This window comes from Acidovorax sp. (assembly GCF_046314175.1).
Classification (GTDB): Bacteria; Pseudomonadota; Gammaproteobacteria; order Burkholderiales; family Burkholderiaceae_C; genus Acidovorax.
Map to the genome: position 1 here is coordinate 1 of NZ_JBKBXG010000009.1, position 56,568 is coordinate 56,568.

A 56,568-nucleotide genomic window follows, 5' to 3' on the forward strand; every position below is an offset into this window, starting at 1 on the left:
TCACAAACGCCATGTGCACGTCCGACAGGCGAAAGTTGTCCAGCAGTTCCATGCCGGTGATGGTCTCAGGAACATACAACGCGGTTTGCAGCGGCTGATCAGCCAGGCCGTGCGTCTTGTCCCGCAAAGTGCGCGACAGCCACTGGCGTGCGTTGATCACGCCCAGGATATTCGCCATGCCACCCTTGACGACAGGAAAGCGCGCGTGGTCCGAAGCCTCAATGCGGCGCAGGTTTTCTTCCAGAGAGTCTTCCAGGTCGAGGCACACCACATCCCCGCGCGGCACCATCAGCGACCCGATCTGCCGGTCATCCAGCCGGAACACATTGCGCACCATGGTGTGCTCGTGCGACTCGATCACGCCCGCAGTGGTGCCCTCGACCAGCATGGCGTGGATCTCTTCTTCCGTCACCGGGCTGCCGCTGGTTTCCTTCACGCCCATCAGGCGCAGCAGCGTGCGGGTGGAGGTGGACAGCAACAGAACAAACGGCTTGGTCGCAATGGCCAGAAAGTTGATGGGCCGTGCCACCAGGCGGGCAAAGGTTTCGGGGTACGACTGCCCAATGCGCTTGGGCACCAGTTCGCCCACCACGATGGAGAAGTACGTGATCAGCACCACCACCAGGCCGGTGGCCGCGTAGCTGCCAAAAGGCATGGGAACGCCCAGTGCTTCAAGCCACATCGCCAAAGGCCCGGCCAAAGCCGCCTCACCGACGATACCGTTCAGGACGCCAATCGACGTGATGCCGATCTGGATGGTGGACAAAAAACGCGTGGGGTCTTCGCCCAGCTTGACGGCAGCGGCGGCGCCGCTATCACCCTCATCAATGAGCTTCTGCAACCGGGCTTTGCGGGCCGTGACCAGGGCGATCTCGGACATGGCAAACAGGCCGTTGAGCAGGATGAGGGCGAAGAGTATGGCAATTTCCATGATGGAGTTTTGTGGTTTTGGGTACGGGCGCCGCCACGGATTTGAAATGGGGCTAGGGCGCAGTTACCGGGACGAGACGGGGAGGGCAGATACAGAGCGCAGGCCCTGAGCAGACGGTTGCCGAGGGCTGCGCAAGCCTTCAAAAGAAGGTGCTGGTGGCGGGGCCAGGCGTGCGTTGCGCGAGAGGTGCGTCTGAAAGCGATCAGGCGATCAGGCGGGGTCGGGCACGGTCAGGCCAAGGAGCCTGAGGTCTTGGGCGGTTTGTGCGGTGGATCGACCACCGCAGAGAGAGACCGGTTGACCGGGTTGGGAACGGAATCCACCGAATGAACGGCCCCCGCGCCGACCAGTGGGTGGGGTTCCAGCTGGTCTGGAAGATCACCCTTGTCGTCCATCAAGGCGTGATCGTCTGCGTCCGAAAGCACCCCCGGTGGTGTGAGGCCACCCGGGGCGCCCTGTGCGGTGACTTCTGCCCCCTGGGGGCCAAAGACCGCTGGATTCAAACCCGCAGCAGAAAACCCTACGCACAGCAGAAAGTGGAGGATCAAAACCGCGAGAAAGCGCCGTAGCATGGTGGGCGAATTATAGGGACCGCCCCGGCACCCGATAGTGGTAGCCGTATGCAGCCCTGAATCCCATGCCCTCGTAGAGGCGCAGCGCAGGCGTGTTCTGCGCCCGCACCTGCAGGTAGGCGGATGTGGCGCCTGCGTCTGCGGCCCAGTGCAGCAAGGCCTCTACCAGCGCCTGGCCCCGGCCTAGGCCCCGGTGCTGCGGGGCCACAGCCAGGTCGTACAAGCCCACCGCGCCGCGCTCCAGCACCGCCAGGCCAAAACCCACCGCCTGGCCCTGCGCGTGCTGCACCGCAAAGGCGGTGGGGTGGGCAATGGCTTGCACCATGGTGCGGTGCAGGGCGCGGTGGTGCAGTGCCACGGCGTTGGCAGCGCCAAACCCGTCCAACCATGCGTCTGACGCGGTGGGCATCACGGTGGTGCTGCCATCGGGTTTTGCCAGCCCGGCGAGCGGCCGGTGCAGCACCACCGACGGGTCGAAATGCTGGTACCCCGCGTCCGCCAGTTCCTTGTCCGCCTCGGGTGGGGCCAGGGGCGACAACCTGAACACCGTGGGTAACCCATGCCGCGCATACAAGGTTGCGGCGGCCTCGCGCACGCCATCAAAAGGCGTCCCCGGCACCAGCGCGTTCACCGAGTTGGCGCGCTTGGTGTACCCGCCTGACAGCCGAAACACCCACCCTCGGTGAAACACGGTCTGGTGCGCGGGCCAGGCGTTGAGGGCGCGCTCTTCCAGGGCACGGACCAGGGCAATGGGGGCGGTGTCGGTCATGGTGGGGTTATACCAACCGGTTGTGCAGATCGGCGAGGTGCGGGGCAGGGCGGCCGTGTGGCCGCACTCCTTCTGTGTAGATGTTTTTACTACTAAAAAAATAGCTATCAGCGCTTTATTTATAAGCGGTATGGCCTGTTTTTATGCAAATTTTCCGCTGCGTCCGGCGGGTAACCGCACTGAGTCACTGCGCCCATGGTTGACATCCATCGGGGGCGTTTATCGCCGGATCGGGTAGGGTGTGCACACAGTCCTGCAATCCCTTGTCCATAGTCCGTCCATGAACCTGTCTTCGCCTCGTCGTTTCCTCCGCTTGAACTTGTGCCTTGCCGTCGGTGGGTTCGGACTGTGCTTGTTACCGTCGTTGCTGGCGGCTGCCCCGCCCTCACCCCAACCCCCGCCCGCGGCCGAGTGGCTGGTGTCCGAAGACGGCGCAACCGTCATCGACCTGCGCGCCCAATTGGCCTGGCCCCGTTGCGTGGAGGGCATGCAGTGGACGGGCAAGACCTGCACGGGCAGCCCCTTGCTGCTGGACCGCGCCGAGGCCGCTGCGCTGGCTACCGCGCGCTGGAAGGCCGACGGAGTGGCCTGGCGCCTGCCGCGTGCGGCAGAGCTGCAGCGGCTGGTCAACAAGTCGGCCAGCCCGCCGGGCATCGACCCGCAGTTGTTCCCGGCCGCGCCAGACCTTTGGTATTGGTCGTCCACCGCCAACGTCAGTGGCCTGCGCAACAATCAGTACAACTACAACACCATCCGCCAAAGCCGCGAGGGTGACAGCGCCGGTCAGATGGCCATGCTCAACGGCTGGGCTGTCAGCCTGTCTACGGGCGAAGCCCGTGGCGACGTGGCACGCACCAGCAAACTGCCCGTGCGGCTGGTGCGCCCCCAACTGGCGAACGCGCCAGCGCAGTGAGTCGCGTCCGCAGCAGCATTTCGCGGCAGCACGCCGACAATGGGGGCCACTTGCGGCGCGCGCGCTGCCCACTCTGACAGAGAGCCTTCCATGACCCAGTCCATCCCCACCACTGCACTGCAACTTCGCTCGCTCGTACAGGCAGACGGCAGCTTGCAGATCAGCCTGGAGCCCACGCCCGTTCCCACCCCAGGGCCCGACGAGGTGCTGATCCAGGTGCAGGCCACGCCCATCAACCCGTCAGACATCGGCCTGCTTCTGGGCCCGGCCGATCTGTCCACCGTGCAGGTTACTGGCAGCGACGACCGGCCTGTAGTGACTGCGCGCCTCCCAGAACGCGCCATGCCCGGCATGGCGGCACGCATTGGACAGAGCATGCCTGTGGGCAATGAGGGCGCTGGCCTGGTGGTGGCCGCAGGCTCGTCCCCAGCAGCGCAGGCGCTGTTGGGCCGCACGGTTGCGGTGATTGGTGGCGCCATGTACACGCAGTACCGCGTCATGCCCGCAGCGCAGTGTTTGCCGCTGCCCGTGGGCACCACAGCGGCCGAGGGCGCGTCTTGCTTCGTCAACCCGCTCACCGCACTGGGCATGGTCGAGACGATGAAGCGTGAAGGTCATACCGCGCTGGTGCACACCGCCGCAGCCAGCAACCTGGGCCAGATGCTCAACAAGATTTGCCAGAAGGATGGCATTGGCCTGGTCAACATCGTGCGCAAGCCCGAGCAGGCGGCGCTGCTGCGCGGCATCGGTGCCCAATACGTCTGCGACAGCAGCGCACCTACTTTCATGGCTGACCTGACCGACGCGCTGGCCGCCACAGGCGCCACCATTGCGTTCGATGCCACGGGCGGCGGTACCCTGGCCGGGCAGATCCTGCAATGCATGGAAAGCGCCATCAACCGCAACGCCAAGGAGTACAGCCGCTACGGGTCCGCCGTGCACAAGCAGGTCTACCTGTACGGCCACCTGGACACCCGTCCCACAGAGATCCAGCGCACGTTTGGCATGGCATGGGGCATTGGTGGCTGGTTGCTGTTTCCGTTCCTGGGCAAGATCGGCGACGCCGCCGCACAGTCGCTGCGCGAGCGTGTGGCTGCGGAACTGAAGACCACGTTTGCCAGCCACTATGCGCGCACCGTGTCGCTGGCTGGGGCACTGAGCGCGGACGCCATTGCGTTCTACGGGCCGCGCAATACAGGGGCGAAAGTGCTGATTGATCCGTCGCTTTGAAGGCGTGACTGCACGGCGAGACGGCAGGAGCGCGGGGAAGAACCGCGCGTTCGCCGACCACGTGCGCAAGCCCACGTAGGTGTGCGCCGACGCTTTTCTATGGCGCTTTCCGGCGGCCAGATGCTTTTTGGGTTCTTAACATTTCTGCAGATGCACAGCAAACCTGCGGTGCACAAAACCCGTCGAAAGGATTTGAAATGAACACCGATCAAGTAAAGGGCGCAGTGAAGGAAGTGGCTGGCAAGGTTCAGCAAAAAACGGGCGAGCTGATTGACAGCCCTGAGCAGCAAGTCAAGGGCGCCGCCAAGCAGGTGGAGGGCAACGTCCAGAAGAACTACGGCGACGCGAAAGAAGCCGTCAAAGACGCTGCCAAGTAATAGGGGGCGCCATGCGGGGCCTGGGCCCTGCATGGCGCCAACAACCGTTCTCCAACACCAGCTGCCCAACCTGGGTAGCAGAGCACTTGCCGCCTGCACAAATCGTTACAGCGGCTGCTTGTGCTGACCGCTTCAGGCCGCGTCCCGTGGCCGCCACGCATTCACAATAGCTACCAGCGACAGCATCACCGGCACCTCCACCAGCACGCCCACCACCGTGGCCAGCGCCGCGCCGGAGTTCAGGCCAAACAGCGAGATCGCCACGGCCACGGCCAGTTCGAAGAAGTTCGACGTGCCGATCAGGCAGGCAGGCCCGGCCACGTTGTGCGGTAGTTTGAGCCACCGGGCGCCCGCCCAGGTGATGAAGAAGATGCCGTAGCTTTGCACGATGAGCGGTATGGCGATCAGCACGATGACCAGCGGCTTGTTCACGATGGTGCCTGCCTGAAAACCAAACAGCAGCACCACGGTGGCGATCAGGCCCACCACGGACCAGGGCTTGAGCTGCGCCACAAAGTCCGACACGGCGCGTGCGGACTTTTTCTGCAGCAGGTGCCGGGTTGCCATGCCTGCAACCAGCGGCAGCACCACGTACAAAACGGTGGACAGGACCAGCGTTTGCCATGGCACAGTGACGTTGGTCACACCCAGCAAAAACGCGGCGATGGGTGCGAACGCAAACACCATGATGATGTCGTTGACGGACACCTGCACCAGTGTGTAGTTGGCATCACCCTTGACGAGCTGGCTCCAGACAAACACCATGGCGGTGCAAGGCGCCACGCCCAGCAGAATCATGCCCGCGATGTACTCGCTGGCCGACTGCGGGTCTACCCACGGCGCAAACAGGTACTGAAAGAACAGCACGCCCAGCGCGGCCATGGTGAAGGGCTTGATGAGCCAGTTGACCACCAGCGTCAGCAGGAGGCCCTGGGGCTTTTTGCCCACGTCCTTGATGGCGGTCCAGTCGATCTGGATCATCATCGGGTAGATCATCACCCAGATGAAAACGGCCACCACAAGGTTGACATGTGCAACTTCCAGCGCGGCTACGGCCTGGAACAAGCCCGGCACCGCCAGGCCCAGGCCCACCCCGGCAAGGATGCCCAGCGCCACCCAGACGCTGAGAAAACGTTCAAACAATCCCATGGTGAATCCTTGTTGTTGTGTTGTAGTTGGTTGATCGAAGCTCAAAGGCAAACAGGCCTGGCCGCATGATGCAGCCAGGCCCAGGGGAAGAGCGAGTGCGCTTTATGGTTGCACTCAGCCCTTTTCGCTGCCGATGCGGTGCAATTCGGTTTGCAGCGACAGCTTGTCAAGCTTGTCAAACGGCAGGGCCAGAAAGATCGTGATGCGGCGGTTCAGCGTGATGAAGGCGTCGCTGAACGCACGTTGCTTTTCTTCTTCGGTGCCCTGCGCGGCAGCAGGGTCGGGCACGCCCCAGTGGGCTGACATGGGCTGGCCGGGCCACACAGGGCAGACCTCGCCCGCGGCGTTGTCGCAGACGGTGAGCACAAAGTCCATGGCGGGTGCATCGGGTGTGGCAAATTCCTCCCAGTTCTTGCTGCGCAGGCTGTCGGTGCGAAAGCGGTTGCGCTGCAGCAGCTCAACCGCATACGGGTTCACGCGGCCCGCAGGTTGGCTGCCCGCGCTGTAGGCGCGGTAGCGCCCGGCGCCCAGCTGGTTCAGGATGGCCTCGGCCATGATGCTGCGCGCCGAGTTGGCGGTGCAGATGAAAAGAACGTTGAAGACGCGGTAAGACATGGGAGGTCTTTCTTTCTTGCAGTGGGTTGTCGGTGGTGGGTAAGTCGGAAGGTCAACAGGTCAGCAAATCAGCAGGTAGTGCATTGCACGGATGTGGCGGTGTTGTCCAGGCAAGGTTCGCCCTGGCAGCAGTTGGCGGTCAAAAAGCCCAGCAGCTTGTTCATCGCATCGATGTGGGTGCGGTAGATGAGGTTGCGGCCATCGCGTTCTTGCGTGATCAGCCCGGCGTGTGTCAGCTCTTTGAGGTGAAACGACAGCGAGGTGGGCGATATGCCCAGTGCCTCGGCCATCTGGCTGGGTGTGGCGCCCTGCGGACCTGCCACCACCAGCAGGCGGAACGCGCGCAGGCGTGACTCCTGCGCCAGTGCGGCCAGGGCTTGTACGGCTTCGTTGTCGGTCATGCGGTGTCTCCTTGGATGGGGGGCGGGGTAGCGGCAGGGCGCGCCAGCGTGGTGGGCAGTGCCAGCGTGACAAGCCAGCAGATGATCAACATCAAGGCCGACCCAATCAGTGCATATAGCAGCCCGCCCCACTGGTACAGCAGGCCCGAGAGCAGCGTGCCCATGAAGCGGCCCGCAGCATTGGCGGCGTAATAGAAGCCGACATCCTCTGCCGCTTTTTCGCTGCCTGCGTAGGCAAGAATGAGGTACGAGTGCACGGACGAGTTGACGGCAAACGCGACGCCAAACACCCCCAGCCCCGCCACCACCACCCACTCCAGGTGGGGGACTTGCAAGTAGACGACCACGGCGAGTGCTACGGGGACCAGCGCCAGCGCGGCAGACCACCAGCGCGCAGCGGGCACCTCGGCCGTCAGGCCATCGGCACTGCGCTTGACGATCTGGGGTGCCAGCGCCTGCACCAGGCCGTAGCCAATGGTCCAGGCCGCCAGAAAGCCGCCGACCATGGTGAAGGTCCAGCCTGACGCATACAGAAACACGGGCACGCCCACCACAAACCACACATCGCGTGCGCCAAACAGCGCCACGCGCGCAGCGGCTAGCAGGTTGATGGCGCGGCTTTTGGCAAACAGCTCCTTGGCCGATTTGGAGGCCTTGGCCTTGCCCATGAGGGGCGGCACAAACACCACCACGCCCACCAGCACCAGCGCCAGCAGCCCGGCCATGGCCCACAGCGCACCGCGAAAACCCAGCAAGTCCAGCAGCAAGCCACCCAGGAAGAAGCCCACGCCCTTCATGGCGTTTTTGCTGCCGGTGAACCACGCCACCCACTTGAAGAGCTGGCCCGAGCCCTGGTTCTTGGCCTGGTCTGCCGTGATCTTGATGGCCGACTTGCTGGCTGTTTTGGTGAGGTCCTTGGCCACGCCACAAATGCCCTGCGCCACCACCACCCATGCCACCGACATCGCGGCGGTCCACTCGGGGTTGAGCAGCGACAGCAGCCCAAACCCGATGATCTGCGTGGTCAGCCCCACGGCCAGCATGCGCGCAATGCCGTAGCGCGTGGCCAGCCAGCCGCCGATCAGATTGGCAGCAATGCCTGCGGCCTCGTACAGCAAGAACAAAAATGCCAGCGTGAACGACGAATAGCCAAGCCGGTAGAAGTGCAGCAACACCAGCATGCGCAGCGCGCCGTCGGTCAGCGTAAAGCCCCAGTACGCGGCGGTGACGATGGCGTAGTTGCGCGCAGCAGCGTTGTCTGCGGGCGCGGGGGGCTGCGGGGAGGGCCGCACGGTGCTGGTCATGGTGGTCAGATACCCACGTTTTGCATGTGGCAGGCCAGGTCCACCATGCGGCAGGCGTAGCCCATTTCGTTGTCGTACCAGGCGTACACCTTCAGCAGCGTGCCGTCGGTGACCAGGGTGGACAGCGCATCGACGATGGAGCTGCGCGTGTCGCCGGCGTAATCGGCGCTGACCAGGGGCCGCTCGTCATAGCCCAGGATGCCTGCCAGCGGGCCTTGCGCTGCGGCGGCTGCAAACAGTGCGTTGACAGCCTCGGCGGTGGTGGGCTGGTTCAGCTCGAACACGCAGTCGGTCAGCGACGCGTTGAGCACCGGTGCCCGCACGGCGTGGCCGTTGAGCTTGCCCTTGAGTTCGGGGTAGATGAGTGCAATGGCCGTGGCGCTGCCCGTGGTGGTGGGGGCCAGGCTCATCATGGCGCTGCGGGCACGGCGCAGGTCTTTATGCGGTGCGTCCACCACCAGGTTGGTGTTGGTGGGGTTGTGGATGGTGGTGATCTGCCCGTGGCGGATGCCAAGGTTTTCGTGGATCACCTTCACCACCGGCGCCAGGCAGTTGGTGGTGCACGACGCGGCGGTGACGATACGGTCACGGGCGGGGTCGTAGCGCTCGTGGTTCACGCCCACCACGATGTTGAGCACATCGCCGGTCTTGACCGGCGCCGCCACGATCACGCGCTTGGCACCGCGGTCGAAGTGGCCTTGCAGGGCCTCGGGAGTGAGGAACTTGCCCGTGCATTCCAGCACCACGTCCACCCCCAGGTCGCCCCAGGGGATGTCGGCTGCGGTGGCGTGGCTGCTGAAGGACAGCTGCTGGCCGTCGATGCGGATTGCCTCATCGCCCTCGGCGGCTATGTCGGCACGCCAGGTGCCCTGCACGGTGTCAAACGCCAGCAAGTGGGCTGTGGCGGCGGCGCCGCCCTTGATCTCGTTGAGGTGCACCACCTCCAGCCGGTTGGCGACACGCGGGTCGTTGGAAGGGCGGTGTGCAGCGCCCATTGCAGCGCGCAGTGCCAGGCGACCGATGCGGCCCATGCCGTTGATACCTACTTTCATGTTCAGTGCTCCTCTGTGTTCGGATGGGAATAATTTTATATTTCGATAATCGTTGAATTATTGATGGATTGTGTGGCGCTTTGATGACAGCCGCCATGCCGCCGTCCCGCCGGGCGTTTCGCTCCGCGTGTCATGCGCTGGTAGAGTTCCGTCGCCTCGTCTCTCAGGAACCCGCCATGCGCCCGCACTCATCCCGACTCCGCCTGTGGTGCGCCAGCGCGGTTTTGCTGTGGGCCACTCTGCCGCCGCCCTTGCACGCCCAGACGGCGCCACCGCCCACCGTGGCGGCCGCATCCGACCTCAAGTTCGCCATCGAGGAAATCGCGGCGCGGTTTGAAAAGGAAACCGGCCACCGTCTGCGGCTGGTGTTTGGTTCGTCGGGCAACTTCAAGACGCAGATCTTGCAAGGTGCGCCGTTTCATCTGTTCATGTCGGCCGATGAAGGCTTTGTGTATGAGCTGGCCGACGCCGCTAAAACGCTGGACCGGGGCCGCGCGTATGCGGTGGGGCGCATTGGCATCATCGTTCCTGCGGGGTCGCCGCTCAAGGCCGATGGCGAGCTCAAGGACTTGGCCGCTGCGCTCAAGGATGGCCGACTGCAAAAGTTTGCCATTGCCAACCCCGACCACGCCCCCTACGGTGCCCGCGCCAAAGAGGCTCTGCAGCACGCCGGCCTTTGGAGCCAGCTGCAAGGCAAGCTGGTGCAGGGCGAGAACATTTCGCAAGCGGCGCAGTTCGCCACCTCGGGCTCCACGCAAGGCGGCATCATTGCGCAGTCGCTTGCGTTGGCGCCGTCGGTGGCCCAGCGCGGCACGTTCCAGCTGATCCCCGAAAGCTGGCACCAGCCGCTCAAGCAGCGCATGGTGCTGATGCGCGATGCACCACCCGGTGCGCGTGCTTTTTATGACTACCTGGGCACCCCTGCGGCGCAGGAGGTCATGGTGCGCTACGGCTTTGCAGTGCCGAACAACTGAACGACACGCCCCCATACCGCAAAGATGGACAGGCTTTGAGCAGGAACCCCATGGATTGGCAAGCACTGGTACTTTCGTTGGAGCTGGCTGCGGTCACGCTGCTGGTTCTTTTGCCCCCAGGGCTGCTGCTGGCGCGCTGGCTTGCAGTCACCCGTTTCAAGGGCAAGGCGTGGGTGGAGGCGCTGGTGGTGCTGCCTTTGGTGTTGCCGCCCACCGTGCTGGGCTACTACCTGCTGGTGTCGCTGGGCGGCGCCTCGCCCGTAGGGCGGTGGTTGTCAGACACGCTGGGCGTGGGGCTGACCTTCAATTTTCTGGGGCTGGTGGTGGCCTCGGTCATCTTCAACATTCCCTTCATGGTGCAGCCCGTGCAGCGCGCGTTCGAGGCCATTCCGCGCGACCTGGGCGAGGCGGCCGCTGTGAGTGGGCTGAGCGCATGGCAGACCTTCTGGCGCGTGGAGCTGCCCCTGGCCTGGCCGGGCATTGTGTCGGCCATGGTGCTGACTTTTGTGCACACGCTGGGCGAGTTTGGCGTGGTGCTGATGGTGGGGGGCAGCATTCCCGGCGAGACCCAAACCATTGCCATATCGATTTATGACCGCGTGCAGTCGTTTGACCTGGCGGGCGCCAATCAGATGGCGCTGCTGGTGGTGGTGTTTTCGCTGGTGGCGGTGGGCGCGTCGTTCTTTGCGTCGGCACGGCTGGCGGTGCGGCGATGAGTACACCTCAAGACCTGCCGGAGCGGGCTCTGGCTCTGGAGCTGGACGTAGAACAGACACTGCCCATGCCGCTGTCGGGCAGCCTGCGCTGTGGCCCTGGCGAACTGGTGGCACTGGTGGGGCCATCGGGCGCGGGCAAAACCTCTCTGATGCGCATTCTGGCGGGCCTTATGCGGCCCCAGAGCGGCCGTGTGGTGGTGGGCGGGGAGGTGTGGTGCGACACCGCACAAGGCATCTTTTTGCCACCGCAGCGGCGCCATGTGGGGCTGGTGTTTCAGCACTACGCGCTCATGCCGCACCTCAGCGCGCAAGGCAATGTAGCGCTGTCGCTGTTGCACCTGCCTGCTGCGCAGCGCGCGCAGCAGGCCCGCCATTGGCTGAACCATGTGGGGCTGAGCGCTGACCAGCAGCAGCGCAAGCCTGCGGGCCTGTCGGGCGGGCAGCAGCAGCGCGTGGCGGTGGCCCGCGCCCTGGCACGCGAACCCCGGCTGATGCTGCTGGACGAACCCTTTTCCGCCGTAGACCAGATGAACCGCGAGGGCCTGTATCGCCTGCTGGCCGACCTGCGGCGCGAGTTGTCCATCCCCATCGTGCTGGTCACGCACGACCTCAATGAGGCGCGCATGCTGGCCGACCGCCTGGTGGTGATGGACGCCGGTCAGGTGCTGCAGCAGGGCACACCGGCGTCCATTCACAACGCTCCACGCAATGCGCGGGTGGCCGACCTGGTGGGCATCCACAACCGGTTTGCCGGGGAGTGGCTGGGCCCTGCCGAGGGGTTGGCAGGGCAGGGGATGTTGCGCTGGTTGCCCCCCGGCTGCGCTGACGCCAACGCGCTGGTGATGGACCACAACCTGCCCTTGCTGACCGTGCGCGACAAGGGCAAGCTGCCACCCGGCCAGGCCGTGAACTGGGTCGTGACCAGCGATGGCATCACCCTGTTGGCGCCCCAGGCAGCGTGCGAACCTGGGGACCTTGCTGCGCAGGTGGTGGAGGCGCGCCATCTGGGCGAGATATCGCTCATCACGCTGTCGCTGGCGGCCGTGCCCGGCGCGCGCATGACGCTCACCCTGTCGGGTATGCAGCGCCAAGACCTGGCGGTAGGGGCGCACGTGAGCGTGCGACTGGACCTTGGCCTGGTGCATGTGATGCCCGTGCGAACAGGCTAGAGGCCCCACACCTGCAGCGAATAAAAAATCAAAAACAATAGCTGCCAGCGCTTTATAGATAAGCCCTAGATGCCATTTTGACTGATATTTTTATCGACAAAAACCGACTGGCAGTCTGCATGTTGCGCCACGCGCGATACTTGCCGATACGCCGCGCGCTGGGCCCGATGATCGAGCCATCGACCCACCGGGCGCCTTGATGTACGCCCCACCCACAACGGAGACACCTGATCCATGAGCCTGCCACTTCACCCCCTGGACACCGAACTGTTGGCCCGCGCCTTGCCCTTGCTGGACGAAGAATGGCTGGCCAAGGACGCCGACCTGGCCCCCGTGCTGCCCACTGTGTTGGCCCGCAACGTGGGGCAAGACTGGCACAAGGCCGGCACCTTCCGCCACCACCTGGTGGGCGTGGCCCGCTCGCTCACACTTTGGCAGCAACCGCGCGACGTGCGCCTGCTGGGCCTGCTGCACAGCGTGTACGGCAATGCGTTTGTCGACCTGGTGAAGTTTGACCCCGCCAAGGAGCGCGCCCGCGTGCGTGAGCTGGCGGGCGAATCGGCGGAGCACCTGGTGTTTCTGTTTTGCACCCAGTCGCGCACACAGTTTGTGCAAAAGGTGCTGGCCCACGCGCTAGAGGCCGACGGCAGCATGGTGCTGGACAAGGACGGCCAGCAGCACACGCTCACGCCCTACGAGGTGGCGGCTTTCATCATTGTCAGCATGGCCGACACGATAGAGCAGTGGTTCAGCTGGCAGGACGACATCTTCTCGCGCTTTCCAGACGTGCAGCACCGTAACCAGAAAGCGCACTGGGCGGCATCGCTGTGGCCCGGCCCCATGCGGCCCAGCGGGCGCATGCTGCACCAGATTGCCGCGCTGGGCAAAGCGCTGCAGCACCCGGGCCTCAAGAACCAGCTGCCACTGCCGCCCGTGTTTGCCGATTGCAGCCAGCACCTGTCTGCCGCCAACGAGGCCGCTGCCACATCGCTGTATTGGTCGGTCATTCAGCAAGACCAGCCCCTGGTAGACCTGGACGTGGCCACCGGTGTGCTGGAGAGCGCCATCCGCCACAACCCCTGGGTGGCCGAGCCGCAAATGGTGCTGGCCCAGCTGTACCTGTCGGCCGGGCGCAAGGACGACGCCAAGGCCGCCGCGTCGAGCGCGCTGCACCTGTTCAGCGCCTGGGGCAATGCCTGGGACAAACGCGTGCAATGGGACGCCTGGGTGGCCTGGACCCGCATCCTGCTGCAAGGCGCGATGGTAGAAGGCACCTGGCCCGAACGGCTGGACAAGCTGAACAACGTTGCGCTGAGGGGGTAACGCCCGAACCCCGCGAACGCGGGGCCTTTCGTTATGCTGATGGGTTGTAAGAAAATGAAAACTTAGTTGTTCCTGTTTGATCGGGAAAACCCTAGGATGCACCCATCTCTCAACGAAAGGTATCTGTGAACAAGCGCAACCTGCTGCAAACCACTCTGGCCCTGGCCCTCACCGCTGGCTTGTCGACCGGCGCCATGGCGCAAGACAAGCCCATCAAGGTGGGCGTCACCGGCGGCCCCCACGCGCAAATTTTTGAAGTGGTCAAAAAGGTTGCCGAGAAAGACGGCCTCAAGATCCAGATCGTGGAATTCAGCGACTACGTGCAGCCCAACGCTGCGCTGTCCGCAGGCGACCTGGACGCCAACAGCTACCAGCACAAGCCCTACCTCGACGCGCAGGTCAAGGACCGCGGCTACAAGCTGGTGTCGGTGGGCTACACCGTCAACTTCCCCATTGGCCTGTATTCCAAGAAGGTCAAGAAGCTCGAAGATCTGAAGGAAGGCGCCAAGTTCGGCATCCCCAATGACCCCACCAACGGCGGCCGCGTGTTGCTGGTGCTGCAGGACAAGGGTCTGATCAAGCTGCGTGAAGGTGCTGACCTCAAGGCCACGCCGCTCGACGTGGTGAGCAACCCCAAGAAGATCAAGTTTGTGGAACTGGACGCGGCGCAGTTGCCCCGTTCGCTCGACGACCTGGACGCCTCGGCCATCAACACCAACTTTGCGCTGTCGGCCGGCCTGAACCCTGGCAAGGACGCGATTGCGCAAGAAAACGCCAAAAGCCCCTACGTCAACCTGATCGCTGTGCGCGAGGCCGACAAGGGCAAGCCGTGGGTTGCCAAGCTCGTCAAGGCCTACCAGTCGGAAGAAGTGAAGAAGTTCATCCAGACCGAGTTCAAGGGCTCGGTGCTGCCGGGCTTCTGATCGGGGGCGCAGAGCGCCCTGAAAGCACCAAAGTTTTGAGCCAAATTGGCACCTAGCGCTTACCCAGCAAGCGCTAGGTGCTATTTTTTTTGCAGGTGCATTGGCCCGTCCGTGTGCTGGGTGATTCAGGCCCCGCCACTTGCCCCCACAATGGGGAGGTTAACGTTCGGTAACACCAGGCGCCACCTCTTTCCCCTTTATGTCCTCGGCAGAACGAATCCTCACGGCGTCGTGCATCGCGGCGGTTGCGGCGTTCTATGTGGTTTCGCCCGGTGTGGCCGACGAGCGCATGCAGCTGTTTCTGGACAATGCCTCCTGGACCTTGTCCATCAGCCTGGCCGCCTGGTGGGCTTGGCAGGGGCGCGCACAGGTGCTGCCGGCCGAGCGTCAGCTCCATACCGGCCTGTTCGCCGGTGCGCTGCTGGTGGCCGTGGGGCAGATGGTGTGGAACCTGCAGGTCGCGCTGGACTGGAACCCTTTCCCCGCGCCTGCCGATCTGTTTTTTCTGACCGCCGCCCCGCTGTGGGGGCTGACGGTGATTCGCGCCACGTTCGCGCGGCTGTCGCGCGACCGTGCTTACCCTGCTGCGCTGGATTTTGGCGGCGCGGTGCTGGCCCTTGTGGCCTTCACGCTGGTCATGTACCTCCCCACGGGGGAAATGCGGTCCGCTGCCGTCGGCGCCGTTCTGGTGCTGTATCCGGCCGTGTTTCTGGCCGCTGCCGGTATCACGGCCCTGGCCATTCCCACTGTCGGCATACGCATCACGTGGTCCCATCTTTTGGTGCTGTTGGGCATGTTTGGCTACGGCCTGAGCTGGATGCACTGGAACCTGCTGGTCATCAACAACACCGCCGTGCCCGGCAGCTGGTTCAACGCCACGTTCAGCTTGGCAGCGCTGGCGCTGGGCTGGGGTGCACGCTGGCTGCGCTTTGAAGTGTCTGGCGACGCCGACTACCGCAGGCGGTGCGACCAGGCCATGAACTATGTGCCCTTGGTGTCCATGACGCTGGCTGCCATCACGCTTGCGCTGCTGTTTGTGGCGGGCGACGGGCGCCAGGGCCTGCAGATTTTGATTTTTGTTTGCTGCCTGGTCGTGCTGCTGCTTGCCGCGCTGCGCCAGGTGATTGTGGTGGGCCTGCTCAACCGCCTGCGCACCGCCGAGGCGGCAGTGCTGCGCAACGAAGAGCAGCTGTACCAGCTGGCGCATTTTGATGCGCTCACCGGGCTGCCCAACCGGCGGTATTTTGAAGACTCGCTGGAACGCGCCGTTGCCGAGGCGTCGCGCCATGCGCAGTCGCCCGACCGCCGCGTGGCGCTGCTGCTGATCGACCTGGACCATTTCAAAAGCGTGAACGAAACCTACGGCCACCGCGTGGGCGACGCGCTGCTCAGCGAGGTCGCCGCGCGCATCCGCACCCTGCTGGGGGGGCAGGGGCTGCTGGCACGCCTGGCCAACGACCAGTTCACCGTGATGCTGCTGCGCTCTGCGTCGCGCACCGAGCTGGCGCAAACAGCGGCCTCCATCGTCGAGGGACTGTCCCAGCCGTGGGACCTGTCGGAGGTGGGTGAACAGTACATGGGCGCGAGCATTGGCATCAGCCTGTTCCCCGACGATGCGGCCAATTGCGTGGAGCTGGTGCAGCACTCGCATTCGGCCCTGCACGCCACCAAAAGCGCGGGGCGCAGCTCGTACCGTTTTTACATCGAAGAGTTTACGCAGATCACCCGTGGGCGGCTGGAGCTGCGCCGCCGTCTGCACCACGCGCTGCAGGCGGGCGAGTTCGCGCTGGTGTACCAACCGCAGCTCAATCATTTGCGCCACACCGTGGGCGCCGAGGCGCTGCTGCGCTGGTCGGTGGACGGCAAGGCGGTGCCGCCTGACGAGTTCATCCCGCTGGCAGAAGACAGCGGGCTCATCGTGCCGATCGGCATGTGGGTGTTCGAGACCGCCTGCCAGCAGGTGGCGCAGTGGCGCGCTGCGGGCTGGCAGGTGCCGGTGATTTCGGTCAACGTGTCCACCATTCAGCTGCGCGAGCCCGGTTTTGCGCAGGCGCTGCTCGCTGTGGCCGAGCGGGCCGGGGTGCCGCCCGCCGGGCTGGTGCTGGAGATCACCGAGTCGCAGTTGCTGGACGAGTCGCTCTACGGCATTGCGCTGGACCTGAAGAACGCGGGGTTTGCGCTGTCCATCGACGACTTTGGCACCGGCCACTCGTCCCTCATCAAGCTGCGGCGCCTGCCGGTGGGTGAGCTCAAGATCGACAAGGTGTTTGTGCGCGACATCGTGCACGACGTGAACGACCGCGAAATCTGCGCCACCGTCAACGCCCTGGCCCGCACGCTGGGGCTGGAGGTGGTGGCTGAAGGGGTCGAGACCGAAGAGCAGTTCGAGCTGCTGGTCAAGATGGGCTGCCAGCGGTTTCAGGGCTGGCTGTTTGCGCCCGCGCTGCCGCCCGCGCTGCTGGCCGAGCGGTGGCTGCAGCGGGGCGATGCGTGGAGTTCTGAGTCAGCGCCGGTCGACGCCACTGCGGGGCCGAATGGCGCCTGACGCCAGCCCCGCCTCGTAGCGCCGCAGTTCATCGCGCACCACGGGCATCAAAAAGTACAGGCCCACCACGTTGGCCAGCGCCATCGCAAAAATCATGGCGTCTGAAAAGTCGATCACCGGCCCCAGCCCCATGCAGGAGCCAGCGACCACACAGGCCAGAAACAGCAGCTTGAACACCAGGCCCGTCACCACGTTGTCGCCCAGCAGGTACGCCCAGGCCTGCAGGCCGTAGTACGACCAGGTGACCATGGTGGAGAACGCAAACAGCACCACGGCCAGCGCCAGCACATACGGAAACCACCACACCGCGCTGGCAAAGGCGGCCGATGTCAGCGCCACCCCACGCGCGTCACCCGCTACCGGGGTGAGCCCGCCCGCATCGACATGGCCGGTGACGATGATGGCCAGCGCCGTCACCGTGCAGATCACCACCGTGTCGATGAACGGCTCCAGCAGCGCGGCGTAGCCCTGTGACACCGGCTGGTCCGTCTGCACCGCTGAATGCGCGATGGCTGCCGAGCCCACGCCCGCCTCGTTGGAAAACGCCGCGCGCTTGAAGCCTTGGATCATGGCCCCCAGCACGCCGCCTGCCACGCCCTCCGCCGAAAAAGCGCCCTGCACAATCTGCTCCGCCGCCCACAGCAACTGGTCGGCATGCAGCCCCAGCACCACCAGCCCTGCGCCCACGTAGGTGAACGCCATGAACGGCACCACCGCCTCAGTCACCCGCGCAATGGACCGGATGCCGCCCAAAATGACCATGCCCACCAGCGCTGCCAGCACCAGCCCGAACACCCAGCCCCGGCCCGCCAGCGGGCTGTCGGCACCACCCGTCACGCCCACCACTTGCTGAAAGCTCTGGTTGGCCTGGAACATGTTGCCCCCGCCCAAAGCGCCGCCCACGCAGCACACAGCAAAAAACACGGCCAGCACCCTGCCCAGCACCGGGCGGCCGCGCTCGGCCAGGCCTTTAGAGAGGTAGCGCATGGGCCCGCCCGAGACGGCGCCAGTGACCGGGTCCACATTGCGGTACTTCACGCCCAGCGTGACCTCGGTGAACTTGGAGGCCATGCCCAGCAGCCCCGCCACGATCATCCAGAACGTAGCGCCCGCGCCGCCCAGGCCGACCGCCACGGCAACGCCCGCAATATTGCCCAGCCCCACCGTGCCCGACACGGCGGTGGTTAGCGCCTGAAACGGTGTTACCTCGCCCGCCATGGCCGGGTTGGAGTAGCGCCCGCGCACCACGGCGATGGCGTGGCCGAAACCGCGGAGCTGAATGAAGCGAAACGCCAGCGTGAACACCAGCGCGGCCAGGATGAGCCAGCCCACGATGAGCGGAAACTCGGTGCCACCCACTGGCACGGCATAAAAGATGGCGCCCGACACGGCGTCGGCATATGGGGCGAGGGCGGCGCTGATGCGCTCATCCACGCTGAGGGGCGCTGGCGTCATGGCGGGGGGCTCCGGGTATGTTCTGCCGGTCATCATCCCCCACGCTTCCCCGCAGACACCTCAGCGGCCCCGTGCTGTGGTGGGGGATGCCGCTGGAGCACTTCTGTTTTGATAGCTGCCAGCGCTTGGTGGACAAGCGCTGGAGGCCAATTTGGCTTTGAATTGCCTTGAAAAACAAAACCCGGCGCAGGGCCGGGTTCGTGAGGGGCTTTAGTGCGTTAGCCCGTAGCAAAGCGCCCTCGGGCGTCAGCCTTCAATCAAGCTGCCTGCGAAACACGCCCTTGGTTGGCGGCCACGCTGGTGTGGGTGCTGATGTCCAGTTCGGCCGATGCCAGGGCGGCGGCCTTGGTGTCCGGGCCCATGGCCACCCCTTCGGCGCGCACAAAACGCACGTCGGTAATGCCGAAGAAGCCGAACACCACCTTCAGGTAGCTCTCCTGGTGTTCCATGGCCTGGCCGCCTTCGCTGGCGGAATACACGCCACCACGGGTGGACGCCACGATCACCGTCTTGCCTCCGGCCAGGCCCACGGGGCCCTTGTCGGTGTACTTGAAGGTGCGGCCAGCCTGGGCCAGGCGGTCGATCCAGGCCTTGAGCTGGCTGGGGATGCTGAAGTTGTACAGCGGCGCGCCCACCACGATCACGTCAGCCGCCAGAAACTGGCTGACCAGGGCTTCAGACAGCGCGTTTTCGGTGCGTTCCAGTTCAGTGGAAGCCGCCTGGCCGGTGCGAAAACCCATCGACTGCGCCGACAGGTGCGAGGGCGCCTGCGCAGCCAGGTCCAGGTATTGCACGGTGGTGCCAGGGTGTGCGGCCTGCCAGGCTGCCACGGTGTGGGCGGTGAGTTGGCGGGATACGGACTGTTCGCCGGTGATGGCGGAATCAATGTGAAGCAGTTGCATGAGGATCTCCTGAAACGAAAGGCCGATGGGGCTGTGGTGGTAGCCACACCGTGTGGCCAATGGATCAATTGTGGAGATCAATCCAATCGTTGATAAGGTAGGGAACTTGCGATAGATTGTTCTACCCATAGAACGAATCCCGCGCTCTCCAAACCTGTTTTCACGCCATGCAAGACCTCAACGACATGCTGTATTTCGCCGAAGTAGTGGAGCGCGGTGGCTTTGCCGCTGCGGGCCGTGCGCTCGGCATTCCCAAATCCCGCCTGTCCCGGCGCGTGTCAGAGCTGGAGACCCAGCTGGGCGTGCGCCTGCTGCAGCGCACCACGCGCAAGCTGTCTTTGACCGAGGTGGGCGAGGCGTATTTGCGCCACTGCCAGGCCATGCGCGAATCGGCCCAGGCGGCAGCCGATGTGGCGGCCCAGGTGCAGACGGTGCCTTGCGGCACCATCCGTGTGAGCTGCCCTGTGACGCTGGCGCAAACCGTGGTGGCCGAGCTGATGCCCCGCTTTCTGGCCGACTACCCCCAGGTGCGGATTGAAATGCTGGTGAGCAACCGCGCGGTGAACCTGGTGGAAGATGGCGTCGACGTGGCCTTGCGCGTGCGGCCCACGCTGGACGACAGCGGCAGCATGGTGGTCAAGCGGCTGGACCACACCACGCAGATCCTGGTGGCCAGCCCCGACCTGCTGATCCGCCAGGGCACGCCCCAAACGCTGGAAGATCTGGCAAAGCTCGACAGCATTTCCATGTCGGCGCCCGACGGGCGCTCCACCTGGAACCTCATCGGCCCCGGCGGCGTGCAGCAGATGGTGCAGCACACCCCGCGGTATGTGGCCGACGACCTGCTCACCCTCAAATATGCGGCGGTTGCGGGCACGGGCGTGTGCTGGATGCCTGATTACATGTGTCAGGACGAAATGCGCGAACGCAAACTGGTGCGCGTGCTGCCCGACTGGGCACCGGCCCCTGCCATCGTGCATGCGGTGTTCCCGTCACGCCGGGGGCTGTCTCCCGCGGTGCGGCGCTTTCTGGACTACCTGGGCGAGGCCATGCCGGGGCGCAGCAGCCTGAGTAGCCGCCAGGCTTTGCAGGGGCTGGACGGGGCGGATATCTGAAGGCGACAGGGTGCGGCGCGCGTTGTCTGCTCACAACGCTGCACAAAAACGCACAGATGTACTTGGTGAGGGTGTGACACGCGGTCGTGTCGCGCGACTTTTGCGCGAATGACCTGCCGCAGCAGGCGGACGCACTGAAAGTGCTGCGTTTTGCCCCCACAATGCAACGAATTGCAACTGCGTGGGCAGTGTTTTGTGCGGGGTACGCACAGGCCAGGCCCCAGAGATTTTTCGTGACCACCTCACATCCCATCGACCACCATATCCAGCAAGTGCGCGTGCACCCTGCCGTGCGGGCCATCGTGATCCCGCCGTGCCCCGAGTCGCTGCTGCGCCTGCAGGCCATCATGGCCGAGCCCGAGCTGGATTCGGTGGCGTTGGAGCAGCTCGCATCGTCTGATGTCGCCATGGCTGCGGCGCTGATCCGGCTGGCCAACAGCCCGTTGTATGGGCTGGCGCAGCCCGTGCAGACGGTGGGCATGGCACTCACCGTGCTGGGCTTGCGGCCGTCGGTGGAGCTGCTTGCCGCGTTCATCACGCGCAACGCGCTCATGGTGCGCTCGCCGCTGCTGGAGCATTTCTGGGAAAGCTCGCAACGCCGTGCCATTGCGTGCGAACACATCGGCCACCAGCTGTACAGCCTGGACCCCGGCCTGGGCTACAGCTTTGGGCTGTTCTGCCATGTCGGCATGCCGGTGCTGGTGAAGGCGGTGCGCGGCTATGCAGGCACGGTGACCGAAGCCCTGGCCCGCAAGGACCGCACCTTCACCCAGACCGAAAACGCCAGCCACCGCACCGACCACGCAGTGATGGGCGCCATCGTGGCGCGCACCTGGCACCTGCCGGGCGACGTGGCGCAGGCCATCTGGCTGCACCACGACTTTGCGTGCCTGGGTGACGAGCGGTTCAACCCCACGGTGCGCCACCTGGTCGCCCTGGGCCTGTTGGCCGAGTACCTGGTCAACCACCACGACAACCTGACCCCCACACGCGAATGGCTACTGCATGGCGAAGCCTGCATGCAGCACCTGGACGTGTCGGAGGACGAGCTCAACCACTGGATCGATGAACTGCACCCGGCTTTTGAGGCGGTGCGGTTCTGAGGTCCAAGTTCTCCGGTCAGGGTTGACGCATGGCTGCCGCCAAGGTAGTCAACGCGCTGCGTCGATAAGGTCCGCAATGGCCCCATAGCCCCATCGCCGGGCGTGCTGGGCGGCGGTCAGCCCGTCTCCATCCACCAGCGCGGTCTGGGCGCCCAGCGTCAGCAGTTTTTGCACCGCTGCAGTATGCCCGTTGAGGGCCGCAATCATCAGCGCCGTCCTGCCTGCGGTGTCGCGCGCATCCACGGGCACGCCCTGGTTGACGAGGCTTTCCACCTCGCGGGCGTTGCCCACGCAGGCTGCGTCGCGCAACGCCCGTGGCAGCGACGGGTCGAGCGCCTTTTGCATCCGTGGTGCGACTTCTGCCGGGTCGCCGCTCGCCGCGTTGCCGCTGGGCAGGCTGCGGGCCATCGGTGGCTGATCATGTGGCGATGGCGCCGCGTGGGACGGCGTTGTGCGCGGCGGAGTCATCGAACGGGCTACGGACCTGTCCTGCATGGCTGAGTGCTCATACAGTTCTGCGCGGGCACCTTCTGCCGAAGCAGGAGCGGGAGCAGGGGCAGGGGCAGGGGCAGGTGCGGCTGGCGCCCGCGGCGTGGCGGGCGTGGCGGGCGGCGATGCGGGGAAACCGGACATCGCAGCGTCCGTGCCCGGGCGCGTGAGGGGTTCCGGCTCCCGGGTCGCTGGTGCCGAACGTTCTGAACGTTCTGAACGTGCGGCAGGTGCTGCAGGGACTGCGGTGGGCAAAGGTGCAGGTGCCGCCGCAGGGACCGGTGCCTGAGCGCGCTGCTGACCAAAAGCGATGTCACGTTCTTCGGGCGTTCCACGCTCGAACTGCGGCATCAGCAAGCCCGTCAGGCCAACCAGGGCGACGGTGGCCAGCGCCGATATCTTCCAGCGCGACTGGTTGGCGGCGGCTCGGCTGGGGAGGGCTGTTGCGGGCGGTGAAGCCGTGGCGGAGGCTGCCGCCAGCATCTGCGCATGCGCCCGCACGGCGTCACGCACCTGCGCACCCGGGCGGGCGTCCTCCTGCGCGCTGGCCTCCTGGTACCGGCGGACCAGTTCGTCATCCTGCCTGGTCATGCAAACTCCTTGAGGTGCTGGCGAAGGCTGGCCCGCGCATAGCGCAGGCGGCTCTTGGCGGTTTCAAAATGGACGCCGGTGGTCTCGGCAATCTCCTGAACGCTGAGGTCGCCTTCGGCCTGCAGCAAAAACGCCTCGCGCTGCTCCTGGGGCAGTTGCTCCACCGCGGCGATCAGCGCGGTGGCCTGCTCGCGCGACTGCAATTGCCGCACTGGCCCGTAGCCTGAATCAGCCACCAGCGTGTCCGCCAGGCTGCGCTCGTCCTCGTCGCTCGTGTCCAGACTGGTGTGGTTTTTGGCGGTGCGAACATGGTCCACCAGCCGGTTGTGCGCCAGGGTGAACAGCCAGGTCCGAAACTTCGCCCTGGCCTCGTAGCTGCCCGCACTGCGCGCCACGGCAAACCACACGTCCTGCAGCAGGTCATCCGCCACCGCCTGCACCTTCACGCTGCGGAACACAAACCGCCACACTGCCAGCTCGTGCCGTTCGTACAGCGTGTCAAACGCGCCCATGTCTCCTCCGGCGTAACGCAGCATCAGCGTCTCGTCGGCGTCTTCGGAGGGTGGGGCGGCAGGCACCCGCGCATTATGCGAGGGGGCCCTCATTCGCCGGCGGCTGCGTCGGGCATGGAGGCATCCATCCCTACCTGGGGTCGGGAACGTAAGAAAAACGGTCCGACTGCGGAAACGCGCGCGGCACCTGCGGCCCTGCGATGGGCTCGCGGATCACGCCGCTGGCGATCAGGTTGTCGAGGCTGTCGTATCGGATGTTGATGACTTCGTTGGGCCGGTCCTGCAATCGCGTGAACGTGGTGTGCGTGACAACCGACGTCTCGCGCTGGCCGTGGGCCGTGCCCAGCTTGGCCGACGGCTTGGCCACGCTGTCGGCCGCCTGCGACCGCGCCAAAGACTCGGCCAGATTGGAGGGGGCGGGCGCTGGAGCTGGACGCGACCGGGGCACAGGCTCGTCGCGCAGGCGCCCCAGGCGATTGCCGCCGTCGCCTTCGCCCATGCCGTTGTCACGGTGTTCGCGCTGACTGTTGGGCTCCGGCGCAACGGAACGCGCGGGCGCTGGCGTTTGTTCCCGAAACAGCGCGATGCCAATCACGCCCACGTGCGCCGGGCGTCCCGTGCGGCTGGCGTACGAGTTGGCAATGTGAGAGAACTCAAATGCAGCCACCTCGCTGCTGCTTTTGCGCCAGCCTGTGATCTCGTAGCGCTCGTAGGGCGAGAAAACGTACCCGCGCTGGTCCCAGGCTGCGGTTTCGCCGCTGAGAACGTTCACGCCGTCCACCGAAGGCACGGCCAGCACCCGCTCACCGATCCGGTTGCGCACGGTGATGGCATAGCGTGCACCTGGGCGGCCCGCCACCCAATGTTCCCCCTTGGCAAAGTGCACAGGCAGTGTGGCCCCGGTATCCCGGTCGACGATGGTCACGTCGGCCAGGCGGCCAATGGCATGGGCGGACAGGCTGGTCAGCGCCAGCAGAGCGGCCAGTCCCGTGAGGGCGGTCAGGGCGGGGAGGGTGAGTGAACCGTGTTTCATGGCAGCTCCAATCCAAAAAAGATGTTGGTGCTGAGTGAAACGAACGGGAGGGGTCCATGGGGTTAAGGCAGGGCAAAAAAATTCACATCTTTTTGCCCCTTTTCCTGGGCTGGACCACCTGGCCACCTCGCGGCCCTGCGGCCCCGCGCGCGCCAGGCTACCTACGCTATCAACGCAGCTCAGTGAGCAAGTCGGCGCACGCCCGGCACGGAAAGGGCTTTGCTTGTGGCGCCGCGCATGTTCTGCGAAGCGCCGGTGCCGCTGCCGCTGCCGCTGCGAGAGCCTGTGCGGGTACCCATGCCACCGGCCACATGGAACACTGCCACCAGATCAGCCAGGCGCTGTGCCTGTTCGCGCAGGTTCTCTGCAGCCGCAGTGCTTTCGCCCACCAGTGCGCCGTTTTGCTGCGTCATCTGGTCCAGCTGCGTCACCGCCACGTTGACTTGCGAGATGCCGTCGCTTTGCTCGGCAGCCGCAGTGCTGATCTCTCCGATGATGCCGTTCACGCGCTGAACGCCTTGCACGATTTCGTTCATCGTCACGCCTGCGTTGGCCACCAGCTGGGTGCCTGAGTCCACCTTCTCGACGCTGGACTGGATGAGTGACTTGATCTCTTTGGCTGCCGCCGCGCTGCGCTGAGCCAGGCTGCGCACTTCAGTCGCCACTACCGCAAAGCCGCGCCCTTGTTCACCGGCACGGGCCGCTTCGACCGCCGCATTCAGCGCCAGGATATTGGTCTGAAACGCGATGCCGTCGATCACACCAATGATGTCGGAGATCTTCTGGCTGCTGTGGTGGATGTCCTGCATGGTGCTCACCACCTGCTGCATCACCTCGCCGCCCTTGGTGGCGGTGCCCGCTGCCGTGGTGGCCAACTGGTTGGCCTGGCGGGCCGAATCAGCGCTCTGGCGCACGGTGGCGGTCAGCTCTTCCATGCTGGCTGCGGTCTGCTCCAGGCTGCTGGCGGCTTGTTCAGTGCGGTTGCCCAGGTTCTGATTGCCGCTGCTGATGTCGTCGCTGGTGCTGCGCAGCTGCCCAATGTTGTCGCGCACGGCAGACACCAGCTCATGAAAACGCTGCTGCATGTCGCGCACGGCCACCATCACGCTGCCGGTGTCGCCCGCCTTGACATGCACGGGCACAGTGAGGTCGCCCTGCTGTATGGCCTGCACCACAGCGCGCACTTCGTTGGGTTCTGCGCCCAGCTCGCGGCCGATGCTGCGCGACACCAACACCGTGGCACCGACGCTGATCAGCACGGCCAGCAGGGTGATGGCAAGCATCACACCCGTGAACTGGCTTGCGTCCTGGTTGGCCGTTTCGCTGTTTTTGGTGATTCGGGCTTCTTCGTAGTCTATGAGCTTGTTGGCAGCTGCCAGCCACTGCTCGTATTGGGGCTTGGCCTCGGCCCAGAGCAGGGTCTCTGCGCCTGCGCGGTCACCGGCCTGCATCAGTGCAACCACCTTGCTGGTGGTTGCCACCGTGCGGGTCTCGATGTCCTTGAGGGCTTGCACCATGGGCCCCACTTCGGGCGGCACCTGTGTGGCGGTTTTGAGGACCGCATCCAGCTGCGTGGCCGATTTGGCGTAAAAATCGGCCAGCCGCGCGATGGATTCCACTTCCTTCTTGCGCGCATCTTCGTTGGGCGCCAGCACCACGTCGCGCACTGCGATGGAGCGGTCATGCGCCGACCCCCGGAAGTTGATGGCCACGCGCTGGATGACCGCGTTCTGGGTGGCGTTGGCCGTCAAGGCGTTGTCAATGCCTCGGGCTGTCAGCATGCTGTAGATCGACATACCCAGCAAAGCCACGATGACCAGGCCGAAGCCCGCCATCAGACGCTGACTGATTTTCCATGTGTGCATTGAAATGTGCCTCGTGAAGATGTTCTGAAACGGAGATGGCAATACAGACCGGCAGTGACAGAAGTGCTTACGCTGCACCGCTACCTATTTGCAATTAGTAACGATTGTACGCCTTGGTCGCAAAACAAACTGATGTGTTTAAATTAAACAAACGATAGTCAAAATCTTCATAGGTCATTGAAGGTAGTTGCTTGTTAGATGATTTGGCGATTAAATTAAAAGAATTAAGTCGTTTGGGTTTTAAAGACCGGCTCGCAGAATGCCGACACTGTGAGCACCACTTCCATCATCATCGTCCCCGGCTGGCGCGACTCTGGCCCCGGACATTGGCAAAGCCTGTGGGCCGAACGGCTGCCACACGCCCGCCGCGTGGTGCAGGACGACTGGATCACACCCACGCGTACGGCTTGGGTGGGGCAGCTCGAAAAAACCGTCCTGGCCGCGCCGCACCCGGTGGTGATCGTGGCGCACAGCCTGGGCTGCATCGCCACAACGCACATGGGGCCGGATGCCGCAGCTCGTATCTGCGGCGCATTGCTGGTGGCGCCCGCCGACCCGGAGCGCCGTGCCATCTTGAGCGACTTTGCGCCGGTGCCTTACGCGCCGCTGCCGTACCGCAGTATCGTGGTGGCCAGCAGCAACGACCCGTATTGCCCCATCCGCCTGGCCGGTGCCTACGCCCGTGCCTGGGCCAGCGAATTCGTACGCATGCAAAACGCCGGGCACATCAACGTCGACTCGGGCCATGGGGAGTGGCCGCTGGGGTGGGCTTTGCTGCAGTCGCTGGAAGGTGATCAGGCGGGCGGCAGTGCGCAGGTCGCGCGGGCTCCTGGTGTAGCGCACACGTCGTCCACAGCGGCGTAGCTTTAATACTCCTCAATTTATAGCTGCCTGCGCTTGCTGGATAAGCGCTAGAGCCTATTTTTGCTTGTATTTTTTGGCTTGCAAACTACAGTCGCAGGCTTGTCAGTGAGGGTGGGTGTGGGTTTAGGGTTCTATATTCCAAAATTGGATTAATTAACAAAAATATATTCTTTTGAGTTTTAAGCGACGCTCTGCACAATCCGCCATCTCCAGCTTTTCATCAGGCGACGCACCATGACGACTTCTCTGAAACTCAAGACCTTTTTGGCCACGCTGGCCCTGGCCACCAGTGGTCTGGCGGCAGCGCAAAGTACGCTGCTCAACGTGTCGTATGACGTGTCGCGCGAGTTCTACAAGGACTACAACACCGCGTTCGCCGCGCACTACAAGAAGACCACCGGCCAAGATGTGAAGATCGATCAGTCGCATGCGGGCTCCAGCGCCCAGGCGCGTGCCGTACGGGACGGGCTGGACGCTGACGTGGTCACCATGAACACCACGACCGACGTGCAGTTCCTGGCCGACAGCGGCGTGGTCGCCAAGGACTGGGCCAAGAAGTTTCCGCACGATGCATCGCCCACCACATCCACCATGCTGTTTTTGGTGCGCAACGGCAACCCCAAGGGCATCAAGGACTGGGATGACCTGATCAAGCCCGGCGTGCAGGTGGTCGTGGTGAACCCCAAGACGGGCGGCAACGGCCGCTACGCCTACCTGGCCGCCTGGGGCGCTGTGCGCGAAAAGGGAGGCACCGAACAGCAGGCCGCCGAGTTTGTCGCCAAGCTGTACAAGAACGTGCCGGTGCTGGCCAAGGGCGGGCGCGATGCCACAGCCACCTTCCTGCAACGCAACATCGGTGACGTGCTGATCACGTTTGAATCCGAAGTGGTGTCCATCGACCGCGAATTTGGCGCGGGCAAGGTCGACTCCATTTACCCGTCGGTGAGCGTGGTGGCTGAGAACCCCGTGGCCATTGTTGAACGCACGGTTGCCAAAAAGAACTCGGGCGCGCTGGCCAAGGCGTACCTAGACTACCTGTACTCGGACGAAGCGCAAGAAATTGCCGCCAAGCACGCTATTCGCCCCCGCTCGGAAGCCGTGCTCAAGAAGCACGCGGCCACGTTCAAGCCCCTCAAGCAGTTCACCGTGGCCAAGTACTTTGGTTCGCTGACAGAAGCGCAGAAGGTGCACTTCAATGATGGCGGCCAGTTCGACAAGATCTACAGCACCAAGTAAGCCAACATGACCGTCGCGACCTCTGCGGCCGCGCAGGGGGCCTTGTTGGCCTCCGCGCAGGCCGGACGGCGTGCGCCCAAGCGGGTGCTGCCAGGCTTTGGCATCACGCTGGGCTACACACTTTTCTATCTCAGCATCATCGTGCTGATCCCGCTGTCGGCGCTGATTTTCAAGACCTTCACGCTGACCTGGGACCAGTTCTGGGCGGCCGTCAGCTCGCCACGGGTGGTGGCGTCTTACCAACTCACGTTTGGCGCTTCGTTCATCGCAGCCTTGGTCAATCTGGTGTTTGGTCTGTTGATTGCCTGGGTGCTGGTGCGCTACAAGTTTGCGGGCAAGAAGATCGTGGATGCGCTGGTGGATTTGCCGTTTGCACTGCCCACCGCCGTGGCGGGTATCTCGCTGACTGCGCTGCTGGCGGGTAACGGTTGGGTCGGCCAGATTCTGGAGCCCATGGGCATCCAGCTGGCCTTCAAGCCCGCCGGTATCGTCATTGCGCTCATCTTTATCGGCCTGCCGTTTGTGGTTCGCACCGTGCAGCCCGTTTTGGAAGATGCTGAAAAGGAGCTGGAAGAGGCCGCTACGTGCCTGGGCGCCACGCGCTTGCAGACCTTTACCAAGGTCATCTTGCCCTCCATCACACCCGCGCTGCTGACCGGCTTTGCCATGGCATTTGCGCGGGCCGTGGGCGAATACGGCTCGGTCATTTTTATTGCGGGCAACGTTCCCATGGTGTCTGAAATCACGCCGCTCATCATTATCGGCAAGCTGGAGCAGTACGACTACGCGGGCGCTACTGCGGTTGCAACCGTGATGCTGGTCATCTCGTTCGTTTTGCTGCTCATCATCAACGCACTGCAAGCCTGGCAGCGCCGCCACGCAGGGGCACCAGCATGAGCGGGGCCGCTACAAGAACCGTGCGCCGCACACAGGCGGGTACGACAGAGTCGCCGTGGGTGCGCTACACGCTGATCGGTATCGCGCTGGCCTTCATGCTGCTGTTTCTGGTGCTGCCGCTCGCTGCGGTGTTTGCCGAGGCGCTGCGCAAAGGTTTTGGCGCTTATCTGGAAGGCCTGCGCGAGCCCGATGCCTGGTCGGCCATCAAGCTCACGCTGATAACCGCGTTGATTGCGGTGCCACTGAACCTGGTGTTTGGCGTGGCAGCGGCCTGGTGCATTGCCAAGTACGAATTTAGAGGCAAGGCGTTTTTGACCACGCTGGTGGACCTGCCGTTTTCGGTGTCCCCCGTGGTGGCAGGCTTGGTCTATGTGCTGATGTTTGGCGCGCAGGGCTGGTTTGGCCCGTGGCTGCAAGAGCATGACATCAAGATCATCTTTGCCGTGCCAGGTATTGTGCTGGCCACCGTGTTCGTCACCTTCCCATTCATCGCCCGCGAGCTGATCCCACTGATGCAGGCGCAGGGCAATGACGAGGAGCAGGCCGCCATCGTGCTGGGTGCTACGGGCTGGCAGACCTTCTGGTACGTGACTTTGCCCAACATCAAGTGGGGGCTGCTGTACGGTGTGATTCTGTGTAACGCGCGTGCCATGGGCGAGTTCGGCGCGGTGTCGGTGGTGTCGGGCCATATCCGTGGGCAGACCAACACCATCCCGCTGCACGTCGAAATTCTGTACAACGAATACCAGTCGGTCGCTGCGTTTGCCGCTGCATCCTTGCTGGCCTTGCTGGCTCTGGTCACGCTGGTCATCAAGACGATTGCCGAACACCGCAACGAGCAAGCCATGAAGGCCGCCGCCGAATTGCCCCCCGAGCGGCCCGCGTCATTGCCGGTGCCCACCGCCCGTTGAAGGAAGAAGAACACCATGAGCATTGAAATCCGTAACGTCAGCAAGCAGTTTGGCGACTTCCATGCGCTGCGCGATGTGAGCCTGGACATCGCATCGGGCGAACTCATCGCGCTGCTCGGCCCGTCGGGCTGCGGCAAGACCACGCTGCTGCGCATCATCGCGGGCCTGGAAACGGCCGATGTGGGCACCATCCATTTCAGCGGTGAAGACACCACCGACGTACACGTGCGCGAGCGCAACGTGGGCTTTGTGTTCCAGCACTACGCGCTGTTTCGCCACATGACCGTGTTCGAGAACGTGGCATTTGGCCTGCGCGTGAAGCCCCGCAAGGAGCGCCCGAGTGAAGCGCAGATCAAGCAGAAGGTGACCGATCTGCTGAAACTGGTCCAGCTTGATTGGCTGGCCGACCGCTTTCCTTCGCAGCTGTCGGGCGGCCAGCGCCAGCGTATTGCCCTGGCGCGCGCGCTGGCGGTGGAGCCCAAGGTGCTGCTGCTCGATGAGCCCTTTGGTGCGCTGGACGCCAAGGTGCGCAAGGAACTGCGCCGCTGGCTGCGCCGCCTGCATGACGAGTTGCATGTCACCTCGATCTTTGTGACGCACGACCAGGAAGAGGCACTGGAAGTGGCTGACCGCGTGGTCGTGATTAACCAGGGCCGCATCGAGCAAAGCGGCTCGCCCCAGCAGGTGTGGGACCAGCCTGCCAGCCCGTTTGTGTACGGCTTTTTGGGTGATGTGAACCTCTTCCACGGCCGCGCGCACGAGGGCCTGGTGCACCTCGATGGCATGCAGATCGATTCGCCCGAACACGCCACCACCCAGGACACCAAGGCGTTTGCCTATGTGCGCCCGCACGACCTGGACGTGCAGCGGTATTCTCCCGGCGCGGGGCTCGACGCCCAGGGCCGCCCGCGTGGCATCGTCGCGCAACTGAGCCGTGCCATCGTGGTGGGCCCCATTGCGCGGCTGGAACTTATTCCATCCGATGACCACAAACCAGCGGACAATGCGTCCCCAGACCACTTGATCGAAGCGCAGATCCCTGCGCAGCAGTTCAAGGAGATGGGTTTCAAAGAGGGCGAGACGCTGGTGGTGACACCGCGCCGCGCCCGGGTTTTTCTGGATCACGCCGCGGGCATCTGATTCCCCCTGAGCCGCTTCGCGTCTTCCCCCTGGGGGGACGCACCCGGGGACTGGCGGAGCCAGATCCACGGGTGCACTGGCTTGGGGCGCGCCGGTTTTTAGCATGCAGCGCCCCGGGCGATGGCTATTTGATGAGGGATAAAAATGAATTGGTTGACTGCGGCCCCGCGCCGTGTGCTGGCATTGATCAGCGTGGCTTGTGTGGCGATGCTGGCTTTTGGCATGTATTTGCAGCACGTGGTGGGCCTGGAGCCTTGCCCGATGTGCATCGTGCAGCGTTATGCTCTCATTGGTGTAGCAATCTTTACAGCTCTGGCAAGCGCTAGAGGCCAAAAAGGCTGGTGGATGACCATGGCCGCGCTGGCGCTGCTGTCGTCCGGGTTCGGCGCCTTTGTGGCTGCCCGCCAGAGCTGGCTGCAGTGGTATCCGCCCGAAATCGCGACCTGCGGGCGCGACTTCTACGGAATGATCGAAAACTACCCCATCAGCCGCGCCATCCCGATGATCTTCCGTGGCTCGGGCGACTGTGCAGAAATCGACTGGACCTTTCTGGGCGGCTCGATTGCCAACTGGTCGTTCCTTTGCTTTGTGGGGTTTGGGCTTGTGCTGCTAGCGCTGCTGGTGCGCGGCCTCAAGGGCGGGCGCCGCAGCGGTTCAGGTTATTCGATGGCCTGATGATGTGGGTGCATCGATCCCGCTAATAAGGCGCTCCCCGGAGCGCCTTATTCATTGGTGCACAGATGTCGGCTAATTGAATACCACGTCACCTGCATCCAACGACGGCGGACGCAGCAAGTCTTCATTGATGCCCATGGTCTGGCTGGCGCGCTCCACGGCTTGCCAAAGTGGAGGGGGCATTTGCAATATCTCTTCGGGCGAGTTAGAGCGCGCAATCCACGCGCTGATCTCCAGGTGCTGCTCGTAGGTGAGCAAATCCAGGTTCAGCATCTCGTCGATGATCTTCATCTTGGGTCCATCCGTGGTTCTTGGGGGTGGCTCCGCATTGGCAAGCCTGTGAATGCACCGCGTCGCCGTGCAATCGAAATGGGATGGTGCTGCAGCGGGACAGGTTTTCGCGCCGTGCAGAGGTGTCTTTAACACATGGTGCCCGAAGCCCCGATCTCAAGCAGGTAGGCATCGATGGAGTCAGTCTGCAGCCCCGGCGAGGTGGGGAAACGGCACACCTACGGTGCCATCCACCCAGGCAGGCAGCTTGTGCATGACGCTCTCGAACAGGTTGCTCGCCTGCCACTGTGCCAGCCAGGCGTGCAGGTGCGGCCAGGGCTGGGCATCCCACCAGACAGTATCAATGCCCGCGAACTGCCGCACGAACGGGGCAATCGCCATGTCCGCCAGGGCCGCGTGGTCCCCAAACAAGAAGGGGCATAGGGTAAGTCGCTCTTCCAGTCCTTGCAGCCACTCCACAGCCCGCGTCCGCGCCACAGAGACACCTGCCTCTGGATAGCGGCCCGGGTACTTGCAGCGGTCGAGCGCCTGTTTGAAGTGGCTGTCGCATGCATCAATCAGCGCGAGCATGTCCGCCTCGGTGCCCTCGCTGGGAGCCAGCCAACGCGCAGGATCGTGCTGCGCCAGCGCCCATTGCATGATGGCGAGGCTCTGGTCCAGCACCTTGCCGTCCGCCAGCACCAGCACGGGCACGGTGGCTTTGGGCGATGCCTGCAGCAGGCCCTGGGGTTTGTTGCGCAGCACGACCTCGCGCAGTTCGCAGGCCTGGCCGCTCACGGCCAGCGCCAGCCGCGCGCGCATGGCATACGGGCAGCGGCGAAAGGAATACAGAACGGGCAGGGCAGCGCTCACGGGGAATCGTCCTCATCCGGGATTTCGTCACGGGTGATGCTGCGAAGGAGGGCTCCCGGCTGTCGCGCGCCCAGGTGCGGTTGCCCTCGCTGCTCGGCCAGGTCCATCTGGCGCTGGCGCTCGGCCAGGGCGCGTTCCTGCTCCGCCGAGCGGGTGCCGTGGCAGTAGGGGCAGCTCACGCCGCGCACGAAGTGGGGCGACGCACGTTCAGCCTCGCCCAGCGGCATGCGGCATGACCGGCACAGTTGGTGGTGTCCGGGCGCCAGGCCGTGGCCCACCGACACGCGCTCGTCAAACACAAAACAGTCGCCTTGCCAGCGGCTGGCATCCTCGGGCACCGTCTCCAGGTACTTGAGAATGCCGCCTTCCAGGTGGAACACCTCGTCAAACCCCTGCGACTTGAGCAGGGCGGTGGACTTTTCGCAGCGGATGCCACCGGTGCAGAACATGGCCACACGCGGTTTGCCCGCCAGCACGCCGCCGGGTTGCTTCTCGCGTTCGACCCAGGCCGGAAACTCCGCAAAGCTCTTGGTATGCGGGTTGATGGCGCGCTCGAAAGTGCCAATGCCCACCTCGTAGTCGTTGCGCGTGTCCACCACCACTACGGCGGGGTCGTCGATGAGCGCGTTCCAGTCTTGCGGCTTCACATACTTGCCCGCATTGAGTGCGGGGTTCAGGCCTGGCACGCCCAGGGTCACGATCTCGCGCTTGAGCCGCACGCGCATGCGGTAGAACGGTTGGTGCTCAGTGGGCGCCTCTTTGTGCTGCAGGTTCGCAAAGCGGGCATCGCTGCGCAGCCAGGCCAGCACGGCCAACACATCGGAGGGGGCGCCTGCAATGGTGCCGTTGATGCCTTCGGTCGCCAGCAGCAGCATGCCGCGCACGCTGCGCTCGTTGCACAGTGCCTGCAGCGGCGCGCGCAGCGTGGCGCAGTCGGGCAGGTCGACAAACTGGTAAAGCGCAACAGTGAGATAGCGGGGTGTGACCGAGTCCACGAAATGGGGGGAGAGAGCAGAAAAGAACGCTGATGATAGCGGTCACTTTTCGTTACGATGCGCAAGTCCCCAACGCGCGCCCAAGGTGTTTTATGGCCCAGGAATCCACAGTCAACCTGTTTCGCCGCCTGGAGCAGCTCAACGGCATTGGCGCTGCGCTGTCCAGAGAGCGTGACATTGACCGCTTGCTGGAGAACATTCTGGAAGCGGCCAAGGCCATCACCGGCGCCGACGGGGGCACGCTGTACAGCGTGACCGAGGACGAATCCGCGCTCAAGTTCGAAATCCTGCGCACCGACTCGCTGGACATCCGCCTGGGGGGCACCACGGGCAAGCCGATTGATTTTCCGCACCTGCCGCTGCGCAACGCCGATGGCACGCCCAACGATTCGCTGGTGGCTGCGCATGCCGCCATTCACGACCGCACGGTGAACATTGCCGATGCGTACAGCGCCGAAGGTTTCGACTTTTCGGGCACGCGCAGTTTCGATGCGCGCACCGGTTACCGTTCGAAGTCGTTCTTAACCGTGCCGATGAAGAACCACGACCACGAGCTGATCGGGGTGTTGCAGCTCATCAACGCACGCGACTGTGACACCGGCGAGGTCACCACCTTCTCCGAAGCCGACCAGGGCCTGGCCGAATCGCTGGCCTCGCAGGCCGCTATTGCGTTGACCAACCGCTTGCTCATCACGCAGCTCGAACGCCTGTTCGAGTCGTTCGTGAACCTGATCAACCTGGCCATTGACGAAAAGTCTCCCTACACCGGCGGCCACTGCCAGCGCGTGCCCGCCCTCACCATGATGCTGGCCGAGGCGGTGGACGGCACCAGGGAGGGCCCGCTGGCGGGTTTTTCGATGAGTGACCGCGACCGGTACGAGCTGAAAATGGCCGGCCTGCTGCACGACTGCGGCAAGATCACCACGCCCGTGCACGTGGTGGACAAGGCCACCAAGCTGCAGACCCTGTACGACCGCATTGGCCTGGTGGACACGCGGTTTGAAGTCTTGAAGCGCGATGCCGAACTTGCAGCGCTGCGCCGCCAGCTGGCCCTGCGCCCGGTGGTGGACGCCCGCGCCGAGGGGCAGGAGCTGCAGGCGTTGCAGCACGAAATCCACGCGCTGGAAGAAGACCGCGAGTTTCTGCGTCGCAGCAACACCGGCACCGAGGCCATGCGCCCCGAAGACCAGCAACGCGTGCGCGACATTGCCGCCATGCGCCACTGGCGCAACCCGCAGGGCGTGCAGACGAGCTTTTTAAGCGCTGAGGAGGTGGAGAACCTGACCATCCGCTCAGGCACCTTGAACCAGGCCGAGCGCGACACCATCAACTACCACATCGTCGCCACCATCAAGATGCTAGAGACGCTGCCCTGGCCGCGCCACCTCAAAAACGTGCCCGAATACGCAGGCGGCCACCACGAACGCATGGACGGCAAGGGCTACCCACGCGGCCTGACGCGCGACCAGATGTCGCTGCAGGCCCGCATGATGGGCATCGCCGATGTGTTTGAGGCCCTGACGGCGGCCGACCGGCCCTACAAGAGTGGCATGAGCCTGTCGCAGGCCCTCGCCATCATGCGCAAGATGCGCGATGGTGGGCACATCGACCCCGACCTGTTCGATGTGTTTGTGTCTGAGGGCGTGCACCTGCGCTACGCGCAGGAGTTTCTGGAGCCCGCGCAGCGCGACATGTGAACGCAGGCATTGCGAATTGCTATTAAATGCATAGCATGTAGCGCTTGTCCATAGAGCGCTAGGCCGTCTTTTTGTTCTTGATTTTTGGCGGCGCGGCTTCCACGTTGGCGGGTGGGGGCGCGGCGCCTGCAGCCTCCGGCGCATAGGCACGCAAGAAGGTCGCTACGGCGCGGTCGGCCAGGGCTTTGATGTCTTCGGGCGGCAGGGGCGGCAGGTCTTTGTAGTACCAGCGCAGCTGGATCTCCGCCTGCACCAGCGCGCCGAACTGCAGCGCGGCGACAAAAGGCGCTTCTTGGCGCAGATGGCCGTGCTCCATGGCGCGGGTCAAGAAGGCAGCGATCTCCTCCATCCCGCGCTTGGGGCCCTCTTCGTAAAACAGCTCGCCCATGCTGGAGTGGCCCGCCTCTGCCAGCACCATGCGCTGGGTGGCGATCAGGTCTTTGCTGCACATGAAGGTGGCCAGCTTTTCGGCAAACCGGACCAGTACTTCGCGGATGCCATGTTGCATGTCATGCGCTGCCAGCTCGTCAAACGACGCCTGGATATGCCGCTCGCCCGCAGCCTGCGTCACCGCCTGGAATAACGCCTCTTTAGAAGGGAAGTAGCCATAGATCGTGGACTTGGAGCCGCCAATACGGCGAACGATCTCGGCCATCGACGCTCGTTCAAAACCGAACTCCAGAAAGACCTGCGAGGCGATGTCCAAGATCGCCTCGCGGCGTGCCTCCGTGCGAACTTTCATGCCGTGCTCCTCCGTTTTTTTGTAACTGCGCTCATAACTGTACCAGCGAGTCCATTTTTGCTTGACAAGCCGATTGTGTCAAATTGATAATCGTCAATACCGTACCGTTCGGTACAGTTAAATCGAGTTTTCACTTTGTCAGGTCGGGCGTGCCAAAGCGCCTGGGCCGAGGAGCCTTGTTCATGCGCTTGCATCCTGCTATTCAACGACCCGTGGCCGTATTGGCCGCCGTTTCCGCCCTGGCACTGGCCGCCTGCGGCGAAGCGCCCCAGCCCCCGGCCACTGGCGGCGGGGGCGTGCCCCAGGTCCGGGTCATTACCGTGCAGCCCCAGCGCCTGCCGCTGACCACCGAGCTGCCCGGCCGCGTATCCCCGGCGCTGATTGCCGAGGTGCGCCCCCAGATCACCGGGCTGGTGCTGCAGCGCCGCTTCAAAGAGGGCAGTGACGTGAAGGCGGGTGATTTGCTCTACCAGATCGACCCCGCCATCTACCGCGCCAGTGTGGACAGCGCCCAGGCCACTCTGGCCAAGGCCGAGGCAAACCTGGTCACGGTGCGGCTGAAGGCCGGGCGCTTCAAGGAGCTGTCTGCCATCAAGGCCGTGAGCCAGCAGGATGCCGACGACGCCGCCGCGTCGCTGCTGCAGGCCGAGGCCGAAGTCAGCGCCGCCCGCGCCACGCTTCAAACCCAGCGCATCAACCTGGACTACACCCGCATCACCTCGCCCATCAGCGGGCGCATCGGGCGCTCCAGCGTCACCCCTGGCGCGCTGGTCACAGCCAATCAGGCCGGTGCCATGGCCACGGTGCAGCAGCTGGACCCGATCTATGTGGACGTGACGCAGTCCACCAGTACGCTGCTGGCGCTCAAGCGTTCGATGGACGCAGGCACCCTCAAAACCGGCAACGCCAAGGTGCGTCTGGTACTGGAGGATGGCAGCGTGTACGCGCAGCCAGGCAAGTTGCAGTTTTCGGACGTGACGGTGGACCAAAGCACGGGCGCCGTGACGCTGCGCGCCGAGTTCCCCAACCCCCGCGCCGATTTGCTGCCGGGCATGTATGCCCGCGCTGTTTTGGAAGAGGGCGTGCTGGAGCAAGCCCTGCTGGTGCCCCAGCCCGCTGTGGGCCGTGACACCACCGGTAAGCCCTACGTCTTTGTGGTGGATGGCGAAGGCAAGTTGCAGCAGCGCAGCCTGACTGCCGACCGTGCCGTGGGTGACCAGTGGCTGGTGACCGACGGCCTGAAAGCTGGCGACACCGTGGTGGTGGAAGGCCAGCAAAAAGCGCGCGCTGGCCAGCCTGTGCAAGCCCAGCCCTACACCCCCGCAGCCATCAAAAAGACGGAAGCGGCGCAGAAGATGGCCGCCGCGAGTAGCGCCGAAGCTGCCCCCTCCAGCGCCCGTTGAACACCCTGCAAAGAGAATCCCATGGCCCGTTTTTTCATCGACCGCCCCATCTTCGCGTGGGTGCTTGCCATCATCACGATGCTGGCTGGGGTGATGGCAGTGCTGACACTGCCCATCGCCCAATACCCCACCATTGCGCCGCCCGCTATCGCCATCTCGGCCACGTATCCGGGCGCCTCGTCCAAAACGCTGGAAGACAGCGTCACCCAGGTCATCGAGCAGAAGATGAAGGGGCTGGACAAGCTCTCCTACATCGCTTCGACCAGTGAGTCCTCGGGCAGCGTGACCATCACGCTGACGTTTGAGAACGGCACCGACCCCGACACCGCCCAGGTGCAGGTGCAAAACAAGCTCGCCCTGGCCACGCCGCTGCTGCCGCAAGAGGTGCAGCAGCAGGGCGTGCGCGTGACCAAGTCGGCCAACAACTTCCTAAATGTGCTGGCGTTTGTGTCCGAAGACGGCAAGCTCAACGGCTCGGACCTGTCTGACTACGTGGCGGCCAACGTGCAAGACCCCATCAGCCGCGTGGAAGGCGTGGGCGACACCACATTGTTTGGCTCGCAATACGCGATGCGCATCTGGCTGGACCCCAGCAAGCTCAACAGCTTCAACCTCACGCCGCTGGACGTGAGAAGTGCCATCCAGGCGCAGAACGCCCAAGTGTCTGCTGGGCAACTCGGTGGTCTGCCATCGATTGCCAGCCAGCAGCTCAACGCTACCATCACGGCACAAACGCGCATGAAGACGGCCGAAGAGTTTGCAGGTATCTTGCTGCGCACTCAGGCCAATGGCGCTGCCGTGCGCCTGAGCGATGTGGCCCGCATTGAGCTGGGCGGTGAGAACTATGCCACTGTGTCTCTTTTCAATGGCAAGCCCGCAGCGGGCCTGGCCATCAAGTTGGCCACGGGCGCCAATGCGCTGAACACTGTCAAAGCGGTCGACGCGAAGCTGGACGAGCTGGGCAAGTTCTTCCCACCGGGAGTCAAGGTCATCAAGCCTTACGACACGACACCGTTTGTGCGCATCTCCATCCACGAAGTGGTCAAGACCCTGGTCGAGGCCGTGGTGTTGGTGTTTGTGGTGATGTACCTGTTCTTGCAGAACTTCCGCGCCACGCTCATCCCCACCATTGCGGTGCCGGTGGTGCTGCTAGGCACGTTTGGTGTGCTGGCGGCGTTTGGGTATTCGCTCAACACGCTGACCATGCTGGCCATGGTGCTGGCCATTGGCCTGCTGGTGGACGACGCCATTGTGGTGGTCGAAAACGTGGAGCGGGTGATGAGCGAGGAGGGCTTGTCGCCCCTGGAAGCCACGCGCAAATCTATGGGGCAGATCACGGGTGCGCTGGTGGGCGTGGCCCTGGTGCTGGCGGCCGTATTTGTGCCCATGGCCTTCTTTGGCGGCTCCACGGGCGTGATCTATCGCCAGTTCACTGTCACTATCGTGTCGGCTATGACGCTGTCCGTGCTGGTGGCCATGATCCTCACGCCCGCCTTGTGCGCCACACTGCTTAAACCTATTCCCAAAGGCCATGGGTTGGCCACCAAAGGATTTTTTGGTGCCTTTAACCGTGCTTTTGACCGCAGCAACCGTGGCTACCAAAGCGTGGTGCAGCGCATGCTGGGGCGCAGCGGACGCTGGATGGTGGGCTACGCCATTTTGGTGGTGGTCGTAGGGTTTGTGTTCACCAAGATCCCAGCAGGTTTCTTGCCCGATGAAGACCAGGGCACGCTGTTTGCCATCGTGCAACTGCCACCTGGCGCCACGCAAAGCAACACTGAAAAGGTTTTGGAGCAAGTGCAACACCACTTTATGGAGGAGCAAAAGGACGCGGTGGACTCGATCTTCACGGTGGCGGGCTTCAGCTTTGCGGGCAGCGGGCAGAACACGGGCTTTGCCTTCGTCAAGCTCAAGCCCTGGGGCGAACGCACGGCGCCGGGCCTCAAGGCCCAGGCCGTGGCCAACAAGGCGATGGGCGCGCTGTCGCAAATCCGCAATGCTTCCGTGTTCACTTTTGCGCCACCTGCGGTGTCTGAACTGGGCAACGCTAGCGGGTTTGACCTGATGCTGCAAGACCGCGCCAACCTGGGCCATGACGCCCTGATGGCCGCACGCAACCAACTGCTGGGCGCGCTGATGAAAGAGAAGGGCCTGGTGGCCGTGCGCCCCAACGGCATGGAAGACGCGCCCGAGTTCCGCGTGGACATTGACGAGCACAAGGCAGGTGCGCTGGGCCTGTCCATGGCCGACATCAACAACACCTTCTCGGTGGCCTGGGGTAGCAGCTATGTCAACGACTTCCTGGACAAGGGCCGGGTGAAGAAGGTCTTCTTGCAGGCCGATGCACCGCACCGCATGGTGCCCGAGGACATCGGCAAATGGTTTGTGCGCAACAGCAGCGGCACCATGGTTCCGTTCAGCGCGTTCTCCACTTCGGGTTGGATCACCGGCTCGCCCCGCCTGGAGCGCTACAACGGCGTGCCTTCGGTGGAAATCCTGGGCATGGCCCTACCGGGTGCCATGTCCAGCGGCCAGGCGCTGGATTTGGTAGAGCGCCACGCGGCCGAGTTGCCTGCTGGCATTGGCTTTGAGTGGACCGGTGTGTCGCGCCAGGAGCGCGAAGCGGGCGGCCAGGCCATGCTGTTGTATGCCGTGTCTATCCTGGTGGTGTTCTTGTGCCTGGCGGCGCTGTACGAGAGCTGGTCGATTCCGTTCTCGGTGCTGCTGGTGGTGCCGCTGGGGGTGCTGGGCACGCTGGCGGGCGCGGTGCTGACGTGGAAGATGAACGATGTGTACTTCCAGGTCGGGCTGCTGACCACGGTGGGGCTGGCGTCCAAAAACGCGATCTTGATCGTGGAATTTGCCAAGGAGCTTTACGCACAGGGCCACTCGCTGGTGGATTCCGCCATCACGGCGGCACGTATGCGGCTGCGGCCTATCTTGATGACATCGCTGGCGTTCATCTTGGGCGTGCTGCCCCTGATGCTGAGCAAGGGCGCGGGCGCCGGAGCACAAAACGCCCTGGGCACGGCTGTGGTCGGTGGCATGGTCACCGGCACGGTGCTGGCCATCTTCTTCGTACCGCTGTTCTTCGTCATCGTGCAAAAGCTGTTTGGGCGCAAAAAGCCTGCCTCTGGTGCAGATGTGCACGCTGCCACCCCTGTTTTGTCGGAAGGCCACTGAAATGCCCCGTTCCCTAACTTTGTCCCTGCTGGCCGCGGCCCTGGTGCTGACCGGCTGTGCCAACCTAGCTCCCACCTATGAGCAGCCCGCTGCGCCCGTGCCGGTGGCTTACCCGGATGCGGCCGATGGCGGCGCCCCACAAAGCGGCGCTACCGCCGACATCGACTGGCGCACGTTTTTTGCCGACGCCAAGCTGCGCAGCCTGATTGAGCTGGCCCTGGCGAACAACCGCGACCTGCGCGTGGCCGTGCTCAACATCGAACAGGCCCGCGCCCAATACCGCGTGCAAGACGCGCAAACCCTGCCCACGGTGAACGCCACGGGCAGCGGCACGGCAGCACGCACCCCGGCCAGCCTGTCGGGCGCAGGCACGGCCGTTACCAGCCACCAGTACAGCGCCAACCTGGGCGTGAGTGCGTATGAGCTGGACCTGTTTGGCCGCGTGCGCAACCTCAGCAGCCAGGCGCTGGAGCAGTTTCTGGCCACCGAGCAGGCCCGCCGCACCACGCACATCAGCCTGGTGGCCGAGGTGACCACGGCCTACCTCACCTGGGCTGCTGACCTGGAGCGCCTGGCTTTGGCGCAAGAGACCCTGCGCAGTCAAAGCGAGTCGTACCGCCTCACCCAAACGCGGTTTGAGCTGGGTGCTGCCTCGGCCCTGACCCTGCGCCAACTGCAAACCAGTGTGGAAAGCGCCCGTGTGGACGTGGCTCGCTACACCGGCCAGGTGGCGCAAGACCGCAATGCCCTGGCGCTGCTGCTGGGCACGCCCGTGCCTGAGGCGTTGGCGCCCGAGGTGCTGGGCGACACGCTGAATGCCTTGCCCGCACTGCCTGCGGGTGTGCCGTCTGACCTGCTGTTGCGCAGGCCCGATCTGCTGCAGTCCGAGCACCAGCTCAAGGCCGCCACCGCCAACATCGGCGTGGCGCGGGCGGCGTTCTACCCGCGCATCAGCCTCACGGCCGCAGCGGGCAGTAGCAGTGCGGATCTGTCGGGCCTGTTCAAGGCGGGCTCGGGCAGCTGGAGCTTCATTCCGCAAATCAGCCTGCCCATTTTTGATGGCGGTGCCAACCAGGCCAACCTGGACAGCGCCAAAGCCGGGCAGGGCATTGCGCTGGCGCAGTACGAAAAAGCCATCCAGACCGCCTTCCGCGAAGTGGCCGACGCGCTGGCCCAGCGCAGCGCCGTGGGCGACCAGCTGCAGGCGCAAAACGCCCTGGTGCAGGCCAGTGGCGAGGTGCTGCACATGTCGCAAGCCCGGTTTGACCGGGGCGTGGACAGCTACCTGGATGTGCTGGACGCCCAGCGCTCGTGGTACGGCGCGCGCCAGACCCTGATCGGCACCCGCCTGGCCCAGCTGACCAATGGCGTCACGCTGTACAGGGCGCTGGGGGGCGGTTGGTCGGGCGGTGAGTCCAACCTGTAGCGCACCCATGGCCCGCAGAACGCAGGAACAGGCGCAGGCCACCCGCCAGGGCATTCTGGACGCTGCGGTCCACGTGTTTTTGGAGCGCGGTTTTCAACCCAGCTCCATGCAGCATGTGGCCGACCGCGCAGGTGTGACGCGCGGCGCTGTCTACTGGCACTTTCGGGACCAGGCGGATGTGCTGGATGCCTTGCTGGACCAGACCCCGCTGCCCTGGCAGGTGCTCACGCCATTGCCCGAACCCTTGGCTGCCGATGCACCGGCAGCTTGGAGGCGTGATGCCCTGACCCAAATGGCGGTGGCGCCACTGCATTGGCTGGAGGGCTCAGAGCCCGCGCAGCGTGTGCTGCGCATAGTTGCGCAGTTGGACGCATTGGGCAACTCCACGCGGCTGGGCGTTCGGCTGGCAGGTGTTCGGCATGCAGGGCTGCAATGCCTGCAGATCGCGCTGCGGCAAGCGGCCGCCAACCATCCACCGGGCCCCCATGCTGCAGATGTTCCCGTGGCCGCATTGGGGGTTTTCGCCGTGGTGGACGGGCTCATGCACCAGTGGTTGAAGCAGCCCTCCGCATTTGGGCTGACGGCAGTGGGCACGCTGGCCGTGCAGTCGCTGCTTGCCGGGCTGCTGGAGCTTTGACTACTGCAGTTTTTTGCTATTAAAGTAGGAGCTATTGGCGCTTGTATATCAAGCGCTGGTGGCAATTTTGCTCAAAGTTATTCCCTCTTGAAATGCGCAGGCATCGGCACGGTGGCCGGGGCAGGTGGGAGCGGGGTGGCCTGCGCCTGTGCCAGCAGCCACTGCCCGAAGGCCTGCATGGCGGCTGACGGACTGCGCGACTGCAGGTGCGTGAGCCAGTAGGCGCCGCGATCGAGTTCCAGCGCAAAGGGCTGGACCAGCCGCCCTTGCTGGAGTTCGCGCGTGAACATCTTCACTGGCAGCAGTGCCATGCCCGCACCCTGTGCGGCTGCTTCGGCCAGCGTGAGGGACGAGTCGAACACCGCGCCACGCACCACGGGGCATGGCGCGCCTGCAGCCTCGAACCAAGCGGCCCATTCATCTGCACGGTAGCTGCGCAGCAGCGGTTGCCGCGCCAGGTCGGCGGCAGTGCGCAGGCCGTGCGCCAGGGCGGGCGTGCACATCACGGACATCGGCGCGTCCATGATGCGTTCGGCGTGGGTGCCGTGCCAGGCGCCGTCGCCAAAGCGGATCGCATAGTCCAGCCCTTCACCCGCCATGTCCACCCGGTTGTTGTGGGTGAGCAGACGCAGGTCCACAAACGGGCAGGCCTGCTGAAAGTCGCGCAGCCGGGGCAGCAGCCAGCCCACGGCAAAGGTGCCCACGGCGCCCACGGTCAGTACCTCGCGTGGGCGGGTGTCGCCCAGTTTTTCCAGGGCGCGCTCCAGGTTGGAGAACGATTCCGTCACCACCGGCAGCAGCGCTTGCCCCTCGTCCGTCAACGCCAGGCCACGCGGCAGGCGCCTGAAAAGCGGCTTGCCCAGGCGGTCTTCGAGCTTGCGGATGTGCTGGCTCACCGCAGTCTGCGTCACGTGCAGCTCCTCGGCCGCCCGCGTCAGGTTGAGGTGGCGCGCCGAGGCTTCGAACGCGCGCAAGGCATTGAGCGGGAGATGCATAAGTTTTTCTAAGGGCTGGCGGCAATTATTGTCGATGGTGCTTTGGGCTCAAGCTCCTTATCGTTCAGGCCTTGTCTTCACTTACCTCCCATTTTTTTATGCAAAGACGACAGTTTTCCTTGGGTTTGATGGCCGCTACCGCCATGCCGCTTTGGGGTTGTGCAGCTGCCAGCAACGCAGCCAATCGCGACGAGACCACCCGCGAATGGAACGACACCCTTGCCGCCATCGAGCGCACAGCCCAGGGCCGCCTGGGCGTGGCCATGCTTGACACGGGCTCGGGCCTGCAGTTGGGCTGGCGCCAGGACGAGCGCTTTGCCATGGCCAGCACCTTCAAGGCGGTGCTTGCGGGCTGGATGCTGGCGCTGGTGGACCAGGGCAAGGAGCGGCTGGATGCCCGGGTGCATTTCGCGAAGGCTGACGTGGTGGCGTATTCACCCGTCAGCGGCCCCCGCGCGGGCGATGGGGGCGGATTGACGGTGGGCGAGTTGTGCTCTGCCACCGTCAGTCTGAGCGACAACACCGCCGCCAACGTGCTGATGGCCCGCCATGGCGGGCCGGCCGGGTTCACCGCCTTTGTGCGGTCACTGGGCGATGGCGTCACGCGGCTGGACCGCACCGAGCCCACGTTGAACGAAGCCAAGGTAGGCGACCCGCGCGACACGACCACGCCGCTGGCGATGCTGCAGACCTTGCAAAAGCTCGTGCTGGGCGATGTGCTCACGCCCCCGTCACGCGCCTGGCTGCAGCGCTGGCTGGTGGAGACGAGCACGGGCGACAAGCGCCTGCGTGCTGGTGTGCCGGGCTGGAAGGTGGGGGATAAGACGGGCACCGCCAACAGTGGCACCTCCAACGACATCGGCGTTATGTGGCCTCCGGGCGGCGGCGCGCCGGTGCTGGTGACTAGCTATCTGACGCAGTCCACTGCCCGGCCCGAGCAGCGTGACGCGGCCATTGCGCAGGTGGCGCGCGCCATGGCCGCAGCGCGCGAAACGTTCAGAAGAGGTGAATGAACCCGGCGTGGCCGATCGGGCCGAGCGGGCATGGCGGGTTCGTTCCCCGCTCTCAGAGCTTCTTCACCAGCACCTGGCTGCGCCGGTCCCAGTTGTACTTGCGCTTGCGGGCGTCGGGCAGCCATTCAGGGTCCACCGGCTGAAAGCCGCGCTTGATGAACCAGTGCATGGTGCGCGTGGTCAGCACAAAGATACTATCCAGCCCGGCAGCGCGGGCGCGCTGCTCGATGCGCTTGAGCAGTTTTTCGCCGTCGCCCGTGCCCTGGCTTTGCGGCGACACGGTGACGGCGGCCATCTCGGCGGTCTTGGCTTCGGGGTACGGGTACAGCGCCGCGCAGCCAAAGATCACGCCGTCGTGTTCGATGATGGTGTAGGTGGCAATGTCGCGCTCGATCTCAGTGCGGTCGCGCTTGACCAGCGTGCCGTCCTTCTCGAACGGCTCGATCAGCTGCAGGATGCCACCCACGTCGTCGATGGTTGCTTCGCGCAGCTCTTCCAGTTTTTCGTCGATGACCATGGTGCCGATGCCGTCGTGTACATACACCTCCAGCAGCAGCGACCCGTCCACCGCAAACGGCAGGATGTGGCTGCGCTCCACGCCGGCCTTGCACGCCTTTACACAGTGCTGCAAATAAAACCCAGTGTCGGTGGGCGTCTGCGCCGTGGGCAGCGTGGCCAGCAGGGCCTGCGCGGCGGCCAGCGGCAGCTCGGTGTCGATGGGGTTGTCTTCGCTCTCCGGTTCTTCGGGCTTCATGCGGATGCCTTGCACCTCGCTCAAGAAGATCAGCTTGTCCGCGCGCATCTCAATGGCCACGCTGGTGGCCACTTCTTCCATGCTCAGGTTGAACGCCTCGCCCGTGGGCGAAAAACCAAACGGCGACAGTAGCACCAGCGCGCCCATGTCCAGCGTGCGCTGGATGCCCGCCACGTCCACCTTGCGTACCAGGCCCGAGTGCTGAAAGTCCACCCCGTCCACAATGCCCACCGGCCGCGCGGTCAAAAAGTTGCCTGAAATCACCCGCACCGTAGCACCCGCCATGGGCGTGTTGGGCAGGCCCTGGCTGAATGCGGCCTCGATCTCGTAGCGCAGCTGCCCAGCGGCTTCTTGCGCGCAGTCCAGCGCCACCGAGTCGGTGATGCGGATGCCGTGCGAATACTTGGCCGCGTGCCCTTTGGCCGCCAGCTGCTCGTTCACCTGCGGGCGAAAGCCATGCACCAGCACGATGCGCACCCCCATGGCCTGGATCAGCGCCAGGTCTTGCGCAATGTTGTGCAGCTTGCCCGCCGCAATGCCTTCACCCGTGAGCCCGATCACAAAAGTCTGGTTGCGGAATTTGTGGATATACGGCGCCACCGAGCGGAACCAGGGGACGAAGGTGAAATTGAAGACAGCGGACATGGAAGAGGACAGGTGTGGCAGTAGTGGCAATGTGTGAGGAGCGAATGATAAGTGTCCTTAGAGACAGGTCATTCCGCAGAGGCCTCAGCCGAAGCCCGTGCGCGAAACGCGCTGAGCTTGGCACCGAACGGCTCCAGTACCAGGCCTTCGTCCGGCAGCGTGCCAGCGGCACCCGAGGGGGCTGCCAGCGCAATGCCGCAGTCCTTGAGCAGCGCCACCATCTCCACCGGGGCAATGGTGCCGTGCTCCAGCAGGGCGTCCACCGTGCGGCCCAGGGCCTCGCGGTGGTCTTTCAGCAGCGTCTGCGCGCGCTGGTACTGCTGCTGCATCAGGGCCTCGATGGCCTCGTTGCTCGGGCCGATGTCGGTGTTGACATGGTTGTCCACCTCCATCGTGACGTCGGTGCGGGCCAGCCGCGCACCAAAGCCGTGGTGGCGAATGTAGCGCGCTGCCTCGGCCGTTACTTGCTTGAAGTCCTGCTCTGCGCCGGTGGTGCAGGCCATTTCGCCAAACACCAGTTCCTCGGCCACGCGGCCGGCCAGGCCGACACACATCATGTCCAGCGCGTTCTGTCGCGTGGTGGCTTTGAGGCTGGAAAAGCTGTTGTACCCGCCCTCGAACGACGCGATGTTGATCTTCACCTCTTGCGGGGCATGACCAAAGAGCGCGCAGTACACCAGACCGTGTCCCGCCTCGTGCACCGCCAGCAGCGCGCGAAAGTCTGCATTGGCCCGTTGCTTGAGGCGGTTCAGCTCCAGCGTTACGGGGAACATGGCCTGCGCTGCGCGTTCTGGCCCTTGGCCCGACACCAGCAGATGGCGCTTGTCGGGTGCCAGGTGGATGGCGAAATCTTGTTCCAGTGAAAGCTGCTCCTGCATCACCCACAGCGCAGCGTTGACCAGGTTGGCGCTCAGGATGGCGTGTACCGACGAGAACAGTGGCCGGGTGCCTTGGGCAGGGAAGACCGCGTTGGCATACAGCTCGTCCAGCACGTCCTGCCCAATGGCAAACCGCACGCCGCACTGCGCAGCAATGTCGTCCACATAGCGTGTGCACAGGTTGCGGATGAGATGCTCGTACGTCGCCTTGCTGAACGACGGGTAGACCACATGCTCGTTGCCCAGCCGCGCAATCTGTTCGGGCTTGAAGCGCTCGCCCAGCGCCTTCTTCACGTCGATGAGCGACAACTTGCGCGTCAGGCGGTGAAAGATGTCGGCGTCGGTGTCGCAGTCTTCCACGCGCTGCGCGGTCTCGTGGTACATCTCGTCGAGGTTGCCGCAGACAAACACCAGCAGCTTGCTGTAGTCGGTCTCCCACGCATGGCTTGACTGCTGAAAGCTGGAGAACAGCGCCTGCACCTTGGTGGGCGGCCACTGCATGATGGCCGAGAGCGGGTCTTGCAACTTGAGCATGCGCTTGAGTTCTTGCGCGTCCCACGCGTCCAGTTGAAAGCGGTAGGGCTTCTTGCCCGCGCGGTCGTCGTCGTTGTCTTCCGCACGCTCGGCCTCGTAGTGCGCGTCGGCCAGCTTGCGTTCAATGTTGGACAGCGCGCTGAGCGCGGGCGGCAGGCGCCCGTCGGACAACAGCGTCCACACATCCTGGTAGCGCTCCACCTTCACGTCAGCGCCCTTGGTGTCCATGGTGCGAAAGCGCTGAAACTCGTCCAGCACCAGGACGCCCGGCGCGCCCTCGTGGATGCCGGAGTCGCCCAGCATGCCGGAGATAGACGAGCTGCGGTAGCTGGCACCGTGGCTGAAGCCGTCCATCTGTACTTCGACAAAACGGTCGTAGTAGCCCAGCAACTGCGCCAGGCGCCGCGTGAGCTGCGTTTTGCCCGTGCCCGTCAGGCCCCACAGGCAGACGATGACCGGCCGGGTGATGAGCTGCGGCAGCACATACCAGGCGCGGATGGCGTCGATCACGCGGTCGATCACGTCGTCAATGCCAAATAGCTCGGCTTTTAGTTGCTGCGCAGTGGCGGTCAATGCCTGCTGGCGCTGGGCCAGCTCGGCACTGCTGGCTAGCGCCGTGGTGGGCCCTGCCGCCTGGGCACGTACCGGCGCCGGGTTTGGGGTTGCTGGCAGCAGTGGCCCACCGGCCAGCACCGGGGGCAGGGTGGGATGCCGCGGGTGGGGCGAGTGGGGCGGCAATGGGTTGTTGAATGGATTCATGTCAATCGTTCGAAAAAGGGTTTTGGATCGCCTTGCGCAGGGCGACGTTGTCCGCACGGCGCTGCGCCCCACGGGTTCGGATGTGCTTGCCTGCCGCACTCGACAGGCTGCGCTGGGCCAGCGCGGCGGCCACAGGGTTTCGGGGCGGGCCCGAGGCTTCGAGCTGCAAGACCAGGGGCGCTTTCATGCGACGCAGCTTTTTAAGCTCCCCCTGGGCGTAGGCCCGAGACAATTTTTTGGCACTCATGGTGTGCACGTACTCCACAAACAAAAAACCCCGGCAATAGAGCCAGGGCTTGCGGAGCGCGTGAAACGGTGCGCGGGTGCATTTGCCATGGCTGAACTGTGTGTACACAGTCCAGCCGGGGCGGTGGACTGTGGTCAGACGGGTGCGGTGTAAAAGGCAGACATGTCGGGGGACCTCCAGGGTTCGTTCGGGCCGCGCGCCAGGGGTGGCGCTGTGGGCAGGCTTGCGAAGAATGGCCGCGATTTTGGCGGCCCTTGTGGGCTTTGGCAACGAAAAGCGCTGAAAACGCCGCAAACGCCGAAAAATGTCGCACCAAAAGCACAGATGTGGCGCATGGGGCAGGGTGCCGCTACCGATAATGCGGGCCTATGTCTTCTTCTGATCCGCGTTTGCCTGAGTCTTCCCGCGTCCCTGTTCCAGCACCAGTACCTGCACCTGCCGCACCGCCAGCGCCGCTGCGCATCACGTTCCCCGAGTCACTGCCTGTGTCGGGCAAGCGTGACGAGATCATGGAGGCCATCAGCAAGCACCAGGTCATCATCGTGTGTGGTGAAACGGGGTCGGGCAAGACCACGCAGCTGCCCAAGATCGCGCTGGCGCTGGGCCGAGGCAAATGCAACGCCAAGCCAGGTCAAAAAGGCCAGCTCATCGGCCATACCCAGCCGCGCCGCATTGCGGCCAGCAGCGTGGCCAAGCGCATTGCTGAAGAGCTGAACACGCCGCTGGGTGATGTCGTGGGCTTCAAGGTGCGGTTCCAGGACCGCTTGTCGCGCGATGCCTCCGTCAAGCTCATGACCGACGGCATCTTGCTGGCCGAGACGCAGACCGACCCGCTGCTCAAAAACTACGACACCATCATCATTGACGAGGCGCACGAACGCAGCCTCAACATCGACTTTCTGCTGGGTTACATCCGCCAGCTCCTGCCGCGCCGGCCAGACCTCAAAGTCATCGTCACGTCCGCCACGATTGATGCGGACCGGTTTGCCAAGCACTTTGAGTCGGCCAAGGGCCCGGCCCCGGTCATCATGGTGTCGGGCCGCACCTTTCCGGTGGAGCAGCGCTACCGCCCGTTTGAAGAGAGCCGCGACTACGGCCTGAACGAGGCCATTGCCGATGGTGTGGACGAGCTGTGGCAAGGCAATGCGGCCGGTGACATCCTGGTCTTTTTGCCCGGCGAGCGGGAGATCCGCGAGGCCGCCGACCACCTGCGCAAACACCTGTCGCACCAGCCCGTGATGCGCAACGCCGAGGTGCTGCCGCTGTTCGCACGCCTGTCGCAGGCCGAGCAAGACCGAATTTTTGACGGCCACACAGGCCGACGCATTGTGCTGGCCACCAACGTGGCCGAAACCTCGCTCACCGTGCCGGGCGTCCGATACGTCATTGACGCAGGCACGGCGCGCGTCAAGCGCTATAGTTTTAGAAGCAAGGTGGAGCAGCTGCTGGTCGAGCCCGTCAGCCAGGCCGCCGCCAACCAGCGTGCTGGCCGCTGCGGCCGGGTGGCCAACGGCATCTGCATTCGCCTGTATGACGAGGCCGGTTTCAATGGCCGCCCCCGTTTTACCGACCCCGAAATCCTGCGGTCATCGCTGGCAGGCGTCATCCTGCGCATGAAGTCGCTGCATCTGGGCGACGTGACGCAGTTCCCCTTCATCGAGGCGCCTTCGGGCCGCGCAATTGCCGACGGCTACCAGCTGCTGGCCGAATTGGGCGCGGTGGATGACGCCAACGAGCTGACCCCCATGGGGGTGGAGCTTTCGCGCCTGCCGCTGGACCCGCGCGTGGGCCGCATGATCATCGAGGCGCGCGACCGCAAGGCGCTCGATGAAGTGCTGGTGATTGCCAGTGCCCTGAGCGTGCAGGACGTGCGCGACCGCCCCATGGAGGCGCAGCAGCAGGCAGACCAGGCGCACGCCAAGTTCGATGACGACAAGAGCGAGTTCAGCGGCTACCTCAAGCTGTGGATGTGGATCAACGAAGCGCGGGGCGGAGCGCCCAGCCTGCCATCGGCCCGTGCCCAGAAGGCGATGGCCGCGCAGAAGGCGCCTTCGCAGGCCTTCTTGCCGGTGGCGCAGCGCAGTGGTGGGGGCAGTCCTGTCGCGGCGCCTGCTGCAGTCGCCGCCGTCCCCGCTGCGACTCACAAGCTCAGCAACCGCCAATACGAGCAGCTGCTGCGCCAGAACTTCATCAGCATCCGCCGCCTGCGCGAGTGGCGCGACATCCACACCCAGCTGCTCACGGTGGTGACCGAGCACAAGTGGCAGATCAACACCCAGCCCGCCAGCTACGAGCAGCTGCACCTGTCGATGCTGGCCGGTTTGCTGGGCAACGTGGGCGCCAAGAGCGACGAGGAAGATTGGTACCTGGGCGCGCGCGGCATCAAGTTCTACAAGCACCCCGGCGCGCATCTGAACAAAAAGCCCGGCCGCTGGATCGTGGCGTCCGAACTGGTGGAAACCACGCGCCTGTTTGGCCGGGGCATTGCAGCCATTGAGCCGCAGTGGCTCGAACAGATCGGTGGGCACGTGCTGCGCAAGCAACTGCTCGACCCGCATTGGGAGAAGAAGTCTGCCGAGGTGGTGGCCCTGGAGCGCGCCACGCTCTACGGCATCGTGGTCTACAACAACCGCCGTGTGAACTTCGGCAAGGTAGACCCGCACGCTGCGCGCGAGGTGTTCATCCGCGAGGCGCTGGTGGGCGGCAACTGGGAGACCAAGCTGCCGTTTTTGGCCGCCAACCAGAAGCTCATCGCCAAGGTCGAAGAGCTGGAACACAAGTCGCGCCGCCAGGACGTGCTGGTGGATGACGAGCTGATTTACGCCTTCTACGACCAGCAACTGCCGCCCGAGGTGTGCAGCGGCCACAGCTTTGAGGCGTGGTACCGGGACGAATCCAAAAAACAACCCGAGCTTCTCAAGCTCACCCGCGACGAGCTGATGCGCCACGAGGCCGCAGGCATCACCACCAACGCGTTTCCCAAAACCGTGCGACTGGGCGGTGTGGACTGCGCCGCCAGCTACCTGCACGAACCTGGCGATGTACGCGACGGCATCACCGTGACCATCCCGCTCTTCGTGCTCAACCAGGTGAGCGACGAACGCTGCGAATGGCTGGTTCCCGGCATGCTCAAGGACAAGATCCAGGCCCTGCTCAAAAGCCTGCACCAGCGCCCGCGCAGCCGCTTTGTGCCGCTGCCCGAATCCGCCAAGCGGCTGGCCGAGCTGCTGGGCACGCCCGAGCGTTTTGGCACCGGCAGCCTGACGGACGTGCTGCTCAAGCAAGTGCGCGACGAAACATCGCTGTACGTGAAGCGCGCGGACTTCAAACTGGACATGCTCAGCCCCCACCTGTTCATGAACTTCCGCGTGGTCGATGAACACGGTCGTCAACTGGGCCACGGCCGCAACCTGGGCTCCCTCAAGGCCGAGTGGGGCGCCAAAGCGCGCGGTGCCTTCCAGGCGCTGGCGGGGCTCAAGCTCGGTGGCGGGGCGGCAGAGGGTGAAAAAAATGAGTCAAATGTGCCTCCAGCGTTTGATGGTAAAGCGCTACCAGCTACTAAATCAGGAGTAAAGGGGGCAACACCCGCCGCCGCGAAACCTGCGAGCTTTACCCCATCGGCCCCCGCAGGCCAGCGCTACACCACCTGGACGTTTGGCGAGTTGCCCGAGCTGATGGAGATCAAAAAGGCCGGCCAGACGCTGATCGGCTTCCCCGCGCTCATCGACGGCGGCGACGCCGTCACCATCGAGGTCTTCGACGAGCCCGAAGTCGCTGCCGCCAAACACCGAGCAGGCCTGCGCCGCCTGTTTGCGCTGCAGATCAAGGACGCGCTCAAGTACCTCGAAAAAAACATCCCCGACCTGCAGAAGATGGCCGTGGCCTACATGCAGGTGGGCCGCAACGCCGACGGAACCGGCGGTGGCACCCAGGAAGAGCTGCGCGCCCAAATCATTGATGTGGCGCTGGACCGGGCCTTTTTGCTCGACCCACTGCCCACCGACGAATTCGCCTTCAAACGCCGCATGGACGAGGGCCGGGGCCGCCTCACGCTGATCGCGAACGAAGTGGCGCGGCTTGCCAGCACTATCCTGCTCGAATACGCCGTGGCCGCCCGCAAGATCAAGGACACCAAAAACGCCCCGGAGGCCACACAAGACGCCCAGCAGCAGCTGGCCCGTCTCATGCCCAAAAACTTCATCGCCGTGGCCCCGTGGACGCAACTGGCCCACTACGCCCGCTACCTCAAGGCCATCACCCTGCGCCTGGACAAATACCGCGCCGACCCCGCCCGCGACGCCGCCAAGCTGGCCGAGCTGCGCCCGCAAGAGCAACGCTACTGGCGCCTGGTGGCCGAGCGCAAGGGCGCCGTGGACGCGCGCATGCAGGAGCTGCGCTGGCTGCTGGAGGAACTGCGCGTGAGCTTCTTCGCGCAGGAGCTGCGCACGCCACAGCCGGTGAGCGTGAAGCGGCTCGATAAGTTGTGGGCGCAGATTCAGAGTTGAATGGATCAGATCTGAGCGGCGCAGGGTGGGCGCTCGCCAATCGTCACATCACTCTTCAACCACCTCACCCAGGTCACCTGCAATCAACTTGAACTGCACCAAGGCAGCCTGCAGGTCTTCCACAATCTCCAAGGCAATCACACCCGGTGCGGGCAGGTTGTCACTGTCGGCCAATGAGTCGTCTTTCAGCGAGAAGATGTGCAGGCTGGTCATCCTTGGCCAGCAGCGACGCCCAGCGTATTCAGCGGGCACGATGCTGGGTTGGTTGTACGGCGATTGCGAACGTTCGTCGGCCATCTTCAGGAACAGCAGGTCCGTGAGCTGCTCCACATAGTCGCCATAGCTCAGCGCAAAGCGCCTTGGGGAAGAGTGGCTTTCTGGGGTCTCGCCGATAGCGCTACGCATGCTTGTTGGTGCTCCCGGTTCAGCGCCGCATCCGCCAGAAAGTCGCCAACCTGGCGGCGGGAGACCTTCATGCCCTCGATGTTGCCTGATGGCGAGGCATGGGCTGGAGTTGTGGTCGCCTCATCCGTCAGGTTGACGGGTTGGGCAAGCACCCATTCAAGCCCGCTTGCGCGCACGATGGCTTCCTGCCGCTCGGTGTCCGCTATCTGGGGCTTTAGCAGCAGCGCAAACACCAGCCGATACAGCCAGGGCAGTCGGTCGCGCGTGGCGCCTACTCCGTAGCTGCTCTGCACGACCAGGCGGCGCACGCCGTGGCGGCGCATGGCATCGACCACGTTGCGGGTGCCTTGTGACCGGACGTCCATGGTTGTGCTGGAACTGCCCAGCAGGCGCACTTGCAGGGCGCTTTCGCGGATGCCGAGCGCCACCACCACGGCGTCGTGCCCCTGCACGGCCTGGTCTACGTCGGCAGTGCGTGTCGCGTCGCCAGCCAGCAGCTTGAGTTTGCCTGGCAGACCGCCCAGCGCCTGGGGCTGTCGCGCAAACGCAGTGACTTCGCAACCCCGTGCCAGCAAGGTTTGGGTGACGGCCAGACCGGAGCCGCCGGTGGCTCCTACAACAAGAACTTTCATGGGTGTGCTCCAAAAGGGCGGTGAACAGAACCCCCACTGTGCTGGCGTATCTGCAAGGTGTTAATGCCGGTTTGTTGCCTTCTCTTGACCCATCGTCCAGAAAACGGGACAGATTGCACAAAGTAAGGCAGAGTGGCGCGATGACCGAGAAGACCGCAACACCGGTGCCCACCCAACTGCCGAATTCGGCGGACCCCTTGGGTGAAGCCTTGCACTACCTGCGCATGCGCAGTGTTTTCTATTGCCACTCCGAGCTGACCGCGCCGTGGGGCGCGCACCTGCCGCCGATGCCGGACTGCCTGATGTTTCACCTGGTCACTGAAGGCTGCTGCTGGCTGGACGCCCGCAGCGACCACAGCGGAGGCGAGGGTGGCCGTTGGTTGCTGCCGGGAGACTTTGCCCTGGTGCCACACGGCCAGGGCCATGAGTTGCGCAGCGCCCCTGGCGTGCCTGCGCCCAACCTGTTCGATCTGCTCCGCGAAAGTGTGAGCGAGCACTACGAAATCCTTCGCACCGGCGGAGGCGGGGAGGGTACGCGAATCATCTGCGGCGCGGTGCAGTTTGACCACCCGGCAGCGCGGCATCTGGTGTCGGTGCTTCCGCCAGTCATCCGCATCACGGCCAGTGCGCTACAGCCTGGCGGCTGGTTGCCTGGCCTGCTGCAACTGATGGCCGATGAAGCGCGGCAGATGCGCGCAGGCGGCGAGGCCGTCATCACGCGGCTGGCGGACATTGTGGTGATTCAGGCAATCCGCCACTGGGTGCAGCACGACCAGACGGCGCAAACCGGATGGCTGGGGGCACTGAAGGACCCGCGCCTGGGCCGGGCCATGGCCCTGATGCACCAAGACCCTGCGCGGGGCTGGACAGTGGCTGCATTGGCGCAGGCGGCGGCCATGTCGCGGTCGGCCTTTGCCCAGCGGTTTACCGAAAGGGTGGGCACGCCGGTGCTGGAATACCTGACCCAGTGGCGCATGCACCTGGCACAGGCCTGGTTGCATCAGGGCCAAGGGGTTTCCGAGGTGGCGGCCCGGGTGGGTTACCAGTCGGACGCGGCGTTTTGCCGCGCCTACCGGCGCGCGTTGGGAACCACGCCCGGTGCTGCACGCCGCGGTCGGCCACTGGAGGGCCCTCCGACTGCCGCGCAAGCCCATGGAGCCGCGTCACCTGCGCGACCCGGCATCAGTGGCATCCCCAATGCCGCCAGCACGCGGGGCCTCTAGGCTGTTGGCATAAAGGAACCATCCATGCGCGCTCACTTCAAGTTCTGGCCCCCACGTTTACCCAAGTCCATCACCCTGCCATCCACGTCCCTGTGGGACAACCTGGCCATCAGCGCTCGCCGCTACCCGGACAAGACCGCGCTGGTGTTCTTTGGCCGCACGCTGACGTACGGGCAGTTGATGCAAGGTGCAGAGCGCATGGCGGCACGGCTGGTGGCGCTGGGCGTGCAGCGTGGCGACCGCGTGGTGCTGTGCATGCAGAACTGCCCGCAACTGGTGATGGCGCACTTTGCCATCCTGCGAGCCAACGCGGTGGTGGTGCCCGTCAACCCCATGAACCGGGCGGAAGAGCTCAAGCACTACTTCACCGACCCCGATACCAAGGTGGCCTTCACCACGGGCGACCTGGCCGCTGAGCTGGCCAAGGCCAGCAATGCGTTGCCACAGGCCGAACGCCTGGCGCATCTGGTCGTCACGCAATTCACGGATGCTTTTGACGCTGGCGTGACGGGTATCGACGCGCCGCCCGAGGCCTGGTCAGAATGGCTGGGCACGCGCCACCCGCTGCCCAGCCTGGAGGGCGGACAGACCCATGCGTGGACAGACGCGCTGGCCTGCACCGATGCGCCGCCTGAGCTGGTGGTGGGCCCGAACGACCTGGCCCTGCTGCCCTACACCAGCGGTACCACCGGTCTGCCCAAGGGGTGCATGCATCTGCACAAAAGCATCATGCACAACGCGGTGGCCAGCGGCCTGTGGGGCAATGGGTCGGCCGACAACGTCACGCTGGCGGTGGTGCCGATGTTCCACATCACTGGCATGGTGAGTGTGATGCACACGTCGATCTACTGCGGCGCCACGCTGGTGATCATGCCGCGATGGGACCGGGATCTGGCGGGTCGCCTCATTTCGCGCTACAGGGTTACGACCTGGACCAACATCCCGACCATGGTCATCGACTTGCTCGGCAGCCCGAACTTTGCAAGCTATGACCTCTCTAG

50 protein-coding genes (1 of these 50 only partly in view) are annotated in these 56,568 nt (G+C 64.4%); 26 read left to right on the top strand and 24 right to left on the bottom strand.

Features of this window, described 5'->3' with window-relative positions:
• From ACK4OE_RS03880 to ACK4OE_RS03890, 3 genes are all read right to left on the bottom strand, one after another.
• A partial coding sequence (locus tag ACK4OE_RS03880) for a hemolysin family protein (protein ID WP_409883181.1) occupies positions 1-931 on the bottom strand: 931 nt, incomplete at its 3' end.
• Positions 932-1,161: 230 nt separating this feature from the next.
• The gene (locus ACK4OE_RS03885; RefSeq protein ID WP_409883183.1) at positions 1,162-1,434 is read right to left on the bottom strand and encodes a hypothetical protein; all 273 of its coding nucleotides are present in this window, start codon (positions 1,432-1,434) and stop codon (positions 1,162-1,164) included.
• A gap of 79 nt (positions 1,435-1,513) precedes the next feature.
• Entirely contained in the window at positions 1,514-2,272 is a 759-nt protein-coding gene (locus tag ACK4OE_RS03890) for a GNAT family N-acetyltransferase (protein WP_409883185.1), read from the bottom strand.
• 313 nt (positions 2,273-2,585) lie between these two features.
• Here ACK4OE_RS03890 and ACK4OE_RS03895 point away from each other — a divergent pair, with 313 nt between their 5' ends.
• The 3 genes from ACK4OE_RS03895 (at position 2,586) to ACK4OE_RS03905 (ending at position 4,792) form a co-directional block, all read left to right on the top strand.
• Positions 2,586-3,185, top strand: a complete 600-nt coding sequence (locus ACK4OE_RS03895) for a DUF1566 domain-containing protein (protein ID WP_409883187.1) — start codon at positions 2,586-2,588, stop codon at positions 3,183-3,185.
• Between the two features lie 90 nt (positions 3,186-3,275).
• Complete coding sequence (locus tag ACK4OE_RS03900) at positions 3,276-4,415, top strand: zinc-binding dehydrogenase (RefSeq protein ID WP_409883188.1); 1,140 nt, start codon at positions 3,276-3,278, stop codon at positions 4,413-4,415.
• Positions 4,416-4,612: 197 nt separating this feature from the next.
• Entirely contained in the window at positions 4,613-4,792 is a 180-nt protein-coding gene (locus ACK4OE_RS03905; RefSeq protein WP_409883189.1) for a CsbD family protein, read from the top strand.
• Between the two features lie 132 nt (positions 4,793-4,924).
• Here ACK4OE_RS03905 and arsB read toward each other — a convergent pair whose 3' ends face one another.
• The 5 genes from arsB to ACK4OE_RS03930 all read right to left on the bottom strand — a co-directional run bounded on the left by arsB (position 4,925) and on the right by ACK4OE_RS03930 (position 9,313).
• Positions 4,925-5,941, bottom strand: coding sequence for an ACR3 family arsenite efflux transporter (gene arsB / locus ACK4OE_RS03910; protein WP_409883191.1), 1,017 nt, complete (start codon positions 5,939-5,941; stop codon positions 4,925-4,927).
• Positions 5,942-6,055: 114 nt separating this feature from the next.
• Positions 6,056-6,556 (bottom strand): arsenate reductase ArsC, encoded by a 501-nt coding sequence (locus tag ACK4OE_RS03915; RefSeq protein ID WP_409883192.1) that lies wholly within the window; start codon positions 6,554-6,556, stop codon positions 6,056-6,058.
• A 68-nt stretch (positions 6,557-6,624) separates the two neighbouring features.
• On the bottom strand, positions 6,625-6,957 hold the full coding sequence (locus tag ACK4OE_RS03920) for an ArsR/SmtB family transcription factor (RefSeq protein WP_409883193.1): 333 nt from the start codon (positions 6,955-6,957) through the stop codon (positions 6,625-6,627).
• Positions 6,954-8,261, bottom strand: coding sequence for an organoarsenical effux MFS transporter ArsJ (gene arsJ, locus ACK4OE_RS03925; RefSeq protein ID WP_409883194.1), 1,308 nt, complete (start codon positions 8,259-8,261; stop codon positions 6,954-6,956). The genes ACK4OE_RS03920 and arsJ overlap by 4 nt, the downstream gene beginning before the upstream one ends.
• A gap of 5 nt (positions 8,262-8,266) precedes the next feature.
• Positions 8,267-9,313 carry an ArsJ-associated glyceraldehyde-3-phosphate dehydrogenase gene (locus ACK4OE_RS03930; RefSeq protein WP_409883195.1) on the bottom strand — a complete coding sequence of 349 codons (1,047 nt, stop codon included), beginning with the start codon at positions 9,311-9,313 and terminating at the stop codon, positions 8,267-8,269.
• 176 nt (positions 9,314-9,489) lie between these two features.
• Between ACK4OE_RS03930 and modA the strand changes: the two genes are divergently transcribed.
• The 6 genes from modA to ACK4OE_RS03960 all read left to right on the top strand — a co-directional run bounded on the left by modA (position 9,490) and on the right by ACK4OE_RS03960 (position 16,963).
• The gene (modA, locus tag ACK4OE_RS03935; protein ID WP_409883196.1) at positions 9,490-10,287 is read left to right on the top strand and encodes a molybdate ABC transporter substrate-binding protein; all 798 of its coding nucleotides are present in this window, start codon (positions 9,490-9,492) and stop codon (positions 10,285-10,287) included.
• A 50-nt stretch (positions 10,288-10,337) separates the two neighbouring features.
• Positions 10,338-11,003, top strand: a complete 666-nt coding sequence (gene modB, locus ACK4OE_RS03940; RefSeq protein ID WP_409883197.1) for a molybdate ABC transporter permease subunit — start codon at positions 10,338-10,340, stop codon at positions 11,001-11,003.
• Positions 11,000-12,172 carry an ABC transporter ATP-binding protein gene (locus ACK4OE_RS03945; RefSeq protein ID WP_409883198.1) on the top strand — a complete coding sequence of 391 codons (1,173 nt, stop codon included), beginning with the start codon at positions 11,000-11,002 and terminating at the stop codon, positions 12,170-12,172. The genes modB and ACK4OE_RS03945 overlap by 4 nt, the downstream gene beginning before the upstream one ends.
• Positions 12,173-12,406: 234 nt before the next feature.
• Positions 12,407-13,495: a DUF6817 domain-containing protein gene (locus ACK4OE_RS03950; protein WP_409883199.1), complete on the top strand. Its 1,089-nt coding sequence runs from the start codon at positions 12,407-12,409 to the stop codon at positions 13,493-13,495.
• 125 nt (positions 13,496-13,620) lie between these two features.
• Positions 13,621-14,418 carry a MetQ/NlpA family ABC transporter substrate-binding protein gene (locus ACK4OE_RS03955; RefSeq protein ID WP_409883200.1) on the top strand — a complete coding sequence of 266 codons (798 nt, stop codon included), beginning with the start codon at positions 13,621-13,623 and terminating at the stop codon, positions 14,416-14,418.
• A gap of 199 nt (positions 14,419-14,617) precedes the next feature.
• Positions 14,618-16,963 carry a putative bifunctional diguanylate cyclase/phosphodiesterase gene (locus ACK4OE_RS03960; protein WP_409883201.1) on the top strand — a complete coding sequence of 782 codons (2,346 nt, stop codon included), beginning with the start codon at positions 14,618-14,620 and terminating at the stop codon, positions 16,961-16,963.
• Here the strand turns inward: ACK4OE_RS03960 and ACK4OE_RS03965 are convergent.
• Positions 16,922-18,418 (bottom strand): alanine/glycine:cation symporter family protein, encoded by a 1,497-nt coding sequence (locus ACK4OE_RS03965; RefSeq protein ID WP_409883202.1) that lies wholly within the window; start codon positions 18,416-18,418, stop codon positions 16,922-16,924. The genes ACK4OE_RS03960 and ACK4OE_RS03965 overlap by 42 nt on opposite strands.
• Before the next feature lie 257 nt (positions 18,419-18,675).
• The gene (locus tag ACK4OE_RS03970) at positions 18,676-19,320 is read right to left on the bottom strand and encodes an FMN-dependent NADH-azoreductase (protein ID WP_409883203.1); all 645 of its coding nucleotides are present in this window, start codon (positions 19,318-19,320) and stop codon (positions 18,676-18,678) included.
• Between the two features lie 167 nt (positions 19,321-19,487).
• Here ACK4OE_RS03970 and ACK4OE_RS03975 point away from each other — a divergent pair, with 167 nt between their 5' ends.
• Positions 19,488-20,435, top strand: a complete 948-nt coding sequence (locus ACK4OE_RS03975; RefSeq protein WP_409883204.1) for a LysR family transcriptional regulator — start codon at positions 19,488-19,490, stop codon at positions 20,433-20,435.
• A 233-nt stretch (positions 20,436-20,668) separates the two neighbouring features.
• Positions 20,669-21,538 (top strand): HDOD domain-containing protein, encoded by an 870-nt coding sequence (locus ACK4OE_RS03980; RefSeq protein WP_409883205.1) that lies wholly within the window; start codon positions 20,669-20,671, stop codon positions 21,536-21,538.
• Between the two features lie 48 nt (positions 21,539-21,586).
• On the opposite strand, the gene ACK4OE_RS03985 is transcribed toward ACK4OE_RS03980, so the two are convergent.
• From ACK4OE_RS03985 to ACK4OE_RS04000, 4 genes are all read right to left on the bottom strand, one after another.
• Complete coding sequence (locus ACK4OE_RS03985; RefSeq protein ID WP_409883206.1) at positions 21,587-22,618, bottom strand: ankyrin repeat domain-containing protein; 1,032 nt, start codon at positions 22,616-22,618, stop codon at positions 21,587-21,589.
• Positions 22,615-23,223 (bottom strand): RNA polymerase sigma factor, encoded by a 609-nt coding sequence (locus ACK4OE_RS03990; protein WP_409883207.1) that lies wholly within the window; start codon positions 23,221-23,223, stop codon positions 22,615-22,617. Before ACK4OE_RS03990 ends, ACK4OE_RS03985 begins: the two co-directional genes overlap by 4 nt.
• Positions 23,224-23,260: 37 nt before the next feature.
• Positions 23,261-24,163, bottom strand: a complete 903-nt coding sequence (locus ACK4OE_RS03995; RefSeq protein WP_409883208.1) for a hypothetical protein — start codon at positions 24,161-24,163, stop codon at positions 23,261-23,263.
• Between the two features lie 179 nt (positions 24,164-24,342).
• The gene (locus ACK4OE_RS04000) at positions 24,343-26,028 is read right to left on the bottom strand and encodes a methyl-accepting chemotaxis protein (RefSeq protein WP_409883209.1); all 1,686 of its coding nucleotides are present in this window, start codon (positions 26,026-26,028) and stop codon (positions 24,343-24,345) included.
• A gap of 270 nt (positions 26,029-26,298) precedes the next feature.
• On the opposite strand from ACK4OE_RS04000, the gene ACK4OE_RS04005 reads away from it, so the two are divergent.
• From ACK4OE_RS04005 to ACK4OE_RS04030, 6 genes are all read left to right on the top strand, one after another.
• Positions 26,299-26,892, top strand: a complete 594-nt coding sequence (locus ACK4OE_RS04005) for an RBBP9/YdeN family alpha/beta hydrolase (protein WP_409883210.1) — start codon at positions 26,299-26,301, stop codon at positions 26,890-26,892.
• A gap of 234 nt (positions 26,893-27,126) precedes the next feature.
• Positions 27,127-28,128, top strand: a complete 1,002-nt coding sequence (locus tag ACK4OE_RS04010) for a sulfate ABC transporter substrate-binding protein (protein ID WP_409883212.1) — start codon at positions 27,127-27,129, stop codon at positions 28,126-28,128.
• Positions 28,129-28,134: 6 nt separating this feature from the next.
• Complete coding sequence (gene cysT, locus ACK4OE_RS04015; protein ID WP_409883213.1) at positions 28,135-29,025, top strand: sulfate ABC transporter permease subunit CysT; 891 nt, start codon at positions 28,135-28,137, stop codon at positions 29,023-29,025.
• The gene (gene cysW / locus ACK4OE_RS04020; protein WP_409883214.1) at positions 29,022-29,936 is read left to right on the top strand and encodes a sulfate ABC transporter permease subunit CysW; all 915 of its coding nucleotides are present in this window, start codon (positions 29,022-29,024) and stop codon (positions 29,934-29,936) included. The genes cysT and cysW overlap by 4 nt, the downstream gene beginning before the upstream one ends.
• Positions 29,937-29,951: 15 nt before the next feature.
• A complete protein-coding gene (locus ACK4OE_RS04025) occupies positions 29,952-31,076 on the top strand; it encodes a sulfate/molybdate ABC transporter ATP-binding protein (protein ID WP_409883216.1) in 1,125 nt (374 codons plus the stop codon).
• Positions 31,077-31,214: 138 nt separating this feature from the next.
• Complete coding sequence (locus ACK4OE_RS04030; RefSeq protein WP_409883268.1) at positions 31,215-31,751, top strand: disulfide bond formation protein B; 537 nt, start codon at positions 31,215-31,217, stop codon at positions 31,749-31,751.
• Positions 31,752-31,823: 72 nt separating this feature from the next.
• Here ACK4OE_RS04030 and ACK4OE_RS04035 read toward each other — a convergent pair whose 3' ends face one another.
• The 3 genes from ACK4OE_RS04035 to ACK4OE_RS04045 form a co-directional block, all read right to left on the bottom strand.
• A complete protein-coding gene (locus tag ACK4OE_RS04035) occupies positions 31,824-32,042 on the bottom strand; it encodes a hypothetical protein (RefSeq protein WP_409883217.1) in 219 nt (72 codons plus the stop codon).
• Between the two features lie 180 nt (positions 32,043-32,222).
• Complete coding sequence (locus tag ACK4OE_RS04040; protein ID WP_409883270.1) at positions 32,223-32,843, bottom strand: glutathione S-transferase; 621 nt, start codon at positions 32,841-32,843, stop codon at positions 32,223-32,225.
• A gap of 47 nt (positions 32,844-32,890) precedes the next feature.
• A complete protein-coding gene (locus ACK4OE_RS04045; protein WP_409883219.1) occupies positions 32,891-33,889 on the bottom strand; it encodes a rhodanese-related sulfurtransferase in 999 nt (332 codons plus the stop codon).
• 92 nt (positions 33,890-33,981) lie between these two features.
• Between ACK4OE_RS04045 and ACK4OE_RS04050 the strand changes: the two genes are divergently transcribed.
• Positions 33,982-35,586 carry an HD domain-containing phosphohydrolase gene (locus tag ACK4OE_RS04050; protein WP_409883220.1) on the top strand — a complete coding sequence of 535 codons (1,605 nt, stop codon included), beginning with the start codon at positions 33,982-33,984 and terminating at the stop codon, positions 35,584-35,586.
• Between the two features lie 58 nt (positions 35,587-35,644).
• On the opposite strand, the gene ACK4OE_RS04055 is transcribed toward ACK4OE_RS04050, so the two are convergent.
• The gene (locus tag ACK4OE_RS04055; RefSeq protein WP_409883221.1) at positions 35,645-36,328 is read right to left on the bottom strand and encodes a TetR/AcrR family transcriptional regulator; all 684 of its coding nucleotides are present in this window, start codon (positions 36,326-36,328) and stop codon (positions 35,645-35,647) included.
• 182 nt (positions 36,329-36,510) lie between these two features.
• Between ACK4OE_RS04055 and ACK4OE_RS04060 the strand changes: the two genes are divergently transcribed.
• Genes ACK4OE_RS04060 through ACK4OE_RS04075 form a run of 4 tightly spaced genes read left to right on the top strand, consistent with a single transcriptional unit; the run spans position 36,511 to position 42,977 of the window.
• A complete protein-coding gene (locus tag ACK4OE_RS04060; protein WP_409883222.1) occupies positions 36,511-37,731 on the top strand; it encodes an efflux RND transporter periplasmic adaptor subunit in 1,221 nt (406 codons plus the stop codon).
• A gap of 21 nt (positions 37,732-37,752) precedes the next feature.
• On the top strand, positions 37,753-40,914 hold the full coding sequence (locus ACK4OE_RS04065; RefSeq protein WP_409883224.1) for an efflux RND transporter permease subunit: 3,162 nt from the start codon (positions 37,753-37,755) through the stop codon (positions 40,912-40,914).
• Position 40,915: 1 nt separating this feature from the next.
• Positions 40,916-42,340: an AdeC/AdeK/OprM family multidrug efflux complex outer membrane factor gene (gene adeC, locus ACK4OE_RS04070; protein ID WP_409883225.1), complete on the top strand. Its 1,425-nt coding sequence runs from the start codon at positions 40,916-40,918 to the stop codon at positions 42,338-42,340.
• Positions 42,341-42,347: 7 nt separating this feature from the next.
• A complete protein-coding gene (locus tag ACK4OE_RS04075) occupies positions 42,348-42,977 on the top strand; it encodes a TetR family transcriptional regulator (protein WP_409883226.1) in 630 nt (209 codons plus the stop codon).
• Positions 42,978-43,054: 77 nt separating this feature from the next.
• Here ACK4OE_RS04075 and ACK4OE_RS04080 read toward each other — a convergent pair whose 3' ends face one another.
• Positions 43,055-43,972 (bottom strand): LysR family transcriptional regulator, encoded by a 918-nt coding sequence (locus ACK4OE_RS04080; protein WP_409883227.1) that lies wholly within the window; start codon positions 43,970-43,972, stop codon positions 43,055-43,057.
• A gap of 98 nt (positions 43,973-44,070) precedes the next feature.
• On the opposite strand from ACK4OE_RS04080, the gene bla reads away from it, so the two are divergent.
• Entirely contained in the window at positions 44,071-44,985 is a 915-nt protein-coding gene (bla, locus tag ACK4OE_RS04085) for a class A beta-lactamase (protein ID WP_409883229.1), read from the top strand.
• Positions 44,986-45,037: 52 nt separating this feature from the next.
• On the opposite strand, the gene argA is transcribed toward bla, so the two are convergent.
• From argA to ACK4OE_RS04100, 3 genes are all read right to left on the bottom strand, one after another.
• On the bottom strand, positions 45,038-46,384 hold the full coding sequence (gene argA, locus ACK4OE_RS04090; protein WP_409883230.1) for an amino-acid N-acetyltransferase: 1,347 nt from the start codon (positions 46,382-46,384) through the stop codon (positions 45,038-45,040).
• 68 nt (positions 46,385-46,452) lie between these two features.
• The gene (locus ACK4OE_RS04095) at positions 46,453-48,555 is read right to left on the bottom strand and encodes an AAA family ATPase (protein WP_409883231.1); all 2,103 of its coding nucleotides are present in this window, start codon (positions 48,553-48,555) and stop codon (positions 46,453-46,455) included.
• Between the two features lies 1 nt (position 48,556).
• A complete protein-coding gene (locus ACK4OE_RS04100; protein WP_409883232.1) occupies positions 48,557-48,802 on the bottom strand; it encodes a hypothetical protein in 246 nt (81 codons plus the stop codon).
• Positions 48,803-49,170: 368 nt separating this feature from the next.
• On the opposite strand from ACK4OE_RS04100, the gene hrpA reads away from it, so the two are divergent.
• Positions 49,171-53,307 (top strand): ATP-dependent RNA helicase HrpA, encoded by a 4,137-nt coding sequence (gene hrpA, locus ACK4OE_RS04105; RefSeq protein ID WP_409883234.1) that lies wholly within the window; start codon positions 49,171-49,173, stop codon positions 53,305-53,307.
• 48 nt (positions 53,308-53,355) lie between these two features.
• Here hrpA and ACK4OE_RS04110 read toward each other — a convergent pair whose 3' ends face one another.
• Positions 53,356-53,712, bottom strand: a complete 357-nt coding sequence (locus ACK4OE_RS04110) for a hypothetical protein (protein ID WP_409883273.1) — start codon at positions 53,710-53,712, stop codon at positions 53,356-53,358.
• Positions 53,652-54,344, bottom strand: coding sequence for an NAD(P)-dependent oxidoreductase (locus ACK4OE_RS04115; protein ID WP_409883235.1), 693 nt, complete (start codon positions 54,342-54,344; stop codon positions 53,652-53,654). The genes ACK4OE_RS04110 and ACK4OE_RS04115 overlap by 61 nt, the downstream gene beginning before the upstream one ends.
• A gap of 140 nt (positions 54,345-54,484) precedes the next feature.
• Here ACK4OE_RS04115 and ACK4OE_RS04120 point away from each other — a divergent pair, with 140 nt between their 5' ends.
• Positions 54,485-55,567 (top strand): AraC family transcriptional regulator, encoded by a 1,083-nt coding sequence (locus ACK4OE_RS04120; protein WP_409883236.1) that lies wholly within the window; start codon positions 54,485-54,487, stop codon positions 55,565-55,567.
• Positions 55,568-55,591: 24 nt separating this feature from the next.
• A protein-coding gene (locus tag ACK4OE_RS04125; RefSeq protein WP_409883237.1) for a long-chain fatty acid--CoA ligase crosses the window boundary here: on the top strand, positions 55,592-56,568 show its 5' portion. 718 nt of this gene lie beyond the right edge of the window; the window shows 977 of its 1,695 coding nt (coding positions 1-977); the start codon lies at positions 55,592-55,594; its stop codon lies beyond the right edge, outside the window.

Excerpts from the sequence above, each read along its gene's own strand:
- hrpA (WP_409883234.1), top strand. The coding sequence starts at position 49,171 with ATGTCTTCTTCTGATCCGCGTTTGCCTGAGTCTTCCCGCGTCCCTGTT.
- ACK4OE_RS04050 (WP_409883220.1), top strand. The coding sequence starts at position 33,982 with ATGGCCCAGGAATCCACAGTCAACCTGTTTCGCCGCCTGGAGCAGCTC.
- ACK4OE_RS03930 (WP_409883195.1), bottom strand. The coding sequence starts at position 9,313 with ATGAAAGTAGGTATCAACGGCATGGGCCGCATCGGTCGCCTGGCACTG.
- ACK4OE_RS03985 (WP_409883206.1), bottom strand. The coding sequence starts at position 22,618 with ATGACCAGGCAGGATGACGAACTGGTCCGCCGGTACCAGGAGGCCAGC.
- argA (WP_409883230.1), bottom strand. The coding sequence starts at position 46,384 with ATGTCCGCTGTCTTCAATTTCACCTTCGTCCCCTGGTTCCGCTCGGTG.
- ACK4OE_RS03960 (WP_409883201.1), top strand. The coding sequence starts at position 14,618 with ATGTCCTCGGCAGAACGAATCCTCACGGCGTCGTGCATCGCGGCGGTT.
- ACK4OE_RS03945 (WP_409883198.1), top strand. The coding sequence starts at position 11,000 with ATGAGTACACCTCAAGACCTGCCGGAGCGGGCTCTGGCTCTGGAGCTG.
- bla (WP_409883229.1), top strand. The coding sequence starts at position 44,071 with ATGCAAAGACGACAGTTTTCCTTGGGTTTGATGGCCGCTACCGCCATG.
- modB (WP_409883197.1), top strand. The coding sequence starts at position 10,338 with ATGGATTGGCAAGCACTGGTACTTTCGTTGGAGCTGGCTGCGGTCACG.
- ACK4OE_RS04075 (WP_409883226.1), top strand. The coding sequence starts at position 42,348 with ATGGCCCGCAGAACGCAGGAACAGGCGCAGGCCACCCGCCAGGGCATT.
- modA (WP_409883196.1), top strand. The coding sequence starts at position 9,490 with ATGCGCCCGCACTCATCCCGACTCCGCCTGTGGTGCGCCAGCGCGGTT.
- ACK4OE_RS03890 (WP_409883185.1), bottom strand. The coding sequence starts at position 2,272 with ATGACCGACACCGCCCCCATTGCCCTGGTCCGTGCCCTGGAAGAGCGC.
- ACK4OE_RS03995 (WP_409883208.1), bottom strand. The coding sequence starts at position 24,163 with ATGAAACACGGTTCACTCACCCTCCCCGCCCTGACCGCCCTCACGGGA.
- adeC (WP_409883225.1), top strand. The coding sequence starts at position 40,916 with ATGCCCCGTTCCCTAACTTTGTCCCTGCTGGCCGCGGCCCTGGTGCTG.
- ACK4OE_RS04025 (WP_409883216.1), top strand. The coding sequence starts at position 29,952 with ATGAGCATTGAAATCCGTAACGTCAGCAAGCAGTTTGGCGACTTCCAT.
- ACK4OE_RS03990 (WP_409883207.1), bottom strand. The coding sequence starts at position 23,223 with ATGAGGGCCCCCTCGCATAATGCGCGGGTGCCTGCCGCCCCACCCTCC.
- ACK4OE_RS03905 (WP_409883189.1), top strand. The coding sequence starts at position 4,613 with ATGAACACCGATCAAGTAAAGGGCGCAGTGAAGGAAGTGGCTGGCAAG.
- ACK4OE_RS03920 (WP_409883193.1), bottom strand. The coding sequence starts at position 6,957 with ATGACCGACAACGAAGCCGTACAAGCCCTGGCCGCACTGGCGCAGGAG.
- ACK4OE_RS04095 (WP_409883231.1), bottom strand. The coding sequence starts at position 48,555 with ATGAATCCATTCAACAACCCATTGCCGCCCCACTCGCCCCACCCGCGG.
- ACK4OE_RS04065 (WP_409883224.1), top strand. The coding sequence starts at position 37,753 with ATGGCCCGTTTTTTCATCGACCGCCCCATCTTCGCGTGGGTGCTTGCC.
- arsB (WP_409883191.1), bottom strand. The coding sequence starts at position 5,941 with ATGGGATTGTTTGAACGTTTTCTCAGCGTCTGGGTGGCGCTGGGCATC.
- ACK4OE_RS04100 (WP_409883232.1), bottom strand. The coding sequence starts at position 48,802 with ATGAGTGCCAAAAAATTGTCTCGGGCCTACGCCCAGGGGGAGCTTAAA.
- ACK4OE_RS04110 (WP_409883273.1), bottom strand. The coding sequence starts at position 53,712 with ATGCGTAGCGCTATCGGCGAGACCCCAGAAAGCCACTCTTCCCCAAGG.
- ACK4OE_RS03975 (WP_409883204.1), top strand. The coding sequence starts at position 19,488 with ATGCAAGACCTCAACGACATGCTGTATTTCGCCGAAGTAGTGGAGCGC.
- cysT (WP_409883213.1), top strand. The coding sequence starts at position 28,135 with ATGACCGTCGCGACCTCTGCGGCCGCGCAGGGGGCCTTGTTGGCCTCC.
- ACK4OE_RS03965 (WP_409883202.1), bottom strand. The coding sequence starts at position 18,418 with ATGACGCCAGCGCCCCTCAGCGTGGATGAGCGCATCAGCGCCGCCCTC.
- ACK4OE_RS04115 (WP_409883235.1), bottom strand. The coding sequence starts at position 54,344 with ATGAAAGTTCTTGTTGTAGGAGCCACCGGCGGCTCCGGTCTGGCCGTC.
- ACK4OE_RS03970 (WP_409883203.1), bottom strand. The coding sequence starts at position 19,320 with ATGCAACTGCTTCACATTGATTCCGCCATCACCGGCGAACAGTCCGTA.
- arsJ (WP_409883194.1), bottom strand. The coding sequence starts at position 8,261 with ATGACCAGCACCGTGCGGCCCTCCCCGCAGCCCCCCGCGCCCGCAGAC.
- ACK4OE_RS04000 (WP_409883209.1), bottom strand. The coding sequence starts at position 26,028 with ATGCACACATGGAAAATCAGTCAGCGTCTGATGGCGGGCTTCGGCCTG.
- cysW (WP_409883214.1), top strand. The coding sequence starts at position 29,022 with ATGAGCGGGGCCGCTACAAGAACCGTGCGCCGCACACAGGCGGGTACG.
- ACK4OE_RS04055 (WP_409883221.1), bottom strand. The coding sequence starts at position 36,328 with ATGAAAGTTCGCACGGAGGCACGCCGCGAGGCGATCTTGGACATCGCC.
- ACK4OE_RS03950 (WP_409883199.1), top strand. The coding sequence starts at position 12,407 with ATGAGCCTGCCACTTCACCCCCTGGACACCGAACTGTTGGCCCGCGCC.
- ACK4OE_RS04080 (WP_409883227.1), bottom strand. The coding sequence starts at position 43,972 with ATGCATCTCCCGCTCAATGCCTTGCGCGCGTTCGAAGCCTCGGCGCGC.
- ACK4OE_RS03915 (WP_409883192.1), bottom strand. The coding sequence starts at position 6,556 with ATGTCTTACCGCGTCTTCAACGTTCTTTTCATCTGCACCGCCAACTCG.
- ACK4OE_RS03900 (WP_409883188.1), top strand. The coding sequence starts at position 3,276 with ATGACCCAGTCCATCCCCACCACTGCACTGCAACTTCGCTCGCTCGTA.
- ACK4OE_RS04035 (WP_409883217.1), bottom strand. The coding sequence starts at position 32,042 with ATGAAGATCATCGACGAGATGCTGAACCTGGATTTGCTCACCTACGAG.
- ACK4OE_RS04120 (WP_409883236.1), top strand. The coding sequence starts at position 54,485 with ATGACCGAGAAGACCGCAACACCGGTGCCCACCCAACTGCCGAATTCG.
- ACK4OE_RS04060 (WP_409883222.1), top strand. The coding sequence starts at position 36,511 with ATGCGCTTGCATCCTGCTATTCAACGACCCGTGGCCGTATTGGCCGCC.
- ACK4OE_RS04040 (WP_409883270.1), bottom strand. The coding sequence starts at position 32,843 with ATGCGCGCGCGGCTGGCGCTGGCCGTGAGCGGCCAGGCCTGCGAACTG.
- ACK4OE_RS04010 (WP_409883212.1), top strand. The coding sequence starts at position 27,127 with ATGACGACTTCTCTGAAACTCAAGACCTTTTTGGCCACGCTGGCCCTG.